Below are 41,811 nucleotides of genomic sequence, written 5' to 3'. Positions count from 1 at the left end.
CTCGCCCGCCAGATGGTGGTCCATCTCGGCGTTGAGCGCCCGCTCGGCCAGGGCCTTCTTCAGCTCATCCAGCAGGCCGTCGGCCTCGAACGCCGTCTTCGGATCGGCCTCGGCCAGGAGCTGATCCGGGAGCGCGTCAGGGATACGGGGTGCCTTGCGTCGTGCCATCGGGAACCTCCTTCGGATCCACTATGGCCGCCCCCACACGAAATTCCTGACAGTCCCGATGATCCTGACAGTCCCTCCTGACAGCGTTCGCGCTCCGCACGATCCGCTTCGGCGCGATCGTTCCGGATAGCACCTTCCGGGTCAATTGGCAGGTCGCGAAGCTGCCGGCACCGTATGACGCGATGGAGAATGCCAACGTGCTCTCGGTGATCGGCGTCGCCGGCATCGCGCCGTCGGCGCGGCGGATCTTCGGCAAGTAGCTGCTCAGCTCGAGGCTAGCCGCCATGTCCCACGAGAAGCCCCGCCGCGTCCGTCGGCCGTTGGTCCCGCGCAAGGTGCACGACCTCATCGCTGAAGGCGTCGCCGAGCGCGTGCCACCACCCGTCCCGCCCGGCCTCGGTGAAGACCTTCTCTGCCGCGCTCGAACCTCGAGAAATCCCCTTGCCATGTCTGCCGGTTACGAGGAGGGCGCCGACGCTAACTCCGAAACGCGCGCCCTGATCGCCCTCGCCCGCATCGAGGAGCAGCAGAACTCGCTCGTGGATGCGAAAAAGTCGGCTCAGACTGCGGCCGAAGCCCGGCACACTAATATCATGCAGGGGATCGATGATCTCCGTCCCGCGCTCCGAAATCGAAAAAGACAACGAAGCGCTGCAAGAGCGGATCGACGGCGTCGAGAAGCGCTTGGACACGATGGACAAACGGATCAAATGCGAGCTCGTCAGTGCCAGCGACGCGTTCGGCACCATGGTCCTAACTATAAGGCCGCCTGCTGCACTGATCGGCAGTATCAACATCGTGCATACGTCTTGGGCGCCCTGACTTTGGCCGCCGATCCCCCCGAGCCCGGATCTGGGAAGGCCCGCCCGGTCCGCCGGCGCGGCCCTTTTTTTGCTTCCCGTTGAAACGCTCAGCTATTTCGCGCGCAAAGCTCGACGCGGCAAATCTCTAATCCGTCATTAGATCTCTGAACGATAAAAGTTTTATCAGAAACTGATTTGAGCAGAGGATTAAAATCATAACGAAAATCGTGGTCGCCATTGCCAATATTATCGCGCAACAAGTCTGGTCGAAAGTCCTTCGCTGTCGCTCGCCCATTTAACCGCCCCTTGACCAGAATGATTAAGGTCGCCGAAGTCATACTCGACGTGCCATTCAACGCCACCCCCGGATGAAGGTGTGGTCGACCTCATCAATGAAGTCTTGAAGCGAGATCGGTTCATGAATTGTTGGAGGATGCAGCATCTTGAGGGGATCTATCGATGCGTTCGGTCTCGGCGCCAGCGGATTCAGCTCTTTACCAAAGCCGCTTCTACTTTCTGCAAACCCTAGGTGTTTGATCCCGCGGTGTGGTGGTACGGTTGATCACCATGCGGCGAGGGATGCGCTATGGGCCAAATTCTCCACGGCAGCGCCCGCACGACGGAGGCGGTCCGTCGCGCAATACAGCTACATCAAGAAAGCGTGAGAGTTGCGGCCAAGCGCTACGGCGTCAGCCCGACGACGATCCAGAAGTGGCGAGCTCGGCAGACGACAGGCGATGCCGCCATGGGGCCGAAGCAGCCCCGTTCGACGGTTCTGACCCCAAAGGAGGAGGCCATCATCGTCGCCTTCCGCCGGCATACCCTGTTGCCGCTGGACGACTGCCTCTACGGCCTGCAGCCCACGATCCCGCACCTGACCCGCTCGTCGCTGCACCGTTGCCTTGAGCGGCACGGTATCAGCCGCCTGCCCGAGATGGAAGGCGACAAGCCCAAGAAGAAGCGCTTCGCCGATTACCCCATCGGCTACGTGCACATCGATATCGCCGAGGTCAGGACAGAACAGGGCAAGCTCTACCTGTTTGTGGCCATCGACCGAACCTCGAAGCTGGCTTTCGTCAAGCTGGAAGCTGAAGCGAACCGCTACACAGCATCGGACTTCCTTCGCGCGCTGGTCGTGTTCGTGCCGTACAAGATCCACACCGTGCTGACCGACAATGGGGTGCAGTTCTGCCATGCCCCGCGCAACCGCTCAGGCCCGACAGCTCTCTACAGCCGGCACATGTTCGATCGCGTCTGCCACGAGCACGGCATCGAGCATCGCCTGACCAAACCCAACCATCCCTGGACCAACGGTCAGGTCGAGCGGATGAACCGCACCATCAAGGACGCCACGGTCAAGCGCTACCACTACGAGACCCACGCACAGCTCCGGGCGCACCTGCAGCTGTTCGTCGACGCCTACAACCATGCCCGTCGGCTGAAGACCCTGCGTGGCCTCACGCCCTACGAGCATGTCCTCCAGATCTGGACCAAAGAGCCCGAAYGCTTCAGGCTCGATCCGTCACACAACATCCCGGGACCATACACCTAAATTAAGGAAATGCAGAAGCGGGTTCTGATCAGCCAACGCAACATCTTGATTGGCAGCAAGATAGCCCGCCGTGCTGAATCAGTCACTCTGATCTCGTCCCACTTTCCTTCCGATATTAACACAATGTTTTTGCATATCTGCCCCAGAATTGCGCATGTCTGGATATCAATATTGATAATATATCGGATCGAAGCCCGGCAATATGTCTCTCCAGGCACTACGCCTTTGATTGAAGGGGTGGAGTGCGGCTGGATTCATGGTCGAACCGCACAAAATAAGGCTCACAAGCGATCCAGTGTCGCGCCCTGTTTCGCAGGCCAAATCTGAACGGATGATCTACGCCGAATTTCTGGTCGGGTAGTTTCAGATCTAAGATCGTCGAGCCGCGCCGGCCAGAACAACGTCTGAGTTGTCGAACCAAAAAATTCATATACCAAAATTTTTATGACATTTTCTCAAATCGAAAGATCCGTCATGAACTCACTTTAAAGCGGTAATATGCAAAATTTCCCGCTTTTGACCGTCGGCGCGGCAAAAATGAATCAAGCTATACGCAGATTATCTTCGCATAAAGGAAAATATACCCTGATCTGGGTGGCTTGAAAAAAGTACGAATTCACACATTTTCTATTCCAATATTTGCTCATCGCACTTCGGATGTGCTAATTGCCGCGCAACTCGATTTGCTGGCGGATAGGCTCTATCGATAATGAGTGGAACGGGCGAAAAGATCACGCATCCGACGATCGAAATGTTCGCTGGCGCCCACGCTATGGTGCCCTATTACACTAATGGAAGGGTGCTCATGCCGGGATATCAAAATCCCGGTCTGGCTGTGCCTCTAGACGGCGACTACGTCGTAAAAACTGAGTTGAATCGCTCGCCATATGTTTGGCTACGTGAGCGCATGGCGCGTAAAATCCGGCAGTTCGCGACATTTGCCGACGACATGAAGCAATTCGCCGACTTCTCCGACGTGCAGGATCGCGACGTTGATAGCCGGACCCCGTACCTGCCGAATGGCTACTTCAGTTACGGCGACGCGTTGGCCCTCACGACCATCCTTGCCACTCGAAAGCCTGCCCGATATATCGAGATCGGCAGCGGGAATAGTACAAAATTTGCCCGCCGCGCCATCAGCAAGTACGGGCTTAATACTAAGATTGAGTGCATCGATCCGAATCCGCGTTCTAGCGTCCGCCAAATCGCTGACAAGTGGGTTTCAGATGGCCTTCTCGATGTTGACCCGTTATACTTCCAGTCTCTGGAAGACGGTGATGTTCTGATGCTTGACGGCAGCCACCTCCTGTTTCACGGTAGCGATACGACGCATTTCTTTCTTAGGATTTATCCGCTTCTCAAGTCCGGCGTGATCGTGCACGTGCACGACATACATCTGCCGTATGAGTACCCTGAAGTTTGCGATAGATTATTTTGGAACGAACAATACATCCTTGCTATGATGTTTTATTATAAGCCTGTATCCGACATCATCGCCCCCATCAAGTACATGCATCGAGAGGGCATGTGCGAGGAAGGCGCCAGCTTCTGGTTCGAGGTTTAGAGGGATCGGAGACTGAAACCGCTCGCCGTCGTCTTCTGACGCGGCCAGATCGAACGCCTATGCGGACACGCCTCGCGGTGCCGATATCTCCTGTCGGCGAAGGGGGCGGCAATGCGGGCGAACGCGCTGGCCTTCATCGATTATCACGGTGCCGAGGCGCACCGGCTGGGCTGGACCGCGCCGCAGTTCTTCGGCGTCCATCCCGAGCACGGCTTCCTGCGCGTCGAGCACGCCGGCGCCCTGATGGTCAACGACCGGCCGGTGGTCACCGTCGAGTCCGACCAAATCGTGTTCGACCGCTTCTCCGGTTGTGTGCGTCAGTTCCTTCGCATTGCAGGCAGCACGGCCCGCCCGATGTCCTGACCGTCTGCGCTGCGACGAACCACGATTGTCTGTTGGATGTCGGTGCTGAGGGGCGGAAAGAATGTGTAAGTAAATCCRTGATGTGCGTTTCCGATACTTGCCTCGCGCAGATCAGGACGAAATTTTCCCGCTATCACTGTATTGACAGGGGATTGATTGACAATGATGGTGATGATGGTCGGGGAATTAGGTGACGCTGGATTGAATGCCCAACCACGGATGCGAGCATGGTTGGCCTCATCAATGAAGCCCTGAAGAGCAATTGTAACTTCAGGATTCGATGAGGCCGGCGCCCAATGGTGCGGACTCGGCTCCAGTGCAGGCACGGAAGTGCTTCCGGCCGTGAAACCGGTTCGGCCCTCGGCAAGGCCGTTCTCCAGGAAATGAAGCAGGGGATTTTGGTCTGAGGCTGCGACATCTGGATTTGCCGCGAGATAGCCCGACGTACTGAAACCTGCGCTCGGATCACGTCCCTCCCTCCATCCGTGAGCAAGAAAGTGCTGAAGCGGGTTCAAGCCAGCCTCACGTACATCGGGATTACGATTCAGATAATAAGTCGGATCGAACCCCGGAAGCGCATTGCCGAATAACGGACCATGCCGGCGGGACAGGATTGGCATTCGGAGTTTCATAGGCAATCCAAGGATGTCAGGGCTGTGCTCGGTCTACCATTGTGAGCGCCGCTGCAAGCCCGGGAAATCCATGCCGGGTGCATCAATCGTTCTTCGAAGCGTGGCGGCACCGCAGCTCTTATCTCAATCCAAGGCGGTACGGGCGCCACGTTCCGGCTTCCGCCACAGCGTTCAACGGTCGAGCACAACACCGCGAGATCAAACATCCTGGACAAGCGTAGGCCCGCCACGAAGGTCGTGGTCTTCCAGTGGCCATGCGGCACTGGCGAGCGCAGCCGCTCGCCGCGCGGTGAACGCCCGCGGGTGCGGGCCATGTTGGTCGAGATTCAGGTCTCGTCGAGGGATACGAGGCGGGGTTGGATCGAGATCGGACAGACCCTCAAACCACGCCTCGCGCCCCGCCCTCTCGTCCGGTCCCTTCTGCTCGGCGGCGCGCAGATGATCGCTGCTCGTCCCCTGCGCCTCGCCGCCTTCTTCGGCTTCGGCGCACTCTTCCGTTTCGGCAGGCGTCCGGCCGTGTCACAGACGGCCGCAGCAGCGCGACTACCGGCATCGACTGGCGCACGCTCAGCGCAATCTGGAGAAGAATGCCCAGGTGTCGGCCGCCCAGTTCGCGCCAGGAGCATGACCGATGTTCTTAAAGGCGCATTCGACCAAATCTTGCCTGCATCCCTGGTAGGCAACGCAATTCGGCCCGTCCGGTTTGGGCGCCTTGGCTGGACAGGCATTAAGGGTCTGAAATAGCCGGCTCGTGGCAGCGAAAATCGGTGCCGGGTAGAGCGGGTCACTCGTCTCCTGATGGGTGAACTGGATGGCTGCCTTCGAAGTGACGGGGCATGAACCGTTGAAATAGATTGCAGAATTGGTGGGGTCCTTGAACTCGTCGCTGCAGGCCGCCGCAATGCCTCAGATCACATTGCCTCTGCAGCACGCCAGCGCTGCAGCGTAATCGCAGCCCCACGATAAGCCGGCGACGAAGACGCGTCTCTCATCGATGCGATATCGGGATTTGATCGACCGGATAATGCTGTCGAAGAACGCCATGTCGTAGCCGTGGCAGCTGTCATTCCATCCTCGCTCGAAGGACGCAAGGTTGCGGGTCTCGGGATAAGCGAAGGAAGCGGCCTGAGCGGCGCCGGGGACGTCCTCCAAGCCGTAGGGGACGTCATTCCTCGCATGCCCGCCCCCGCCATGGAACGGGGACTGTCAGGAATTTCGTGTGGGGGCGGCCATAGTGGATCCGAAGGAGGTTCCCGATGGCACGACGCAAGGCACCCCGTATCCCTGACGCGCTCCCGGATCAGCTCCTGGCCGAGGCCGATCCGAAGACGGCGTTCGAGGCCGACGGCCTGCTGGATGAGCTGAAGAAGGCCCTGGCCGAGCGGGCGCTCAACGCCGAGATGGACCACCATCTGGCGGGCGAGGAGGCCGGCAACATGTGCAACGGCTACGGTCGCAAGACGGTCACGACCGAGACAGGCCGGATCGAGCGGGCGATCCCGCGCGACCGGCAGGCGACGTTCGATCCGTAGCTGATCGCCCGCTATCAGCGCCGCTTCCCGGGTTTCGACGACAAGATCATGTCGATGTACGCCCGCGGCATGAGCACCCGGGAGATCGTCGGGCACCTGCGCGAGCTCTACGGCATCGAGGTCTCCCCCGACCGGATCAGCGCGGTGACCGACGCGGTCCTGGAGGAGGTCGCCGCTTGGCAGGCCCGGCCGCTGGAGCCGGTCTATCCGATCGTGTTCTTCGACGCTCTGCGGATCAAGGTGCGTGACGAGGGCGTCGTCCGCAACAAGGCGGTCCACATCGCGCTGGGCGTGCGCGCCGACGGCTCCAAGGAGGTCCTCGGCTTGTGGCTGGAGCAGAACGAGGGCGCCACGTTCTGGTTGCGGGTCATGAACGAGCTCAGGAACCGCGGCGTCGAGGACGTGCTGCTGGCCGTAGTCGACGGCTTGAAGGGCTTCCCCGACGCGATCCGGGCGGTGTTTCTCGAGGCGCTGGTCCAGACCTGCATCGTCCACGGCCTCGCGCCACAGCCTCGACTTCGTCTCCTACAAGGACCGCAAGCTCGTGGCCGCCGCGCTGAAGGACATCTACCGCGCGCTCGATGCCGCGGCTTTCGAGGCGGCCTTGACGGCCTTCGAGGCGGGCGCGTGGGGTCAGCGCTACCCGGCCATCGCCCAGAGCTGGCGGCGAGCCTGGGGCGAGGTGATCCCGTTCTACGCCTTCCCCGGCGAGGTTCGTCGGATCCTGTACACGACGAACGCCATCGAGGCCCTGAACGCCACCCTGCGCCGGGCCGTGCGCGCCCGCGGTCACTTCCCGACCGACGAGGCCGACCTGAAGCTGCTCTACCTGGTCTTGAACCGCTCCGAGAAGGCGTGGACGATGGCCTCGCCTGAGGTGGTCATGGCCAAGGCGCAGTTCGCCGTCATCTTCGGCGAGCGCTTCACAAGGGCCATGGCGGCCTGATGTTCAACACGCCGCCCCCACACGAAATTCCTGACACTCCCCATTCATCAAGCCGCGGCGCAGGGCAAGCGCCAGCAGGTCGCCTGGTGTCATCCACTCCCCGCCGTCCACCTGCCAGTGCTCGTAATCATCGTCGGGCACGACGGTGTGGCCCAAGCCCCCAAAATGCCTCGACCGCCTCAGTCACCGGGTCGAACTCGACCAGCACGGCTAAGCCCACGCTGCCGCTAGCAGGCATCCGCGAGCGGTCTCCAGCCGCTTCTCGTCCGATCGCTCAGGCATGTCAGCTGCGATCTGTTCGACGATCTCCCGCGTGGCCGCCTCGTCCAGGCCGAACCTGCGCCCGAATCCGTCCAGGCGCCGCATCATATGCTGGAACCATTGCGCGCTCGTGCGACGTCTTGGAGGGGGCGCTCACGGATCGTCCTGCCACCGCCGCGCCGCTTCGGCCATCTCGGCATCCTCGCGCGCGGCCATAGTCTCAAGCACCTTGGCCAAAGCCTTGGCCGCTTCGCCATGCTGCTGAGCGCCAGTTCCGACGGTCCGGCAAAAGCGGGCAGCATGCCTCAACCCCTCGGCATGTGCCGTGTCGAGCGCGATCAGCACCACATTGTGCGCACTGTCCCGCTCGGCGTCGTTACCCTTGAGGCGCGGAAGCAGGAAGGCCACGAGGCGGACCTTCCGCCTGCCCCGGCTTCTGGCGTGTCCTCGCTCATGTCTTCACCGCGTGCACCAGCAGGATCGCAGTCCGGACCATGGTCCGCTTCCAGGCGCGCTCGTGGGACTTCAGTGCCTCGGCCAAATGCAGGGCGGTGCGCGTTATCCCTGCGACGTCGAACCTGCGATCGCTCGATAACGGGTTAGGCTCAGTCCCCAAATGTACGCGTATCGCATCGACTGCGGCGTCGATCTACTGATCGGCCCACCCGGCGGCCTTGCGCAGCGCGGAGACGGTAGGGTTATTCGCCATGCTGCTCACTATGTGCTTGCCGTGCCCATATTCCGGTAAGCAAGCACAGAGGTAATTAGTGGTGCCGCAAGAGGGATTCGAACCCCCGACCCCCTCATTACGAATGAGGTGCTCTACCAGCTGAGCTATTGCGGCCCGGACCCCGGAGGCGTCCTGCCCGGTGCGCGACAAGCGGCGCCGGACGTGGCAGGCTCATAGCGGCCCAGCCGGCGTTAGGCAAGGCCGCAGCCGGCCCCCGGACCCTGTCAGAGAGGCCGGTCCGACGCCAATTCATCCCGCAGGAAAGCCGCGACTTCCGCACGGTCCACGCCCGGGGCAATGAAGCTCTGACCGATCCCGCGGGCGAGGATGAAGGTCAGCGCCCCGTCGCGCACCTTCTTGTCCTGCGCCATCGCGTCGAGGATTGCCTCGGCATCTCCGCACCCACCGGGAACCGCCTGCAGACGGGTCGGCAGACCGGCGAGGGCCAGGTGGTTGGCGACCCGGCCCGCATCCTGGCCGGCGCAGAGGCCGAGCCGGGCTGAGAACCGGAAGGCGAGCGCCGTGCCGATCGCCACACCCTCCCCGTGGACCAGTCGCGCCGCGTCGTAGCCGGTCAGTCGCTCCAGGGCGTGGCCGAACGTATGGCCGAGGTTGAGCAGCGCCCGCTCCCCGTCCTCCCGCTCGTCCCGGGTGACCACGGCCGCCTTTGCCCGGCAGCAGGAGGCGACCGCCTCCTCGCGCTCCGGGCCACCGGCGAAGATCCCGCGCCAGTGCGCCTCGCACCAATCGAAGAACGCGGGATCGGCGATCAGCCCGTACTTGGCGACCTCGGCGTAGCCGGCCCGCATCTCGCGCTCGGACAGGGTGTCGAGGGCGGCCGTATCCGCGAGGACGAGGCGCGGCTGGTGGAAGGCGCCGATCAGGTTCTTGCCCAGCGGGGCGTTGATTCCGGTCTTGCCGCCCACCGAGGAATCGACCTGTGCCAGAAGGCTGGTCGGAACCTGCACGAAGCGCACGCCCCGCCGCAGGGTCGCGGCCGCGAAGCCGGCGAGATCGCCCACCACGCCGCCGCCCAGGGCCACGACGAGGTCGCCGCGCTCGACCTTGAGGGCCAGCAGGCCGTCGCAGACCTCCGCGTAGCCCGCGTAGGATTTCGAGGCTTCGCCCGGCGCCACCTTCACCACGCCGGTCCGGAGGCCGGCGCGCTCCAGGCTCGATTGCAGGCGCTCGGCATAGAGCGCGCCGACGGTCGTGTCCGTCACGATGGCCGCACGGCGCGCCCCGAGGGCCGCGACGGCGGCGCCCGCCGTGTCGATCAGCCCGCGCCCGATCAGGATGTCGTAGGCGCGGCCGGCATCGAGCGGCACGTGGACGGTCAGTGGATCTAGACGGGGCGTCGGCTCGGTCATCGCTCGGCTCGCTGGGGTCTCACTGTGCAGCAACGGGAATCGATCCTTCGCCGCTGAGATGCGCGTCCAGCGCCTCCAGAACGTCTTGGACGACCCGGTCGTGCGAGACCTCGCGGGAGATGACCATCACGTCGGCGGCCGCGTAGACCGGGTGCCGCACGGCCATCAGGTCCCGCATCGTCGCCTCGGGGTCCTCGGTCTGGAGCAGCGGACGGTTCCCGCGCTTGCGGACGCGCCGCATCAGCACGTCCAGATCGGCCTTCAGCCAGACCGAGACCGCCGATTCCGCGATGCGCGCCCGGGTTGCCTCGCGCAGATAGGCGCCTCCGCCGGTCGCCAGGACGAGCGGTCCGGCCCGGAGTAGCCGCGAGATCACTCGTTCCTCGCCATCCCGAAAGCTCGACTCGCCGTAGATGGCGAAGATGTCGGGGATCGTCAGGCCCGCCGCCGCCTCGATCTCGATGTCGGCATCCTTGAAGATCAGCCCGAGGCGGCTCGCCAGACGCCGGCCGACGGTGCTCTTGCCTGCCCCCATGAGGCCGACGAGAACGATCGAGCGCGGGCCGAGCGCGCGGCGCAGACGCGCCTCGATCGGTTCCCCGGCCTCCTCCCCGCTCATGGCCTCCTGCATCGACTCCTGCATCGCATCCGTGTGGCGTCCCCGCCTCCTCATCCGCTGCCGTGCGCCCGTCGCCCGGCAGCTCCGCATCCTGCGGCAGGCTCTTAGCGCGATTCAAGCGGGCTGCGAAACGCATCGCTGTGTCGTTGTGGGCCTTGTCAGCGCCGCGTTCGCGTGGTCGAACCCGGGCACCCGCGGCGGCTCGAAGAAGGCCTTCGCCCGCCCTCATTCCCGCCGCCTGCGCCGTCTGCCCGAGGTTCGACCGACGTGCCGACCCTGTTCCGTTTCTTTGCCACCCTCGCGATCCTGGCGGGTCTCGTGTTCGCGGCGATGTTCGCGCTGGCGAACTTCGTCCAGCCGACGCCGCGGGAGATGACTGTCACGATCCCGGCCTCGAAGCTCCAGCCGGGCAGTCGTTGAGCGCGTCCGAGGACCGCGGCGCCGTCCCGGCGCCCCGTCCCGAGGTGGCCGACTATCTCGACATGCTGGCCGCCGAGCGCGGCGCCGGCCTCAACACGCTGACCGCCTACAGGCGCGACCTCGACGACTATCTCGGCTATCTCGCCCGGTCCGGGATCGAACTCCAGGACGTGGACGCCGGCATCCTTCGGGCTTTCCTGATCGATCTCGAAACGCGCGGGCTCAAGGCATCCTCGGCGGCGCGGCGCCTGTCCTGTGTGCGCGGTTTCCACAAGTTCCTCTACGCCGAAGGCGGCGCCGAGACCGATCCCAGCGTCGCGGTCTCCGGTCCCCGCCGCGGGCGGAGCCTGCCGAAAGTGCTGTCCGTCGCGGAGGTCGACCGGCTGCTGGGGGCCGCGCAGGCGGCGGCCTCCGCCGACCAAACACCGGGGCCGGCCCGTCGGGCACGCCGGATGGTGTGCCTGCTCGAGCTGCTCTATGCGACGGGTCTGCGTGTCTCCGAGCTGGTTGCCCTGCCGCGTGCCGCCGGCGCGACCCGCGAACGCTACCTCATCGTCAAGGGCAAGGGCGGCCGCGAGCGGCTCGTCCCCCTGACCGAGGCGGCCCGCGCTGCCATGACGGCCCATCTCGCGGCAGTCCCGGAGGAGTCACCCTGGCTGTTTCCGGCCGACAGCGACAGCGGCCATCTCACGCGGCAGGCCTTCGCCCGCGACCTCAAGACCCTGGCCTCGGCGGCGGAGTTGCATCCGGACCGCGTGAGCCCCCACGTCCTCCGCCACGCCTTCGCCAGCCATCTTCTTCAGAACGGCGCCGATCTGCGCATCGTTCAGGAGCTCCTCGGCCACGCCGACATCTCCACGACGCAGATCTACACCCATGTTCTGGACGAGCGCCTCAAGGCGATGGTCCGCGATCTGCATCCGCTCATGGATCGCTGAGCGTTCCCGCACAGCTGGTGTGGCCAACCGTGGTTGAACGCCCCAATTGTATACGCTCAGCGAACTGCCTAAGAGTGACCTCACGCCGTACCGGTACGCGAGCCTGTCTTTACCAGAGAGAGTTTTCCTATGCCAGGCCCCACTGCTTCGCAGAGCGGCGCCGAGCCGAGTCGGGCGGCGCACGCGCGTGCCGACGAGCCGTCGCAGAGGGAGCGGCAGCGCCTCGACAACCAGCTCTGCTTCGCGGTCTACGCCGCCGCGCACGCCTTTGGCCGCGCCTACCGCAACCTGCTTGGCCGCCACGAACTGACGTATCCGCAATACCTGGTCCTGCTGGTGCTCTGGGAGCAGGATGGCCTGTCGGTCAAGGAGATCGGGAACCGTCTGTTCCTGGACTCCGGGACGCTGACGCCGCTTCTGAAGCGGCTCGAAGCCTCGGGTCGGGTGCGGCGCGCCCGCGATCGCGTCGACGAACGCCAGGTCAGCATCTTCCTGACCCCGGCCGGCGCGGCGTTGCGTGACCAGCTGGCCTGCATCCCCGATGATGCGGGCGGCTTGACCGGTCTCGACATCGAGGGTCGCAAGAACCTGCTGCACGATCTCGTGACGCTCAGGCTCGGCCTGCAGACCGGGATGCTCCCGGACTAGGACCCGCCCGGACAGATCCGGAAGCGGCCGGTCGGCCACCTCCGGATCCGGCTCGCGCGGATCAGCCGCTCAGGACTGGGTCTTGAGGTAGGCGATCACGTCGTTGATCTTCTTGTCGTCAGGGTAGCCCTGGAAGATCATCTTGGTGCCCGGCACCTTCGCCTTCGGGTTTTTCAACCACTCGTGCAGGTTGGCCTCGTCCCAGGTGATCCCGGAGTTCTTCAGCGCGGCCGAGTAGCTGTAGCCCTCGTAGGTGCCAGCCTTGCGGCCGACCACGCCCTTCAGGTCGGGACCGACGCCGTTCTTCTGAAAATTGTGACACGCCTTGCAGGGGGCGAACGCCTTCTCGCCGGCGGCCGCGTCTCCGGCCTCCTGGGCCTGCGCCGAGAGCGGGATCAGGACTGCAAGGACGGCGCCGAGAACGAGTGAACGCATGGATTTCCTCCTGTTGGCCGCCGCCGCGGCAGCGTTGCGGGCAGAGCTTGCCTGCCTGGAACAGCTCTAAATGAATCTGCCCGCCGCGTGCAACGGCCTAGTCTGGTAAAGCCGTCGTCGGCGTGCAGATCCGTGGCTGCGCCAGGTTGCCGCCTCCCTCAACACCGAGCGCCCGGATTGGCTCCCTGCACGGTCGCCCGTCCTGCCCGGCGCTTCGTTCCTTCGGCGCGATCGCTGCGCAAATCTCAGACCCCGTGGTAGCTGCGGTACCACGCGACGAAGCGGTCGATCCCCGTGCGCAACGGCGTCGAGGGCCGGAAGCCGACGGCGCGCACGAGATCGTCGATGTCGGCGCAGGTTGCCGGCACGTCACCCGGCTGCATCGGCAGAAGGATCTTCTCCGCCCTGCGCCCCAGGGCCGCCTCGAGGAGCGCGATCATGTCGAGGAGCGCCACCGGCTCGGTGTTGCCGATATTGTAGATCCGATAGGGGGCCGCACTGGTCCCCGGATCCGGGGCGCCGCCGCTCCAGGCGGGATCGGGCGTGGCCGGCCGCCCTGCCAGCGCCTGGATCCCCGCGACGATGTCGTCGATGTAGGTGAAGTCCCGGAGCATCCGCCCTTCGTTGAACACGCGGATCGGCTCGCCCGCCAGGATGGCCCGGGTGAACAGGGACAGGGCCATGTCGGGACGGCCCCACGGGCCGTAGACGGTGAAGAAGCGCAGCCCCGTGGTCGGCAGCCCGTAAAGATGGCTGTAGCTGTGCGCCATCAGCTCGTTCGCCTTCTTGGTCGCGGCGTAGAGGCTGAGCGGATGGTCGACGTTCTGATGGACCGAGAACGGCATCGCCGTGACGCCGCCGTAGACGGAACTCGATGACGCGTAGAGCAGGTGCTCGACGCCGCCGTGACGGCAGGCCTCCAGGATGTTGAGGAAGCCGACGAGGTTGCTCTCCGCGTAGGCGTGCGGATCGGTCAGCGAATGACGTACGCCGGCCTGCGCCGCGAGGTGGATCACCGTCCGGAAGCCGTGCCGGCGGAACAGCGCGTCGAGCCCGCCACGGTCGGCGAGATCGAGGCGGGCGAAGCTGTGCCCTTCGAAGCCCGCGAGGCGGTGCAGCCGCGCTTCCTTCAGCCGCACATCGTAATAGGCATTGACGTTGTCGAGACCGACGACCTGGCGGCCGGCTTCGAGGAGACGCAGAGCGAGCTGATTCCCGATGAAGCCGGCGACGCCGGTGATCAGGACGGGGGGCTGGGACATGCGCGCACCGATGGGCGGAGCGGCCCGCCGGCCGCAGCTGTAGCATGGGCTTGGAACGCCACAAGCCGGAGGGGGCGCTCCCGGTCCGAGCCGCGAAGAGCCGACCGGATCAGACTTGCCGCTCGAGACCCGAGCCCTGTAGGCTCGACGTCGCCGTGCAGCCCGACCGACGACCGCTTCCGGACAGCCTGACGCGCCTGCTGGCCATGCCGCAGCGGCGCCCGGCCCAGGTGCGGCCGCAGCCGTCTCGAGTGGACGGCGCCCCGCCGGAATGGGATCGGCGACCCGCGCACACGGCGCTGGAGACCGCGATCCTCCGCGGGTTCGTGGCCGGGCTTTCGGGGTTCGTCTGGCTCGTCATCCTGGTGCTGACCGTCCGACACTTCGTGCGCTGAGCGCTCGCTGGCGACGCGCTGTGGATATCGGTGGCCTGCCCATCCTTCGGCTTCGTCCACCGGTACGCGAGCCGCGTCGTCCGCTATGGACGCGTCCGATGCCGGGATCGGTTCGGCGGCGAGGGTGGACGATGTCGCTGACGGGGCGTTTCTGGTTCCGGAAATCCTGGACGGGCCGGCTCGTGCTGCTGGTCGAAGAAGAGCGGTCCCGCTGGTTCGGCCGCGGATCGGGCAAGCCGCACTGGCGCAACGCCAAGCTCCTCGACTTCGCCGAGCCCGAGCTGCGGCCGCTCCTCGCGATGGAGAAGCACCACCGCGCGGGTGGACCCTCCGGACAGGTGCGGACCCTCCGCGCCGTCCCGCCCGCCCCGGTGGCCCGATCGACCAACGGCTGAGCGGCGCGCGGCTCCGCGAACCGGTTCTGGTTCGGCGGACGGCGATCCCCACCTTGAGAGGATCGCCCCGCCCCGGGCGGCACCCCTGAACCGGTGAAGCCGATGCCGCGCTACTTTTTCCACACGCAGATCGGCGGCGATGTCGTCACCGACCCGATCGGGTTCGAACTGCGGGATCCGGACGCGGCCTGGCAGACGGCCCGCGAGACGATCCGCGCCGCCCTGCGCGGTTCCGGCGACCAGGCCCGGCTGATGACCGCGTGCCTCGTCGTCACCGACGAAAGCGGCGAGGTCGTGCTGGAATTCCCGTTCAGCGAGGCCGTCGAGCTGCCGGCCACGGAGGATCCGACGCTTCACTGAGAGCGGCGACGCGCGCGCTCCGCGCCCTACATCGCGGCGCAGACCCCTGACCCGGAGCCGCGCCTGCATGGATACGCCACCCAACGATCTCGACGCTCGCGCGCTGGGCCGGGCCGCGCCCGGCAAGGGCCTCGCCCGAGAGGCCTGCCCGTACGCGGAGGGTACCGAGGCGCGGACGTTGTGGCTCGCCGGCTACGATGCGGCGCTGTCCGACGGCGTCGCGCCCGTGACCGGCGGCCTCGCCAAGCACCCGATCGACGGGTCGGCGCGCTGATGGATGCCCGGACCGCACCGCATCCCGGCGCGCAGCATCCGACCCTCGACCGCAAGTCGGTCGGGGCGGTGGTCCTCGGCAACGCCCTCGAATTCTACGATTTCACGGTCTACGCGTTCTTCGCCAAGCCGATCGGCGAGGCCTTCTTCCCGGCCAACGACCCGACCCACAGCCTCCTTGCGTCCCTGGCCTTGTTCGGCATCGGCTACGTCATGCGGCCCATCGGCGGCGTGCTGATCGGCGCCTTCGCGGACCGCGCAGGGCGCAAGCCCGCGATGCTGATCACCATCGCGCTGATGGCCCTGGGCATGCTGATGCTGGCCGCCTGCCCGTCCTACGCCACGATCGGTGGATGGGCGCAGGTGATCGTCATCGCCGGGCGCCTCGTCCAGGGGCTCGCCCTCGGTGGCGAGGTCGGCCCGTCGACCGCCTTCCTTCTGGAGGCCGCGCCCCCGGACCGGCGCGGCTTCGTGACGAGCTGGCAGATCGCCAGCCAGGGCTGCGCCGCCCTGTTCGCCGGCATCATCGCGACCATCCTGGCGCTGGTCGTCGGCGATCAGGCGATGGCGCGGTGGGGCTGGCGGCTGATGTTCGCCCTCGGCCTCTGCGTCGTACCGGTCGGACTCGTCATCCGCAGCCACCTGCCGGAGACGGCCGGGGCCGCGGAGGATCCGGACGCGGCAGCCTCGACCCTGGCGGTGGTGGGACGGTTGCTGCGCGAGCACGGCCGCCTCCTCGGCCTGACCTTCCTGGTCATCGCCGCTTCGACCGTGTCGAACGCGGTCGGCACCAACATGCCGGTCTTCGCCGGCGCGACGCTCGGCCTCAGCGAGACGGCCGCCACGGCGGTGCCGATCGCCCTCGGGCTCGCCTCCGTGATCTTCCCGCTGCTCGGCGGCTGGCTGGCCGATCGGGTCGGGCGGCGCCCGGTGATGATCTGGCCGCGGGCGCTGATCCTGATCCTCGCGGTCCCGGCCTTCGCCTGGGTCGTGCAGGCGCCGAGCGCCGCCAGCGTCTACGCGGTCACCTTCCTGCTCTCGGCCCTGTCCTCGATCAATGCCGCCGCGGTGATCGTCGGGATCCCGGAGGCGCTGCCGCGGGCGGTGCGCAGCGCCGGCCTGTCGATCGTGTACGCGGTCTCGGTCTCGGTGTTCGGCGGCAGCACCAACTACGTGGTGAACTGGCTGATCGCCACGACCGGCGACCGTCTCGCGCCGGCCTACTACCTGGCCGCCTTCAGCCTCGTCGGGACCATCGCGGCTTTCCTGCTGCCGGAGACCCGCGGCCGCGATCTCGACGCCGACCGCGAGGCCTGAGCCCCCGACCGCCTGCGCCCGCGGCGTCGCGCCCCTGCAGGCGCCGCGAACCCGCAAGCGGACGGATGTGCGCTCGCGCACGGCGCTCGCGCCGGAGGGGTCGGCGGCTCGTTACGCCACTAGGTCGGCCGGCGCGCCGGGCCTAGTTGGGTGGCATGCCAACGCCTCAAGAGACGCGCCGCCCGCTGGTCCTCGCCGCGGTGATGGCGGCGATGTTCATGATCGCCATTGAGGCGACGATCGTCTCGACGGCGATGCCGCAGATCGCCGGGGAGCTCGGTGACCTCCATCTCTACGCATGGGTGTTCGCGTCCTTCCTGCTGACCCAGACCGCCACCACGGTGGTGTTCGGCAAGCTCTCGGACCTCTACGGGCGCCGGCCGGTCCTGCTCTTCGGCATCGCGGTGTTCCTAGCGGGCTCCCTGCTGTGTGGGCTGGCGTGGTCGATGCCCTCGCTGATCCTGTTCCGCCTCGTGCAGGGCGTCGGCGCGGGGGCGATCCAGCCGGTGACCCTGACGGTCGTGGGCGACCTCTATTCGGCCCGCGAGCGCGGCCGGATCCAGGGCTTTCTCGCCAGCGTCTGGGGCATCTCCTCGGTGGCCGGACCGCTGGTCGGCGGCCTGATCATCGGCCATCTGAGCTGGCCGTGGATCTTCTGGATGAACCTGCCGATCGGCGTGATCGCGGCCGGCCTGTTCCTGCGCTTCCTCCACGAGGGCGTCGAGCGGCGCAGCCGCCGGATCGACGCGATCGGCGCGGCCCTGTTCACGGCGGCCATCGCCGCCCTGATGATCGCGCTGACCGAGGCGGGCGAGTCGGCCGAGGCGGCGCTGTGGCCGGCGCTGGCCTTCGTGGTGGCCGCGAGCCTGTTCGTGGTCCAGGAGCGGCGCGCCCCGGACCCGATGCTCGACATCCGCCTGTGGATGCAGCGCCCGATCGCCACGGCCAACACCGCGACGCTGCTCTCCGGCATGACGGTGATCGGGCTCACGGCCTTCCTGCCGATGTACGTCCAGGGCGTGCTCCGGCAATCGCCCCTGATCGCCGGCCTGACGCTGACCCTGATGGTGCTCGGCTGGCCGATCGGCGCCACCGCGGCGGCGCGCAGCTTCGTGCGGTTCGGCCTGCGTCCGATCCTGCTGGTGGGCGCGACGCTGCTGCCGACGGGCGCGGTCGCCTTCGTGTCCCTCGGGCCGGAGACCTCCCCCGTCTGGGCGGCCTGCGGCTCGGTGGTGATGGGGCTCGGCATGGGCTTCCTGTCCACCGCCGCCATCGTGATCATCCAGGACAGCGTCGCCTGGGCGCAACGCGGCGCGGCCACAGCGTCGAACATCTTCGCGCGCAACCTCGGCTCGACGCTCGGCGCCACGGTGCTGGGTGCCGTACTGAACTATCGGCTGGCGCATCCGTCGAGCGGTCCGGCCGTCGACTCCGACCAGCTCCGGCGCCTGCTCGACGATCCCGGCAGCCTCGGGGCCGCCGGCGACGCGATCCGCGACGGGTTGCAGCACGCGCTGCACGGGACGTTCTGGACGGTCTTCGCCGTGGCGGTGCTGACTCTGCTCTTCTCGCTGCTCGTGCCCCCGGTCGTGATCTCCGACCGGCCGCGTGAGCTGGCGGTGGAATAGGCCCTCGGCGCCTCGGAAACTTCGGGGAATGGAACGAGCGATGCTGCACGGCGCCGCCGGTCGCACCGGCCGGTCTCCGCGTCGGACCTTTGACTGTCCCGCCGGAGCCCCCTAGCGTCCCGACATGCCCCTCGTGCCGCCCCCGCGTCCCGCCGCCCCGCCCGCGGCGGACATCCCGCCGACCCGCGTGCTCACGGCCAATCAGCCCGAATGGTCGGTGGGCGAGCTTGCGGGCGCCCTGAAGCGCACCCTCGAGGATGCCTTCGGCCATGTGCGCCTGCGCGGCGAGATCTCGGGCTATCGCGGGCAGCACGGCTCGGGCCACGCCTACTTTTCCCTGAAGGACGGGCAGGCACGGATCGACGCCGTGGTCTGGAAGGGCGTGTTCGGACGCCTGCGCCAGCGTCCCCAGGAAGGACTGGAGGTCGTGGCCACCGGCCGCATCACGACCTTCGCGGGCAAATCCTCGTACCAGATCGTGGTCGAGAGCCTGGAGCCGGCCGGGCTCGGCGCCTGGATGGCCCTCTTGGAGGAGCGCAAGAAGCAGCTCGCCGCCGAGGGGCTGTTCGCCCCCGAGCACAAGCGGGCGATCCCCTACCTGCCGCGGGTCGTCGGCGTCGTCACGTCGCCCACCGGTGCGGTGATCCGCGACATCCTCCACCGGCTGGAGGACCGGTTCCCGCGTCCGGTCCTGGTCTGGCCGGTGCGGGTCCAGGGCGATGGTGCGGCCGAGGAGGTCGCGGCCGCGATCCGGGGCTTCAACGCCCTCCCGGCGGGCGGCCCGATCCCGCGTCCAGACGTGCTGATCGTCGCCCGTGGCGGCGGATCCATCGAGGATCTCTGGGCCTTCAACGAGGAATGCGTCGTCCGGGCCGCCTTCGAGAGCGCGATCCCGCTGATCTCGGCGGTCGGGCACGAGACCGACACCACGCTGATCGACTACGTGTCCGACCGACGGGCGCCGACCCCGACGGGGGCGGCCGAGATTGCGGTGCCGGTCCGCGCCGACCTGATTGCGACGGTCGCCGATCTCGCGAGCCGGGCCGTCGGTGCCGTCGGGCGCCGGATCGAGCGCGACCGTTCGGACCTGCGCGCCCTCGGCCGCGCCCTGCCCGGCGCCGACGCTCTGCTGGCGGCCAAGCGCCAGCGGCTCGACCTCGCCGAGGCGCGCCTTGCCCCTGCCCTGGCAGCGGGGGCGAGCCGCCACCGCGCCCGGCTCCAGCTCCTCCTCGACCGGATGGCCCGGCGCTCCCCCGACGTCGCCCTCGCCAACGCCCATGCGCGGCTGGCGCGGATTGACCAGCGGCCGCTCCAGGCACTGCGCAACGACGTCCAGCGCAAGGGTGAGGCCCTAATCCAGCTCGGCCGCCGCCTCGTCGTGGCCCGGGAGGCAAGCCTGGAACGGGCGCGGGCGCTGCAGGCGCGCCGTGCCGACCGGCTGCTCGCCCTCTCGGACCGGCTCGCTCAGGCGGGTGCACGCAGCGTCGAGCGGCGGCGCGATCGTCTGGACGGGCTCGCGGGCCTGCTCGGCTCGCTCAGCTATCGCGCGGTGCTGGAGCGCGGCTACGTGCTGGTGCGCGATGCCACCGGGCTGCCGGTCCGCCGCGCCGCAGATGCGGCGGCCGCCCTTCGTCTCACTCTGCAATTCGCCGACGGCACCGTGTCGGCCGTGCCCGATGGGACGTCCGATCCGTCCCTGTCGGCGAAACCCGGGCGGCGTGGTGGGGGGGCATCGGCCACGACACCCGGCAAGCGCGCCGGCAGTGCCGCGCCGGCGCGACAGCGGTCGCTGTTCGATGCCTGAGGGCGGCTCCCGTCGCGCAGCACGAGCGCGCCGCCGCCGTCGTCTCGGGCGGGGCGCGGCGAGCCGGCTGCGCTGAGCCGGTCGGCCGCGTGCCGACCCGGGTCCTTGCGCCGAGCCCGCACGAGCGGTTCGGATGGGTTCGGCCACGCGTCCCGGGAAAGCGGTCCGCCGCGACGGTTCACTGTGCCTCGAGCGCGACGCGGTAATGATAGCGGTACACTTCCCGCGCGAAGCCGAGGCTGCGGTAGAGCGCGCGCGCCGGTGCATTCGCCGCGACGACCTGCAGGCAGGCCGCACGGGCGCCCTGCCTCCGGCCCCAGCGCAGCAGCGCGCCCACGGCGCGGCGCGCATGGCCGCGGCCGCGCAACGCCTCGCGCGTCGCAACGGACTCGATCACCAGCAGGTCGCGGTCCAGCACCCCGAAAGCGATCGCGCCGATGCCGCCCTCCGCCTGCGCCGCCGCGAAGACCGTCGGCAGGACCAGGGCGGCGACCGTGTCGCGGAACACCCGGGCGGCCGCGCCGTCGGCGCGATTCACCGCGTCGCGGAGCGCCAGCCAGTCGGCACCCGGCGCCGCCGCGACCGTCACGGTGGGATCGGCCTCCGGCGACAGATCGTCGAGAACGCGAAACAGGGTGCAAGTCTCGTCCACGACGGCGAAGTCGAGGCCCTTCAGCAGGGGCTCCATCTGCGGCGCGATCGCCGGCACCCGGAAGATCGCGCGCTGCCCGAGGCGAGCGTAGAGCGCCCGCGCAGCCTCGATTGCCGGTTCGGGCGCACCGCTGCCGCGCATCGGGGTCATGGAATTCTGACGCTTTGAGGAGCCGCCCGCCGCGCGCAGCAAGTAGCCGTGGACCAGGAGCGCACGCGGACTTGGCCATGCGTTGAGGCAGGCTTCCTCGATGCGCCAAGCCTGTTCGCGATCCGACATCATGCGATCCTCCGGACCGCCTGATCGCACGCCACCCGACTTGGTCCAATCAAAGGGCCAATCACCGGGCCACGGTTCCGGCCATGCGGCGTCGCGTACGCTTGAAGCCCCCGGGCGCCGCGCGATGTCCCCGCGATGTCCGAACCTGATGTCCTGTTCTGCCTGCACTTCCTGGGCGGCAGTGCCCGTAGCTGGGATCGTCTCGCGCGCGACCTCGACGGGACGCCGACCTGCGTGCCTGTCGACCTGCCCGGCTTCGGCGACGCCGCGAGCCTGTCGGGGTATTCCGTCGTCGCGATGGCCGATCACGTGGCCGCCGCGATCCGCGCGCGGGCACCGGCACGCTTCGCGATCGCCGGCCACAGCATGGGCGCCAAGGTGGCGCTGGTCCTGGCGCGGCGGTCCGAGAACGGCGAGCCGGGACTGACCGGCCTCACCGATCTCATCCTGATCTCCGGGTCGCCGCCGAGCCCGGAGCCGATCCCGGAGGAGCGGCGCACCCAGATGCTCGCCTGGATCGACGCGGATCCCGAGACCCGGAGCCGGGAGGCTCAGGCTTTCGTGCGCGCGAATGCCGGGACGCGGCTGGACCCGGAGATCGAGGACCGGGCGGTGGCCGACGTTCTGCGCGCCGCACCTGCGGCCTGGACGGCGTGGCTCGAATCCGGCGCCCGGGAGGATTGGTGCGGCCGCGTCGGAATCCTGCGGACCCCGGCCCTGATCCTGGCGGGCTCGATGGATGCCGATCTCGGGGCGGATGCGCAGCAGGCCCTGATGGCGCCGCACTTGGCGCATCACCGGCTGCTGATGGTCGACGGCGTCGGTCATCTGCTGCCGCTGGAACAGCCCCTGACCTTGGCCGACCGGCTGCGTACGCATCTGGGCGACCGTCCCGGCCATCCCGTCGCGGCGTCTACCGCGGTCCCCGAACCCTATGCGACCTTGATCGCTTCCGAGCGCGTCAACGGCCGCCTGCGCGCTGCGCTCGCCGAGCGCGCAGAGCCGGACGATCCGGGCTACCAGCCGAAGGCCCTCGATCCGGTGGAACTCGCGATCCTGCGCGCCGCCCTCGGCCGGGTGATGTCGGTGCCGCAACCGGACCTGGCCGCGCGCCTCGACCGGCGGCTGGCCTCAGGCGCGGGCGACGGATGGCGCTTCTCTGCCCTGCCGGCCGATCCGGAGGCTTATCGCGCCGGCCTGCGCACCCTGGATGCCGCGGCCCGGGCGGCGCAGGGCCGCCCTTTCGTGAGCCTCGATGCCGCGAATCAGGACGCCCTGTTGACGCTCTGTCAGCGCGCACAGCTGACCGTTCCGGACGCGCTCGGCGGCCGGCTCGACGCCGTCCGGATGCGGTACTGGTTCGAGGACCTTCGCGCGGATGCGGTGCGGCTCTGGCTCGGCCATCCGGCGGCTCTGGCGCGGATCGGTTTTTCCGGCATCGGCGCCGGCGGCGATCGACCGGGGGAGATCGCCGACGGGCTGCCGGGCTTCCACGCGGTCGGTCTCGACGACCCCGAGCCGTGGGAGCCCGGGGCGCAGCGGATGGAGTTCGGACGATGAACCTCGGGGGGATGCGGACCTACCGCGCCGAGGACGCCGTCGACGCGATCGTGGTGGGAACCGGCGCGGGCGGGGCGCCGCTTCTGGCGCGCCTCGCCGCCGCAGGTCTTAGGGTCGTGGCCCTGGAGGCGGGTCCGAATTTCACGCCGGAGCGCTTTGCCTTCGACGAGACGCTGGCCGACGAGATCTACTGGACCGAGGAGCGCCTGAGCGGCGGCGCGACGCCGGAGGCCTTCGGGGCGAACAACAGTGGGACCGGCGTCGGCGGCTCGACGCTGCACTGGGGCGCCTTCGTGCCAAGGGCGGATGCCCGGGACCTCCGACTCCGCACGGAGACCGGCGAAGGCGCGGACTGGCCGCTGACCTATGCGGACCTTCTCCCGTTCTACGAGCGGGTGGAGCGGTTCCTCGGTGTCTCGGGGGCGCAGAGCTATCCGTGGGATTCCGGCCGGCGCTATCCCCTCCCCCCGGTCCCGCGGAATGGCCCGGCGCAAATCATGGCGCGGGCCTGCGAGGCGCGCGGGATCCGGTGGGCGGATGCGCCCGCCGCCGTGGTCTCGCGGGACTTCCAGTCCGAGGACGGACCCGGCCGCAACGCCTGTATCAATTGCGGCTTCTGCCACCAGGGCTGCCGCACGGGCGCCAAGGCCAGCATGGACGTGACCTACCTGCCCTACGCGGTGGCCCGCGGCGCCGAGATCCGGGCCGAGGCCTTCGTGCACAGCCTGGAGCGGGGACCGGACGGTCGGGTCACCGGCGTGGTCTATCGCCAGGACGGCGAGGACCGGCGGCAGCGCTGTGGCGCGGTCTTCCTGTGTGCCGGGGCGGTCGAGACGCCGCGGCTTCTGCTCCATCTCGGGCTCGCCAATTCGAGCGGCCAGATCGGGCGGAACTACATGGGCCACGTGGCGACCCAGGTCTGGGGCACCTTCGACCATGAGGTCCGGATGAATCGGGGCTATCCGTCATCGCTCATCACAGAGGATTTCATCCGCGCCGGAGCCGATTTCGCGGGCGGCTACCTCATCCAGAGCCTCGGCGTGGTGCCGGTGACCTTCGGCAATGCGGTGGCACGGGGGCGCGGGCTGTGGGGTCAGCCGCTCCTCGACTACCTCGACCACTACAACCACCTCGCCGGCATCGGCATCAACGGCGAGACCCTGCCCTGCGACGCCAACGTGCTGACGCTCTCCGATGAGACCGACGCACGCGGGATGCGCAAGGCGCGGATCGACTTCGGCTACAGCACCAACGAGGACCGCCTCAACGTCCATGCCACGCAGGTGATGCGCGGCCTGTGGGAAGAGGCCGGCGCGGAGGACATCTGGGTGCTGGAGCGGGTCGCCCACACCCTCGGGACCTGCCGGATGGGCCGCGACGGCGCGAGCGCCGTTGTCGATCCGCATGGCCGCAGCTTCGACATCGACAACCTGTGGATCTGCGACGGCTCGACCTTTCCGAGTTCCCTGGCCGCGAACCCGGCGCTGACCATCATGGCGCTCAGCCTGCGCAGCGCGGAGGCTTTCCTCACGACCGGAGCGTCCGGACGACGCTGATACGCGCGCCGAATCCGGTTCCGGTCGATCGCAGGCATCGCACTTGGCGCGAGCGCGCGCTCAGTCGGGCAGGCGCACCACGAGCGACAATAGGCAGCCCGGCCGCGCCGTATGGATGTTCACGAAGCGCGTGCGCGGATTCTCGAGGGCAGATCGCAGCGGATCCTCGACGTCCTCGCCCGCACAGACGTGGCCGAGGTCGTAGAGACACTGGTCGTCCAAATCGTAGGCTCGAACCGATACGAGCGGGTTTGCCCGCACGATGGGGGCAATCTCGTCGACGGTCTCCCTGCGCGGGCAGTCTCCGGCATGCAGGAAAATCGGGCTCGGTGTCCAGTAGATGCCGAGGGGCCGGGGCAGATCGTAGGATCCCAGCAGCATGGCCTCTCCGGGCCGCGCCAGCTGCAGACAATGCCGGCAGGGAAAGCGGCCGCCTCCCGTGGCCACGACCTCTCGGACCGCGTTGCCGCGGTCGTCCAGTCTCGTGCGACGAAAATGGTCGGCCGTCCTGCTCGGGACCGCAACACAGAGAAAGCGGGTCATTCGGGCACCTCCTGACGGTGCCGTAAGCCCCGTCCCGAAGCGTCGCATCCCGGTTCTTGCCCTCCAATCCCGAGGGCCGTGCTCGGTCGGCGCGGCGGGCGGGCCGCGCGTCGGGAGCCCAGGCGGCGGCGTTGCGCAGGGAAGCCGCTACCCCGCTGCGGCGCGCAGCGTCGCGAGCCCCTGCCGCTGCCGGCCCGCCTCGTCGAAATTCGACGGCTCCAGCCACGCGTCGAACCCGGCCCGGACCTCCGGCCACTCGGCATCGGTGATCGAGAACCACGCGGTGTCGCGGGAGCGGCCCTTCACCACGACGGCGTTCCGGAAGATGCCTTCGAAGGTGAATCCCAGGCGCAAGGCCGCCGCGCGGGACGGGGCGTTGAGGCTGTCGCACTTCCACTCGTAGCGCCGGTATCCGAGGTCGAACGCCCGGGCCATCATCAGCGCCATCGCCTCCGTGGCGGCCGGCGTCCGCTGGAGCCGCGGCCCGAAATGGAGGTGGCCGACCTCGATGACGCCATTTGACGGATCGATCCGGAGATACGAGGCGATCCCGAGCGGGTTGCCGCTGTCCGGGTCCAGGATGGCGTGGAACAGCGGATCCCGGCTCGCCTGCTGGCCTTCCAGCCGTGCCCGATAGGCCTCCGCACCCTCCGGCATCTCGTCGCCGAGATAGGTCCAACCGCGTGCGTCGGGTGCGGCTGCGTAGGTGGCGTACAGGGACGCCGCGTGGGCCTCGGCCTCGAGGGGCACGAGCCGGCAGTAGCGTCCTTCCATGGGCGTGCGCGGCGGGTGCGGGCGCGGGCTCCATTCCGGCAGGGTCGGGCCGATGGGCTGGCCGTAGGCGTTGAGCCGCGTGCTCACAGGCCGCTCCTCTCGGCGACCAGCCCGGCGAGGTCCGCCTCGCCCGCGGCGTGCAGCCCCGCGATGACCCCGTGGCGGTCGGCCTCGGGCCTGTTCTGGCTCATCTTCCACTTCCCCTCGATCCGCGTGATCGGAACCTCGATGCCGATGATCGCCCGGGCCTGCGCAGCCACGAACGGCTCCGGCGCATCTGCGACCGCCCAGGGCTCGGCCCGGGGCGCCTCGCGCAGGGCGGTGAGGTCGGCGATCTGGCGCCGGAGCCAGTCCGCATCCTCGATCATCCGCGGCCGGCCCCAGGCATGGACGGTGGCGTAGTTCCAGGTGGGCACCACCCGCCCGTGCTCGCGCTTGCTCGCGTACCAGCCCGGGGTGACGTAGCCCTGCGGTCCCTGGAACACGATGAGGCATTCCTCTGCCGCGGCAAGGTCCCGGCCCTGCGGATTCGCACGGGCCAGGTGCGCGCGCAGCACGCCGTGGGGGCCGGCATCGTCCAGCAGGAACGGGATGGGGTTGGCCGTCAGGCCGCCCGCGCCGCCGGTGACCAGCAGGCCGAGGGGGTAGGCACGGATCAGCGCGTGCTGTGCGGCGCGGGAATCATCCCGGAAGTGCGGCGGCTGGTACATGGCTCCGTCCTGCGGCGGTCTTGCTGCCCCTGCTTGACCGTGCAGCGGTCCAGATGAAAGGTCCAATTTCGAAAGTTCGACTGGACCGGTTGGCCGATGGCCCGGAACCCGCTGCCCCTGCCGCTGACCCTCGATCCCGCGGCCGCGGCGCCGCTCCACGTGCAGCTCCGGGAGGGCCTGCGCGCGGCGATCCTCGATCGCCGCCTGCCGCGTGGGGTCCGGCTTCCGGCCTCGCGGGTCCTGGCGGCGGATCTCGGCTGCGCGCGCGGGACCGTCGTCCTGGCCCTGGAGCAGCTGACCGCCGAGGGCTACCTCACCGCGCGACCGGGCTCCGCGACGCGCGTCGCCGCGACCCTGCCCGACGACACGCTCCCCGCACCGGGTCCGATGCGGCGATCGGGGGCCGAACCGGCCCCGAACCTCTCGCGCCGCGGAACCCGCCTCGTCTCCGCTCCAGCGCGGCGGTACATGGCCGGGCTCGGCGTTCCCGACGCGTTCGCCCTTGGCCGGCCGGCACAAGACGCCTTCCCGTTCGACGTCTGGGGCCGCCTGCTCCAGGCCGAGTGGCGTCACGGCCCGGCCGAGCGACCGGACCCGCGCGGCTCGCCGGCTCTGCGCCGCGCCATCGCCGCCTATCTGGCGCAGGCGCGGGGTGTCACCTGCGAGGCCGATGACGTCATCGTCACGGCGGGTATCCGCCAGAGCCTGCGCCTGCTCGCCGAGCTGTTGCTCGATCCCGGGGAGGCCGCCCTCGTCGAGGAGCCCGGCTTCCCCGGCATCGCGCAGGCTCTGGCCAGTGCCGGCCTGCGTCCGATACCCGTGCCCGTCGGTCCCGGCGGCCTGTCGGTCTCCCCGGACGCCGCTCCCGCGGTCGGGGCACGGCTGGCGGTGGTGACGCCGGCCCATCATTATCCGCTCGGGCACGCCATGAGCTTGGAGAACCGCCTCGACCTTCTGGCTTGGGCTGAGGCGGTCTCGGGTTGGATCGTCGAGGACGATTACGACGGCGCCTACCGGTACGCCGGGCGTCCGCTGGCGCCGTTGCGCACCCTCGATCGCGGCGGCCGTGTGATCTACGTCGGCAGCTTCTCCAAGCTCCTGCTCCCCGCCCTGGGCCTGAGCTACCTGGTGCTGCCGCGGGGTCTCGTCGCGCCGGTCAACCAGGCCCTGGCCGAGACGGGGCCAGCCCCGCCCGGTATCGGGCAGTGGGCGCTGGCACGGTTCATCGAGGACGGGCACCTCGCCGGACATCTCCGCCGGACCCGTCGCCTGTATGCGCTGCGTCAGGAGGCACTTTTGGAGTGCGCGCGCCGTCACGCCGCGGATGTGGCCGCGATCGCTCCGATGGAGGGCGGGATGCACGTCATCGCCCGCCCCGGGCCGGCCTGGACTGCTTCCCTCACCGACGTCGCCGCCGCGGCCGCCCTGGAGCAGGCGGGGATCTCCTCGGTCGCGCTCTCGGCCTATCACGTCGGAGCGGCGGAGCCCGGCCTGCTGCTCGGCTACGCGGCGGTTCCAGAGCGTGCGGTCGATCCGGCCGTCCGGCGCTTGGCGGAGACCCTGCGCGCCGCCCCGTTCACTCCGGCCACGGCGTCAGCGTGACCACGGCCCGCGCCTGCGCGGCCCGCACGTCCAGGCTGCGCAGGGCTTTCAGCCGGACTGTCGCGCCGCGGCCCGGCGCGACGCGCATCACCCGTTCCCCGTCGATACGCAGGCTGAACGCGGCGTCTCCGGTGACCCGAAGCCGCGTCGCGCCCCGAAAGGATGCGAGCGCCACCGGGGTCCAGCCGGATTGGACCGTGATCCGGACCGGACCGTGCAGGTGCGCCCGCCTGCCCATGGCGAGCCATGCGAGCGCGCCGACGGTCATGAACGCGAGCACGACCCGGCGTGGCCGCGGGCGGCGGCGGGGCCGCCGCGCAGGAACTGCAGCGGGCTGCGGTGGACTCGCCGGACGTGCCGGGATCGGCGGGGCTTGCGGGTCGGCCGCCGCGCTCACCGGGCGGTCCGGGGTCGGTGACGAGACCGGGTGGACGCTGGCCACGGGCGTGGACGCGTCATCCGGACAGGAGCGCTGCGGCGCTCCGCAGAAGGGGCAGAAGCGGACCGCGACGTAGTGAGCGCGCCCGCAGGCGCAGCAATGGCGGTCCGGCGCGAGAAGGGCTGCGGTCACGGCGCGGGTGCGATCAGTGTACGACGGCGCCCGTGTCCATGAACCGGGTCAGGCGCTCGATCAGCGGCGCGACCATCACCCGGTCGAGCTGCGGCAGCAATCCGCGGCGCGCATGCGCGACATTGGCTTCAGCCTGCTCCCGAGCGAGGCGATGCCAGCGCGTCCGGTCGCTCCGGCATGTCGACCACGCCCGCTCGATCGACCGGAACACGAGCGGCAGGCGCTCCGCGGGGTCGGCGACGAGATCGTAATGATGGTCGATCAGGCCGCCGAAGGTCTGGAAGCCGAGTTCGGACAGCCGCGCGACGGCGCGCGGCGCACCCACCATCACGAAGGGCAGCCCCGTCGCGGCCGCCTTCAGGGACTTCTCGGTGATGCGCTCGACGCCCAGCTCGAAGAAGTCGGTCTCCGAGATGACGGTCAGGTCGCAATCCGCATAGGCCTGGGTGTCGAGGGTCATGACCATGTCGGTGCCCTGATCGGCATCGATCCGCTGCGCCCGGCGCGGGATCCAGCGGTCGATATCGGCGAGCAGCGGTCCGAAGGCCGCCGCGATCTCCGGCGGCGCGTGGAAGACGTTGATGCCCCCTGCCTTCGGGTTGTCGTCGCCGATGCCGTGGAACGAGATCAGCCCGTCCCGCTCCATGCCGTTGAGCTGGAACCAACGGTACAGCAGGACCCGGTGCCAGCGCAGCGCCGCGTTCTGGCAGAGGAAGCGGGCCGGTCCCGAAGGGCGGGCCAGGGGCGTGTAGCCGATCCGGTCGAGGGCATGTTGCGGGAAGAGACGCGGTCCCGCTTCGGCGTCGAGCCAGAGGGCGACCTGGAGCGGGAAGAACTCGAAGGTCCAGAATCGCAGGCCGTCGCCGTAGAGCCGCTCGTAGTCCAGACGCAGCAGCCGGTTCTGAGTGACCAGGACGACCCGGTCCCGCGGGATGCCGAGCGCCGCGAGGTTGCGGTGCAGCGCCTCGAAGGTCGGCGGGTGGAGGCCCGGACCCTCGTTGGAGAGATCCAGGAGCAGCGCGGCGCGTCCGTCGCGAAGGTTCTCGACATCCCCGGGTTCGAGCAGGTCGAGACGCCCGTTCGCCTCTGGGAAGCCCAGGCGGACGAAGTCGAGGACGGGCAGGCACAGCACATGATTCGCCACGCCCGGATGGGCGGTGACGGTGATCTGCTTGCCCATCCAGCCGAGCGCAGCCGGCAGGAAGTGCCCGGCCTCGCCCCGGGGGACGAGCAGGATCTCGGAAGTGGATTGGCTCATCGTGACGCCCGAGCGGCCGGTCCGCGCGAAGCCGGATAAAGGCTCCGCGCGGCGGCGTCGAGATCAGGCCGGGACCGGTTCGGCCGCGCGCACCGGGGTCGGGCCGGCCCGATAGGCAGCGGAGGCCTCCTTGGTCCGCCAGCAGGCGACGCGGTGGCCGGGCGCGATCTCGGCGACCGGCGGCATCTCGCGGCGGCAGCGCTCCTCGGCCAGGAAGCAACGCGGGGCGAAGGGACAGCCCGGCGGGCGGTTGGCGAGGTCGGGCGGGCTGCCGGGGATGGTCTGGAGACGGGAGCCCTTGGCCAAGGCCCCCTCCGCCCGGCTGCGCAACAGGCCGATCGTGTAGGGGTGGTGCGGGTTCAACACCACCTGGTGCGCGGTGCCGGTCTCGACGATCTTGCCCGCGTACATCACGGCGATCCGGTCGGCGACCTCCACGGCGGCGCCGAGATCGTGCGTCACGATGACGATCGATAGGCCGAGGTCCCGCTGCAGCTCGCGCAGGAGCAGCAGGACCTGGATCTGCACCGTGGCGTCGAGCGCCGTGGTCGGCTCGTCGGCGAGCAGCACCTGCGGCCGGCAGGCCAGCGCCAGCGCGATCATGGCCCGCTGGCGCATGCCGCCGGACATCTCGTGCGGGTAGTTGTCGAGCCGCCGCTCCGGGCTCGGGATCCGCACGCGCTCGAACAGGGCCAGCGCCCTCTTGCGGGCCTCGTCCTTGGAGATCTTCTCGTGACGGTGGATCGCCTCGGTGATCTGCTGGCCGACCGTGTAGACCGGATCGAAGGCGAGGAGCGGCTCCTGGAAGATCATCGAGACGTCGCCGCCGCGGAAATCGGCGAGCTGGCGCTTGGTCAGCGCCTGCACGTCCTTGCCGGCCGCGAGGATCCGGCCCTCGATCCGGCTGCGGCCCTCGGGGAACAGGCGCAGGATCGCACGGAGCGTCACGCTCTTGCCCGAGCCGGATTCGCCGATGAGGGCCATCGCCTGCCCGCGCTCCAGGGTCAGGTCGACGCCGTCGACGACCTGCACCTTGCCGAAGGCGACCCGCAGGTCCTTGAGCGCGACGGCGGGCTCTGAAGGAGGCATCGGCGCGCTCATGCCGCGAGCGCCTCTGCCGGCGCCGCGGAATGGCCGGAGCCGGGCTGCCGGGCGAGGCAGGCGACCCGGTGGAGCGGCTGGATCGCGTCGAGCGGCGGCTCCTTCTGGCCGCAGATCCCTTCGGCGATGGCGCAGCGCGGGTGGAAGCGGCAGCCCGGCGGCGGGTCGATCGGGTTCGGCGGGTCGCCCTGCAACAGCGCGGTCTGCGTGCGGTTGTCGGGGTCGAGGGACGGCATCGCGGCGAGCAGCGCCTCGGTGTAGGGGTGGCCCGGCGCGTCGAGCACCGTGTCGGAGGGGCCGATCTCCGAGACCCGGCCGAGATACATCACCATCACGCGGTCGGAGATGAAGCGCACGACGTTCAGGTCGTGGCTGATGAAGATGTAGGTCAGGCCGAACTCGGCCTTGAGGTCGAGGAGGAGGTTCAGCACCTGCGCCTCCACCGACTTGTCCAGCGCCGAGACCGCCTCGTCGAGGAGCACCAGCCGGGGCTCGAGGGCGAGGGAGCGGGCGATGTTGACCCGCTGGCGCTGGCCGCCGGAGATCTCGTGCGGGTAGCGGCCGGCGAAACGCTTCGGCTCCAGGCCGACCCGAGCGAGCAGCGCCCGGGCGCGCTCCACCGCCTCCCGGCCGGGGACGCCGTTCACCTTCGGGCCGAAGGCGATCGACTGTTCGACGGTCATGCGCGGGTTCAGGGACGCGTAGCTGTCCTGGAACACCATCTGGACCTCGCGGCGGTAGGACCGCCAGGGCATGGCGCGCTCGCCGACCGCCTGGCCGTCGTAGAGCATCGTGCCCGCATCGCGCTCGATCAGGCCCATCAGCAGCTTGGCGGTCGTGGACTTGCCGCAGCCGGATTCGCCGACGATGCCCAACGTCTCGCCCTTGAGGACGTCGAAGTCGACGCCGTCGACGGCGCGCACGACCTGCTTCTTGCCTCCGGCCTTGCGGACCGGGAAGTGCTTGATCAGCCCCGAGACCGACAGGAGCGGTTGGGCGGGTCCGCCGCGGTCGTGGACGAACGGGTCGGGGGCGTCCGGGATGACGCTCACTGGCGAATCTCCATGGCAGCGCGCAGGCCGTCCGAGAACAGGTTGAAGGCGATCGAGACGATGAAGATGCACACCCCCGGAAGCGCCGCGACCACCGGGTTCACGTAGATCGCGGTGCGCAGGGTGTTGAGCATCAGGCCCCATTCCGGCTCCGGCGGCCGGACCCCGAGGCCGAGGAACGAGAGGCCCGAGGCCAGGATCATCGACACCGAGATCAGGCTCGTCGAATAGACGAAGATCGGGCCGACGACGTTTCCCAGGACCTGCACCCGCATGATCGTCAGGGCCGAGGCCCCCGACAGCTTGGCGGCGTCGATGTAGTCGCGGCGGCGGATGCCGGTGGTGACGCTCTCGGCGACCCGGGCGATCTGGGGCACGAACACGCAGGTGAGCGAGACGATCGAGTTGAAGATGCCGGCGCCGAGCGCACCGGACAGCGCGATCGCCAGCAGGACCGACGGAAAGGCGAAGAACACGTCGATGGTGCGCATCAGGATCGTGTTGGTCCAGCCGCCGACATAGCCGGCCAGGATCCCGATCCCGGAGCCGATCACGAACGCGATCAGCACCGGTGTGACGCCGATGAACAGCGACAGCCGCGAGCCCAGCATCAGCCGGCTGATCATGTCCCGCCCGAGTTCGTCCGAGCCGAGCCAGTAGGTGGCGTCGCCGACATGCTTCAAGCGCTTCAGCATGGAGCCCTTGTACGGGTCCATCGGGGTGATCCAGGGCGCCAAAACCGCGATGATCACGACCACGAGGATCACGGCGCCGGCGGCCATGGCCACGGGGTCGCGCATCAGCCGATGGCCGACATGCCCCCAGAAGCCGCGCGACGGCGCGAACGCGGCCTTGGGACCGTGCGCGACGTCTTCGGCGGCGAGCACGCCGCCGTCGACGGCCAAGGAGGCGGCGGTGACGGGAGCGGTCATCATCGGGCTCCGGCTCAGGCGCGCTCGATGCGCGGGTCGAGGGCGGTCTGCATCACGTCCACCAGCAGGTTGAGGACCACGAAGAACATCGCCAGCACGAGGATCGAGCCCTGCAGCAGGGGCAGGTCGCGCTGGAAGATCGCGGCGTTGAGGAGGAAGCCGGTGCCCGGCCACGCGAACACGGTCTCGACCAGGATCGAGCCGCCCAGCAGGTAGCCGAGCTGGAGGCCCATGATGGCGAGCGCCGTCGGAGCGGCGTTGCGGACGACGTGCTTGAACACGCCGCGCTCGTCCATGCCCTTGGCGCGCAGGGCCTCGACGAAGTCCTGGGAGAGGATGTCGGCGACCAGGGCGCGCACCGTGCGGGCGATGATCCCCATGGGGATGACCGACATCGTCACCGCCGGCAGGATCAGGTAGCGCAGGTGGTCGAAATCGGGCCGCCAGTTGCCGGAGCCGTCTGGGCCGGCACCGGTGGGCGGCAGCCAGCCCAGCGTCGCCGAGAACACGATCACCAGGACCATGCCGAGCCAGTAATGCGGCACGCTCACGCCGAAGACCGAGAGTGCGGAGGCCGCCCGGTCGGCGAGCGAGTTGCGGTGATAGCCCGCCACGAAGCCGAACAGCGTCCCGAAGGTGAAGCCGATCACGGTCGCCACGGAGGCGAGGATCAGCGAGTTCACCACGGCGCGGCTGACCTCGCCGAGCACCGGCCGGCCGGTCGCGATGGAGATGCCGAGATCGCCGTGCAGCACGTGCCAGAGCCAGATCAGGTACTGGACCGGCAGCGGCTTATCGAACCCGTAGGCGGCCCGCATCTCGTCGATGGTGGCCTGGGTGGCGTCGGCGGGCAGCACCGCGCTGAGCGGATCGCCCGGGGCCAGGTGGACGAGAAGGAAGCAGACCACGCTGACCCCGAACGCCACGGGGGTCACGTAGATGAGTCGTTTGAGGATGTAGAGCAACATCGAAGGCCCCGTCGTCGTGTGCAGCCTCGGGTCTTCCCGCCCCCCTGTCGGGAGGCGGCAGGGGTGGGGGTGGTTCAGGAGGCACCGTCACGCCTCTGATCCCAGGCCACCACCGCCTCCGGCTCCTCCCCACAAGGGGGGAGGAGAAAGACAATCAGTCCCGCTACTTCGCTGCTGTCGCAAGTGTGATTTTCGAAAAGTCTTGGAACCAGTTCTGCGCCTGGACGAAGCCTTTCACCTTCGGACTCATCGCCCGCGGGTTCACGTCGTGCGTGATCATGATGAACAATGCGTCATCCACGTACTTCTCGTGGATCTTCTCCAGAACCTTCGTCTGCTCGGCCTTGTCGAAGGTGTTTCGGACCTGATCGAACAGCTTGTCCATCGCCGGATTGCAGTAATAGCCCCAGTTGGTGCCGTTTGGCGGTGCCAGATTGCACTGGAGGTGCCGGATCAGGCCGGTGAACGGGTCCTGGATGAAGTACGAGTAGTTGATCGCCGAGACCCCGCGGGAGATGTCCGCCTTGGCGCCCGCCCGCCAGATGTTGATCAGCGTGTTCCACTCGACCACTTCGTAATCGACTTGGATGCCCACGTCGGCGAGGCTCTGCTGGACGAACTCGTTCATCGGCAGCGGCTGCATCTGGCCCGAGCCCGAGGCCGAGATCGCGACCTTCAGCTTGAGGGGCTTCGCCGGGCTGTATCCCACCTCGGCCAGCAGCTTCTTGGCCGCCTCAGGGTCGTATTTCAGGTCGAAGTTCGGGTGGCCGAACCACTGGTGGCCGGGCGGCATGAAGCCCTTGGCGGGGATCGCGAGGCCGCCGAGCAGCTCCTTCAGGCCCTCGCGGTCGATGGCGAGGTTCGCCGCCTTGCGCACGCGGATGTCGTTCCAGGGCGAGCCCTCCACCCGCGATAGATGCCAGGTCCAGTTGTGCGGATAGGCGTTGGTGACGACGGTGAAGCCGGCGCTCTTGAGCGAGGCCACGGAATCGGGTGCGGGCGCCTCGATCCAGTCCACTTGCCCGGAGCGGAGCGCTGCGGTCCGGGCATTGGCCTCGGGCAGCGGGATGAGCACCAGCTTGTCGAGCTTCGGGACCCGGTTCGTGTCCCAGTATTCCTTGAACGGCACCATCTCGGCGCGCTCGCGCGGGGCGAACAGCGTCAGCTTCCAAGGGCCGGTGCCGGAGGGCTGCTTGGCGAAGGCATCCCAGGACTTGCCGAGCTTCTCCCACTGGGCCGGCGACGACATCATGATCCAGGCGATCTGGTAGGGCAGCGTCGCGTCCGGTGCCTTGGTGGTGATCTCCACCGTGAGCGGGTCGACGGCCCGGTAGGTCGCCACCGCGGGGATGCGGGTCTTTCCTTGGGCGGACTGGCGCGGATCGTATTGCGGCGCGTCGGCCTTCAGGAGCTTGTCGAGGTTCCAGACCACCGCATCGGCGGTGAAGTCGGAGCCGTCATGGAATTTCACCCCCGGCCGTAGCTTGAAGGTCCACTTGGTCTTGTCGCTCGGATCGACGGTCCAACTGGTGGCCAGCCCCGGCACGAGATCGGAGGCCAGTTCCGCGCTCGACAGGTCCCAATTGATCAGACCATCGTAGACCGTGTAGCCGAGGAACCGCATGCCCTCGCCGCCATTGTCGGTCTGGCCGGTGGTCAGCGGGATGTCGGAGGCGGTCATGCCGATCCGCAGCGTCCCCTGCGCGAGGGCGGCGGTGCTCGCGGAGAGCGCCAGGGCGCCGGCCAGGACCGCACGGGTGCCGAATTCTTTGAGGCGGAACAACATCTTGCGTCGAGTACTCGCGTTGGTCCGGGCCTATGCGGTCCGGAATACGCTCGATCGTATGCAAGCCCCCGGCCAGTCGCCCCGCCTCGTGCGCACGGGCTCCCGCCGATGCCTATTCCGCGTCGATCAAACTCACATGGGCGGCGGCGACGCGCCAGCCCTCCGCGAAGCGCACCCAGGTCTGGCTCTGCCGCCCGATCTTCCCGGGCGCATTCGCGCGGTCGAACAGCGTCATGGCGGTGGCGAAGTCGCGCCCGTAGGTTGTGATCTGCGTCCGGGCAAGAGTGCGCTCCAGTCCGACCGGAGAACGCGCCCGGCGGAAGGCGCGGATCGCATCCATGCCATAGAGGTTCTCGCCGATGCCGTACCGGATGGTCAGCGGGTCGTCCCGGAACAGGGCCTCCAGAGTCGGCACGTCATTGGTGGTCAGCGCCGTTTCGTAGGCCCGGAACGCGGCCTCGACCTCGGCTTTGGCGGCGGGATCGTCGATGATCATCAGGCAAGCTCCGCGATGGGCGCCGCGCTGACGCCGTTGCGTTCGAGGTGACGCGCCACGCGCAGGGCGAGGTCCTCGCGCCAGGGGGCCGCGATCACTTGGACACCCAGCGGCAAGCCGGCGTCCAGCCAGATGGGCGCCGCCACGACCGGCAGGCCGATGAAGGAGATCGGCTGCGTGAACACGCCGATATTGGCCCGCACCGGCAGCGTCACGCCGTCCAGCACGAAGTGGGTCTGGCCGCCCTTGGGAGCCCGGCATGGGGTCGCCGGAGCCAGGATGACGTCCACCTCGTCGAACAGGTCGAGCACCGCGGTGCGGTACCAGCGGCGGAAGCGCTGAGCCCGTTCGACCTGCGGCGCGGGGATCATCGCCCCGGCGATCAGCCGGTCCCGCACCGCCGGGTCGAAATCCTGCGGCCGGGCGCGCAGGCGGTCGAGGTGGAGCGTCGCGCCTTCCGCGGCGGTGATCAGGTAGGCGGCTGCGCGGGCGCGGTGCGCCTCGGGCAATTCGACGGCGCGACGTGCGCCCAGGGCCTCGGCGGCGCGCGCCACGGCGGCGAACGCGTCCGGATCACCGCCGCGGGCGAAGTAGCCGCCCGCCACCGCGATGCGCAGCCCGTCGATCCCGGCTTCCAGCCGTGGCAGGACGGGCTCCGCCGGACGGGATGTCGCCACCGGATCGTCCGGATCGGGTCCCTGCATCGCGTCGTAGGCAAGGGTGAGGTCGGTCACGCTCCGGGCCATCGGGCCGAGATGGTCGAGGCTGCCGACGAAGGGGAAGCTGCCCGCCCGTGTCAGCCGCCCGTAGGTGGGCTTGAGCCCGAAACAGCCGCAGAAGGCGGCGGGAACGCGGATCGAGCCGTTCGTATCGGATCCCAGGGTCAGCGGCACCAGCCCGGCGGCAAGGGCCGCTCCCGAGCCGCCGGACGAGCCGCCGGTCATGTGGTCGAGGGCATGTGGATTGTGCGCGTCGCCGTCGTGGACGTTCTCGCCGGTGAAGTCATAGGCGTACTCGCCCATGTTGAGGGACCCGATCAGGATCGCGCCCGCCGATTCCAGGCGCCGCACCAGGGCGCCGTCTCGCCCGGCCGGAGGCCGGTCCCGATTGATCTTCGATCCGGCGCGGGTCGGCAGGCCCGCGATGTCGACCAAGTTCTTCACCGCGAACGGCACGCCGGCCAGGGGCGCCGGCGCCGCCCCTGTGCGAAGGGCCGCATCCTGCGCGTCGGCCCGGTCGAGGGCACGTGTTGCCAGAACATCCGTGAAGGCACCGATCCGACCGTCCAGCCGCCCGATCCGGTCGAGCGCAGTCGCGACGACCTCTCGCGCGGTGGCACGGCCGCCGGCAATCGCCGTGGCGATCGCGGTGGCGGTCGAGAGATCCGGCGCGCTCACGCTTCGAACCTCGGTGCCGCGTCGATCTCATCGGCCAGGAGGAAAGACTCCACGAGTTCTGCCGCCGCTGCCAGAACGCGGAGGTTCGCGATGATCGGCCCGATCCACGCCGGCTCGAGCGTCAGCCCGAGGAACGCCGCCGCAGCCGGGGCGTAGATCTCGGGCTCGAATGGTGGTCGCGTCTCAGGCATCGCTGTCTCTCACCGGTTTTGGTTCCACCGAGGCCCAATCCTGGTAGCAGGCCTCATGCCGTGAATCCGACAGCGCGGATGGCGCTCGATCCCGGCGTCTGTATGTTTTTTGGGCATATTGTAGGACGACGTGGGTCCAGCCATGGCGGCACGGCGAATCTGCATACGATTCAGGCATTGGACTGCCCCTCGGTCGGCCATGTGCGATGTGGCGGGGATTTTCGCGCGATGTCGTGCCCCGGGCGGCGCTCCCATGGTCCTGCGCATCAGTCCGGCTCTACCAATCCCCTCATCCTCAAGAGGGGCGCACCGACGGCGAACGGAGCACCCTGCGGGTCTTGCGTGCCACGTGCGTGCTCCTTGTCGGCCGCCGGCACCGACTCCTCGATCTTCGGATTACAGGCGCAGGCCCTGACGCCCTGCCGGGGCATACGGGTTTCGCGCACCGCGATCGGACCGCCGCAATGCGGACGAGATCACGAGTGGCAATGTGAAATTCGCAGATCTGCCGTGTTGTTCACGAATGCTTTCCTGCGACTGCAAGTTGGGATGCCCTCAGGGAACAGGGACGGTCGATATGGTAGCGGCGTGCCTCGCGGTCCCTCAAGCCATTTCCGCTATCCTTGTCCTCACCTTGCGCGCGACCTATCTCAGGTCGGTAACGCTGTCCGGGACTGCTGAGGCACGGACGCCTCGGCCGACAAGCGCCCGGATGCGGTCGGCGGGTTGAGGTTTTTCCGCATCGCTGGACGAAACTTTTACAGAGATCCCGCGGATTGTCGCTTCGTCAGCCCCGCGCGCCAGTCTCCACGATTGCATCCGACGGAGCGCTCCGGTTAAGGGCTTTGCGTTTTTCGAGACAGTGGTCCGACCCGAGCGCTGGATGCCGGCCGAGCGCTCGGGTCGGACCATCGGTGAAACCGATGGATCGGTGCGGTTCCGAGGCCCGGGGACGGCGCAGGAACCTGCAGACTCAAGACGTGTCCGGCTTCACCGGACGTCCCCGCAAGACGCGAGACGTACCCAACCGAGAAAGGTCAGATGAGCGCATTCGACTACAGGAACTTCGACGACCGTCGCCAGAACTCCCAGAACGCCAAGGCTGCTCTGCTGGCCAAGTTCAAGTCTCGGCCGCCGGCCGATGATCCTGAGGTGATCGCCAAGGCTCAGGCCCGGGCCGAGGTCGCCAAGGCCCGCGAGGAACGCGCCCGCGAGCGCGAGGCTGCCCGGATCGCCGCCGAGCGCAAGGCTGCCGAGGAGAAGCGTCATCGGGAGGAGTCGGAACTCGCCGCGCAGCTCGCCCGCGAAGCTGCCGAACTGGCCGCCGCGCAGGAGCGCAAGTCGGCCGAACTGGCCGCCAAGAAGGCTCAGCGCGATGCGCGCTACGCCGCCCGCAAGGCGAAGGTCAAGACCAAGCGTTGAGCGCGGACAGGCGGCCCGTTCGAGCCGCAAGAGCCCACGACGCCCGCCCGTCTGGCGGGCGTCGTCGCATCCGGGGTCGCCCGCCAGACGGGCGGCAACTATCCCGAGCGCCGGCGCGTTAAGCCGCGCCGGTTCGACCTCTCAAGTCGAGCGGTTCAGATATGCGAGGCCGCGATGAACTTCCGAAACATCCTCGCGCTCCTCTTCGTCACAGTGCCGACTGTCGCCAGTTCTGGATCCGCGCACGCGCAGGATCCCGACACCGTCATCGCCTGCGAGACGTTGATCGCCGCCCGGCGGATTGATGCGGCCACGGGTGCCGACCGTGCCGCTCCCTTGGACGCTGGCTGTCGGCGAATCCCGCGCCGGACGATCGGGCCTGTGGAACAGCGGGCGTTGATCGGGGGCGCACCCTACGAGTGCATGACGATCGCCGATGCCGGCCGATGCCTCTGGATCGTACCTTAAGGTGGCCGGGCCTTCGGCGCTTGCCGAAGCCAGCACTCTGACGAAGCTTCACTGACGTTCGCGTTGCTCTATGACGGCATCACGAGCGAGTGAGGTTCGAAGATCAGTATGCCGACGAGTATCCGGGCAAGCACGCGTTTCGCGATAACCGCCGCAACGTGGACAGCACTGACTCTGAGCTGCGGCGCCGTTCGTGCCGAGCCGCCGATCCGGAGCCCCGAGGATGCGGCCTGTCGCGTTGAGGCGCGGGCCAAGGTCTTCACCGCGCCGAACCCCCGGGGTCTGGAACTTGAGGAGATCGGGCGGCAGATTTACGGCGCCTGCATGCGGCGCATCGCTCAGGCGACCGCGCCGCCGGCGAATCGTGGTGGCCGGCGCCACCGGCGCCGACAGCGTTGAACGGCAGCCGCGCGGTCAGGAATCGAGCGGCGCGCCGATCCGGGCGCGCAGTTGAAGACGCAGGGCCTCGTTGCCGCCCTCGGCGTCGAGGGCTGCCATTAAGCGGAGAAGATGGCTGAGCGGGGTCGACCGGCTCTCGACGGCGTCGGCGATCTGCTCCCGCAGCGTCTTGGCTGCGGGCACGAAGCGCGGCGCCGGGCTGGCCTGGTGAGTCTGGGGCATGCGAGGCGCTCGTCCTTCGAAGGAGTCCAGATTGCGGGCGGCTCGCTACGCCTTTCGGCGGACCTGCACCAGTCCTTTTCGCGCATTTACGTAGCCGGCACCACTCTCCGTCACCGCGGGGCAACAGCGCGGCTGGAAGCTGTGGACGAATATCGTGCCGTCACAGAATCCGCTTGCTGTTCGTCGCTCAGCTCACAGTCAGCGGCGATTGAGTGAATCCGTCCAGCAGATCCTGCGGGTCGCGGTAGATCGCCACGCATCCGGCCGCGGAGAGGTCGGCTTCCGGGAAGCCACCGCAGAGGAGCCCGATCGTGCGAAGCCCGGCCTTTCCGGCCGCTTCGGCGTCATAGGGCGTGTCGCCAACGACGTGGACCGCATCGCGCGGGACACCGGCGAGTTTCTCGAGGGCGGCCTCGAAGATGTCGGGATGGGGTTTCGACCGGTCCGCATCGTCCGAACTGGTGGCGACGTCGACGAGGTCGCCGATCGTGAGGATCTCGATGTAGTGCTCCACCTCCGACCGCTTGCCGGAGGAGGCCAAGGCGATCTTGGCGCCAGCGGCCCGGATCCGCTCGAACAGAGGACGCACGCCGGGGAAAGGCCGGACTTCGGACAAATAGCGCCGCTTGAACAGGTCAGAGCGGTAGGCCTCGATCGTCTCGCCGTCCCGCGCGATCCGCTCCTGCGACAGGAACACGGGCATCAACTCGTCGCCGCCCTTGCCGATCTGTCGGCGAACCGCTGATTCGTCCGTCGCGACACCGAAATGCGCGAAGGCCTCCACCCAGGCCCTGGCATGGAGGTCGACGCTGTCGAGGAGCGTCCCGTCGATGTCGAAGATCACCGCGCGCATCGCCACCCCCTCGCGGGGCATGGCGCCCGCCTCCGGCCTGACAACCGGATCGGAACCGACCTGTTCCGGCCGCGTGCCGCGCGAAAGACAGAAGCCCGCCCCTGCGAAGGGCGGGCTTCTATCGTTCGTCGATGGCGCGTGAGCGCCGGTCGTCAGTGCATCGAGGCCGGGGTCCGGGCGGGCTTCGCCTTGGCGGCCAGGCCGGCGGTCACCGCGGTCTTGGAGGCCCGGGCGGTCTTCGGAGCCGCCGGCTTCGCGGCGGCCTTCACGGCCGCAGGCTTCGCAGCCACCGCCTTGGCGACCGAAGTTTTGGCCGGCGACGGCTTGGCGGCCGCACCCTTCGAAGCGGCGGCCTTCGGCGCGGCAACCGCCTTGGCGGTCTTCGCAACCGCGACCGTCGCGTCCGCCGGCTTGACCGCGACCATCGCGTTGGCGCGCAGCTCGGCCTCGGCACGAATCCAGTGGGCGGCGGCCTGGCCGTGAATCCGGCCCTCGCGCTCCCAGATGTAGTAGGCGCACTCGCGCACGTGGTGCTCGCTCATCATCATGCGGTCGATCTCCTCTCCGTCTCGCGAGCGACGATGGGAGAGCCCGGTTAAGCGTC

At 68.6% G+C, this 41,811-nt stretch carries 42 protein-coding genes, 1 tRNA gene and 3 pseudogenes; 18 read left to right on the top strand and 28 right to left on the bottom strand.

Going from position 1 to position 41,811, the window contains the following annotated elements:
* Positions 1-168, bottom strand: a pseudogene (locus tag ACXJKQ_RS01855) (IS256 family transposase); the annotation flags it as partial.
* A gap of 275 nt (positions 169-443) precedes the next feature.
* Positions 444-917, bottom strand: coding sequence for a hypothetical protein (locus ACXJKQ_RS01850; RefSeq protein ID WP_457104050.1), 474 nt, complete (start codon positions 915-917; stop codon positions 444-446).
* 640 nt (positions 918-1,557) lie between these two features.
* Here ACXJKQ_RS01850 and ACXJKQ_RS01845 point away from each other — a divergent pair.
* From ACXJKQ_RS01845 to ACXJKQ_RS01835, 3 genes are all read left to right on the top strand, one after another.
* Positions 1,558-2,523, top strand: coding sequence for an IS481 family transposase (locus ACXJKQ_RS01845; RefSeq protein WP_457104049.1), 966 nt, complete (start codon positions 1,558-1,560; stop codon positions 2,521-2,523).
* Between the two features lie 709 nt (positions 2,524-3,232).
* Complete coding sequence (locus tag ACXJKQ_RS01840; RefSeq protein ID WP_457104048.1) at positions 3,233-4,087, top strand: class I SAM-dependent methyltransferase; 855 nt, start codon at positions 3,233-3,235, stop codon at positions 4,085-4,087.
* A gap of 111 nt (positions 4,088-4,198) precedes the next feature.
* On the top strand, positions 4,199-4,450 hold the full coding sequence (locus ACXJKQ_RS01835) for a hypothetical protein (RefSeq protein ID WP_457104047.1): 252 nt from the start codon (positions 4,199-4,201) through the stop codon (positions 4,448-4,450).
* On the opposite strand, the gene ACXJKQ_RS01830 is transcribed toward ACXJKQ_RS01835, so the two are convergent.
* The 3 genes and pseudogenes from ACXJKQ_RS01830 to ACXJKQ_RS01820 form a co-directional block, all read right to left on the bottom strand.
* Positions 4,405-5,070 carry a hypothetical protein gene (locus ACXJKQ_RS01830; protein ID WP_457104046.1) on the bottom strand — a complete coding sequence of 222 codons (666 nt, stop codon included), beginning with the start codon at positions 5,068-5,070 and terminating at the stop codon, positions 4,405-4,407. The two genes, ACXJKQ_RS01835 and ACXJKQ_RS01830, sit on opposite strands and share 46 nt — an antisense overlap.
* 179 nt (positions 5,071-5,249) lie before the next feature.
* Positions 5,250-5,514 (bottom strand): annotated as a pseudogene (locus ACXJKQ_RS01825) (IS630 family transposase); the annotation flags it as partial.
* 474 nt (positions 5,515-5,988) lie between these two features.
* Positions 5,989-6,234: a hypothetical protein gene (locus ACXJKQ_RS01820; protein WP_457104045.1), complete on the bottom strand. Its 246-nt coding sequence runs from the start codon at positions 6,232-6,234 to the stop codon at positions 5,989-5,991.
* A 104-nt stretch (positions 6,235-6,338) separates the two neighbouring features.
* Between ACXJKQ_RS01820 and ACXJKQ_RS01815 the strand changes: the two are divergent.
* Positions 6,339-7,560: pseudogene (locus tag ACXJKQ_RS01815) on the top strand (IS256 family transposase).
* 414 nt (positions 7,561-7,974) lie between these two features.
* Here ACXJKQ_RS01815 and ACXJKQ_RS01810 read toward each other — a convergent pair.
* The 4 genes from ACXJKQ_RS01810 to ACXJKQ_RS01795 all read right to left on the bottom strand — a co-directional run bounded on the left by ACXJKQ_RS01810 (position 7,975) and on the right by ACXJKQ_RS01795 (position 10,564).
* Entirely contained in the window at positions 7,975-8,229 is a 255-nt protein-coding gene (locus ACXJKQ_RS01810; protein WP_457104044.1) for a hypothetical protein, read from the bottom strand.
* A gap of 360 nt (positions 8,230-8,589) precedes the next feature.
* A tRNA-Thr gene (locus tag ACXJKQ_RS01805) sits at positions 8,590-8,665 on the bottom strand.
* Positions 8,666-8,775: 110 nt separating this feature from the next.
* Positions 8,776-9,921 carry a 3-dehydroquinate synthase gene (gene aroB, locus ACXJKQ_RS01800; RefSeq protein ID WP_457104043.1) on the bottom strand — a complete coding sequence of 382 codons (1,146 nt, stop codon included), beginning with the start codon at positions 9,919-9,921 and terminating at the stop codon, positions 8,776-8,778.
* 19 nt (positions 9,922-9,940) lie between these two features.
* Positions 9,941-10,564, bottom strand: coding sequence for a shikimate kinase (locus ACXJKQ_RS01795; RefSeq protein ID WP_457104042.1), 624 nt, complete (start codon positions 10,562-10,564; stop codon positions 9,941-9,943).
* A gap of 243 nt (positions 10,565-10,807) precedes the next feature.
* On the opposite strand from ACXJKQ_RS01795, the gene ACXJKQ_RS01790 reads away from it, so the two are divergent.
* The 3 genes from ACXJKQ_RS01790 to ACXJKQ_RS01780 all read left to right on the top strand — a co-directional run bounded on the left by ACXJKQ_RS01790 (position 10,808) and on the right by ACXJKQ_RS01780 (position 12,546).
* Positions 10,808-10,960 (top strand): histidine kinase, encoded by a 153-nt coding sequence (locus tag ACXJKQ_RS01790; protein WP_457104041.1) that lies wholly within the window; start codon positions 10,808-10,810, stop codon positions 10,958-10,960.
* Positions 10,957-11,898 (top strand): site-specific tyrosine recombinase XerD, encoded by a 942-nt coding sequence (locus ACXJKQ_RS01785; protein ID WP_457104040.1) that lies wholly within the window; start codon positions 10,957-10,959, stop codon positions 11,896-11,898. Before ACXJKQ_RS01790 ends, ACXJKQ_RS01785 begins: the two co-directional genes overlap by 4 nt.
* Positions 11,899-12,027: 129 nt before the next feature.
* Positions 12,028-12,546: a MarR family winged helix-turn-helix transcriptional regulator gene (locus ACXJKQ_RS01780; protein WP_457104039.1), complete on the top strand. Its 519-nt coding sequence runs from the start codon at positions 12,028-12,030 to the stop codon at positions 12,544-12,546.
* A 69-nt stretch (positions 12,547-12,615) separates the two neighbouring features.
* Here the strand turns inward: ACXJKQ_RS01780 and ACXJKQ_RS01775 are convergent, their stop codons facing one another.
* Positions 12,616-12,981, bottom strand: a complete 366-nt coding sequence (locus ACXJKQ_RS01775) for a c-type cytochrome (RefSeq protein ID WP_158169194.1) — start codon at positions 12,979-12,981, stop codon at positions 12,616-12,618.
* 245 nt (positions 12,982-13,226) lie between these two features.
* Positions 13,227-14,243 (bottom strand): NAD-dependent epimerase, encoded by a 1,017-nt coding sequence (locus tag ACXJKQ_RS01770; RefSeq protein ID WP_457104038.1) that lies wholly within the window; start codon positions 14,241-14,243, stop codon positions 13,227-13,229.
* 155 nt (positions 14,244-14,398) lie between these two features.
* Here ACXJKQ_RS01770 and ACXJKQ_RS01765 point away from each other — a divergent pair, with 155 nt between their 5' ends.
* The 7 genes from ACXJKQ_RS01765 to xseA all read left to right on the top strand — a co-directional run bounded on the left by ACXJKQ_RS01765 (position 14,399) and on the right by xseA (position 20,415).
* Entirely contained in the window at positions 14,399-14,638 is a 240-nt protein-coding gene (locus tag ACXJKQ_RS01765; RefSeq protein WP_457104037.1) for a hypothetical protein, read from the top strand.
* Positions 14,639-14,769: 131 nt separating this feature from the next.
* Positions 14,770-15,033, top strand: a complete 264-nt coding sequence (locus tag ACXJKQ_RS01760) for a hypothetical protein (RefSeq protein ID WP_457104036.1) — start codon at positions 14,770-14,772, stop codon at positions 15,031-15,033.
* 102 nt (positions 15,034-15,135) lie between these two features.
* Positions 15,136-15,393 carry a DUF6894 family protein gene (locus tag ACXJKQ_RS01755; RefSeq protein WP_457104035.1) on the top strand — a complete coding sequence of 86 codons (258 nt, stop codon included), beginning with the start codon at positions 15,136-15,138 and terminating at the stop codon, positions 15,391-15,393.
* A 67-nt stretch (positions 15,394-15,460) separates the two neighbouring features.
* Positions 15,461-15,667 carry a ribosome modulation factor gene (locus tag ACXJKQ_RS01750; protein ID WP_457104034.1) on the top strand — a complete coding sequence of 69 codons (207 nt, stop codon included), beginning with the start codon at positions 15,461-15,463 and terminating at the stop codon, positions 15,665-15,667.
* Entirely contained in the window at positions 15,667-16,983 is a 1,317-nt protein-coding gene (locus ACXJKQ_RS01745) for an MFS transporter (RefSeq protein ID WP_457104033.1), read from the top strand. Before ACXJKQ_RS01750 ends, ACXJKQ_RS01745 begins: the two co-directional genes overlap by 1 nt.
* A gap of 155 nt (positions 16,984-17,138) precedes the next feature.
* Positions 17,139-18,611, top strand: coding sequence for an MDR family MFS transporter (locus ACXJKQ_RS01740; RefSeq protein WP_457104032.1), 1,473 nt, complete (start codon positions 17,139-17,141; stop codon positions 18,609-18,611).
* Between the two features lie 124 nt (positions 18,612-18,735).
* Complete coding sequence (xseA, locus tag ACXJKQ_RS01735) at positions 18,736-20,415, top strand: exodeoxyribonuclease VII large subunit (RefSeq protein WP_457104031.1); 1,680 nt, start codon at positions 18,736-18,738, stop codon at positions 20,413-20,415.
* A 178-nt stretch (positions 20,416-20,593) separates the two neighbouring features.
* Here the strand turns inward: xseA and ACXJKQ_RS01730 are convergent, their stop codons facing one another.
* Positions 20,594-21,349, bottom strand: coding sequence for a GNAT family N-acetyltransferase (locus tag ACXJKQ_RS01730; RefSeq protein ID WP_457104030.1), 756 nt, complete (start codon positions 21,347-21,349; stop codon positions 20,594-20,596).
* Positions 21,350-21,481: 132 nt separating this feature from the next.
* Here ACXJKQ_RS01730 and ACXJKQ_RS01725 point away from each other — a divergent pair, with 132 nt between their 5' ends.
* Both ACXJKQ_RS01725 and ACXJKQ_RS01720 read left to right on the top strand, forming a co-directional pair.
* Complete coding sequence (locus ACXJKQ_RS01725) at positions 21,482-22,906, top strand: alpha/beta hydrolase (RefSeq protein WP_457104029.1); 1,425 nt, start codon at positions 21,482-21,484, stop codon at positions 22,904-22,906.
* Positions 22,903-24,462 (top strand): GMC family oxidoreductase, encoded by a 1,560-nt coding sequence (locus tag ACXJKQ_RS01720; RefSeq protein WP_457104028.1) that lies wholly within the window; start codon positions 22,903-22,905, stop codon positions 24,460-24,462. The genes ACXJKQ_RS01725 and ACXJKQ_RS01720 overlap by 4 nt, the downstream gene beginning before the upstream one ends.
* A 60-nt stretch (positions 24,463-24,522) precedes the next feature.
* On the opposite strand, the gene ACXJKQ_RS01715 is transcribed toward ACXJKQ_RS01720, so the two are convergent.
* The 3 genes from ACXJKQ_RS01715 to ACXJKQ_RS01705 form a co-directional block, all read right to left on the bottom strand.
* Positions 24,523-25,005: a DUF1203 domain-containing protein gene (locus tag ACXJKQ_RS01715; protein ID WP_457104027.1), complete on the bottom strand. Its 483-nt coding sequence runs from the start codon at positions 25,003-25,005 to the stop codon at positions 24,523-24,525.
* A gap of 147 nt (positions 25,006-25,152) precedes the next feature.
* Positions 25,153-25,866 carry a GNAT family N-acetyltransferase gene (locus ACXJKQ_RS01710; protein WP_457104026.1) on the bottom strand — a complete coding sequence of 238 codons (714 nt, stop codon included), beginning with the start codon at positions 25,864-25,866 and terminating at the stop codon, positions 25,153-25,155.
* A complete protein-coding gene (locus ACXJKQ_RS01705; protein ID WP_457104025.1) occupies positions 25,863-26,489 on the bottom strand; it encodes an FMN-binding negative transcriptional regulator in 627 nt (208 codons plus the stop codon). Before ACXJKQ_RS01705 ends, ACXJKQ_RS01710 begins: the two co-directional genes overlap by 4 nt.
* A 96-nt stretch (positions 26,490-26,585) precedes the next feature.
* Between ACXJKQ_RS01705 and pdxR the strand changes: the two genes are divergently transcribed.
* A complete protein-coding gene (gene pdxR, locus ACXJKQ_RS01700; RefSeq protein ID WP_457104024.1) occupies positions 26,586-28,091 on the top strand; it encodes a MocR-like pyridoxine biosynthesis transcription factor PdxR in 1,506 nt (501 codons plus the stop codon).
* Here pdxR and ACXJKQ_RS01695 read toward each other — a convergent pair.
* The 10 genes from ACXJKQ_RS01695 to ACXJKQ_RS01650 form a co-directional block, all read right to left on the bottom strand.
* Positions 28,066-28,359, bottom strand: a complete 294-nt coding sequence (locus tag ACXJKQ_RS01695) for a hypothetical protein (protein ID WP_457104023.1) — start codon at positions 28,357-28,359, stop codon at positions 28,066-28,068. The genes pdxR and ACXJKQ_RS01695 overlap by 26 nt on opposite strands.
* A gap of 316 nt (positions 28,360-28,675) precedes the next feature.
* The gene (locus ACXJKQ_RS01690) at positions 28,676-29,920 is read right to left on the bottom strand and encodes a hypothetical protein (RefSeq protein ID WP_457104022.1); all 1,245 of its coding nucleotides are present in this window, start codon (positions 29,918-29,920) and stop codon (positions 28,676-28,678) included.
* Between the two features lie 63 nt (positions 29,921-29,983).
* Positions 29,984-31,009: an ABC transporter ATP-binding protein gene (locus tag ACXJKQ_RS01685; protein ID WP_457104021.1), complete on the bottom strand. Its 1,026-nt coding sequence runs from the start codon at positions 31,007-31,009 to the stop codon at positions 29,984-29,986.
* Positions 31,010-31,017: 8 nt separating this feature from the next.
* Positions 31,018-32,073 (bottom strand): ABC transporter ATP-binding protein, encoded by a 1,056-nt coding sequence (locus ACXJKQ_RS01680; RefSeq protein ID WP_457104020.1) that lies wholly within the window; start codon positions 32,071-32,073, stop codon positions 31,018-31,020.
* Positions 32,070-33,005 (bottom strand): ABC transporter permease, encoded by a 936-nt coding sequence (locus ACXJKQ_RS01675; RefSeq protein WP_457104071.1) that lies wholly within the window; start codon positions 33,003-33,005, stop codon positions 32,070-32,072. Before ACXJKQ_RS01675 ends, ACXJKQ_RS01680 begins: the two co-directional genes overlap by 4 nt.
* 14 nt (positions 33,006-33,019) lie before the next feature.
* Positions 33,020-33,973, bottom strand: a complete 954-nt coding sequence (locus tag ACXJKQ_RS01670; protein ID WP_457104019.1) for an ABC transporter permease — start codon at positions 33,971-33,973, stop codon at positions 33,020-33,022.
* 163 nt (positions 33,974-34,136) lie between these two features.
* The gene (locus ACXJKQ_RS01665; RefSeq protein ID WP_457104018.1) at positions 34,137-35,759 is read right to left on the bottom strand and encodes an ABC transporter substrate-binding protein; all 1,623 of its coding nucleotides are present in this window, start codon (positions 35,757-35,759) and stop codon (positions 34,137-34,139) included.
* Between the two features lie 112 nt (positions 35,760-35,871).
* Positions 35,872-36,255: an oxalurate catabolism protein HpxZ gene (gene hpxZ / locus ACXJKQ_RS01660; RefSeq protein WP_457104017.1), complete on the bottom strand. Its 384-nt coding sequence runs from the start codon at positions 36,253-36,255 to the stop codon at positions 35,872-35,874.
* Entirely contained in the window at positions 36,255-37,652 is a 1,398-nt protein-coding gene (locus ACXJKQ_RS01655; RefSeq protein WP_457104016.1) for an AtzE family amidohydrolase, read from the bottom strand. Before ACXJKQ_RS01655 ends, hpxZ begins: the two co-directional genes overlap by 1 nt.
* A complete protein-coding gene (locus ACXJKQ_RS01650; RefSeq protein WP_457104015.1) occupies positions 37,649-37,843 on the bottom strand; it encodes a DUF4089 domain-containing protein in 195 nt (64 codons plus the stop codon). Before ACXJKQ_RS01650 ends, ACXJKQ_RS01655 begins: the two co-directional genes overlap by 4 nt.
* Positions 37,844-38,884: 1,041 nt before the next feature.
* On the opposite strand from ACXJKQ_RS01650, the gene ACXJKQ_RS01645 reads away from it, so the two are divergent.
* Positions 38,885-39,265: a DUF6481 family protein gene (locus tag ACXJKQ_RS01645; protein ID WP_457104014.1), complete on the top strand. Its 381-nt coding sequence runs from the start codon at positions 38,885-38,887 to the stop codon at positions 39,263-39,265.
* 882 nt (positions 39,266-40,147) lie between these two features.
* On the opposite strand, the gene ACXJKQ_RS01640 is transcribed toward ACXJKQ_RS01645, so the two are convergent.
* The 3 genes from ACXJKQ_RS01640 to ACXJKQ_RS01630 form a co-directional block, all read right to left on the bottom strand.
* Positions 40,148-40,354, bottom strand: a complete 207-nt coding sequence (locus ACXJKQ_RS01640) for a hypothetical protein (RefSeq protein ID WP_457104013.1) — start codon at positions 40,352-40,354, stop codon at positions 40,148-40,150.
* A 187-nt stretch (positions 40,355-40,541) separates the two neighbouring features.
* The gene (locus ACXJKQ_RS01635) at positions 40,542-41,207 is read right to left on the bottom strand and encodes an HAD family hydrolase (protein WP_457104070.1); all 666 of its coding nucleotides are present in this window, start codon (positions 41,205-41,207) and stop codon (positions 40,542-40,544) included.
* Positions 41,208-41,359: 152 nt separating this feature from the next.
* Positions 41,360-41,755: a DUF2934 domain-containing protein gene (locus ACXJKQ_RS01630; RefSeq protein WP_457104012.1), complete on the bottom strand. Its 396-nt coding sequence runs from the start codon at positions 41,753-41,755 to the stop codon at positions 41,360-41,362.
* Positions 41,756-41,811 lie beyond the last annotated feature (56 nt).

Source organism: Methylobacterium sp. P5_C11 (genome assembly GCF_054049775.1).
This window is presented reverse-complemented; position numbering and strand designations above follow the sequence as displayed.

Excerpts from the sequence above, each read along its gene's own strand:
- ACXJKQ_RS01705 (WP_457104025.1), bottom strand. The coding sequence starts at position 26,489 with ATGTACCAGCCGCCGCACTTCCGGGATGATTCCCGCGCCGCACAGCAC.
- ACXJKQ_RS01665 (WP_457104018.1), bottom strand. The coding sequence starts at position 35,759 with ATGTTGTTCCGCCTCAAAGAATTCGGCACCCGTGCGGTCCTGGCCGGC.
- ACXJKQ_RS01650 (WP_457104015.1), bottom strand. The coding sequence starts at position 37,843 with ATGCCTGAGACGCGACCACCATTCGAGCCCGAGATCTACGCCCCGGCT.
- aroB (WP_457104043.1), bottom strand. The coding sequence starts at position 9,921 with ATGACCGAGCCGACGCCCCGTCTAGATCCACTGACCGTCCACGTGCCG.
- xseA (WP_457104031.1), top strand. The coding sequence starts at position 18,736 with ATGCCCCTCGTGCCGCCCCCGCGTCCCGCCGCCCCGCCCGCGGCGGAC.
- ACXJKQ_RS01780 (WP_457104039.1), top strand. The coding sequence starts at position 12,028 with ATGCCAGGCCCCACTGCTTCGCAGAGCGGCGCCGAGCCGAGTCGGGCG.
- ACXJKQ_RS01850 (WP_457104050.1), bottom strand. The coding sequence starts at position 917 with ATGGTGCCGAACGCGTCGCTGGCACTGACGAGCTCGCATTTGATCCGT.
- ACXJKQ_RS01635 (WP_457104070.1), bottom strand. The coding sequence starts at position 41,207 with ATGCGCGCGGTGATCTTCGACATCGACGGGACGCTCCTCGACAGCGTC.
- ACXJKQ_RS01835 (WP_457104047.1), top strand. The coding sequence starts at position 4,199 with ATGCGGGCGAACGCGCTGGCCTTCATCGATTATCACGGTGCCGAGGCG.
- ACXJKQ_RS01630 (WP_457104012.1), bottom strand. The coding sequence starts at position 41,755 with ATGATGATGAGCGAGCACCACGTGCGCGAGTGCGCCTACTACATCTGG.
- ACXJKQ_RS01795 (WP_457104042.1), bottom strand. The coding sequence starts at position 10,564 with ATGCAGGAGTCGATGCAGGAGGCCATGAGCGGGGAGGAGGCCGGGGAA.
- ACXJKQ_RS01740 (WP_457104032.1), top strand. The coding sequence starts at position 17,139 with ATGCCAACGCCTCAAGAGACGCGCCGCCCGCTGGTCCTCGCCGCGGTG.
- ACXJKQ_RS01745 (WP_457104033.1), top strand. The coding sequence starts at position 15,667 with ATGGATGCCCGGACCGCACCGCATCCCGGCGCGCAGCATCCGACCCTC.
- hpxZ (WP_457104017.1), bottom strand. The coding sequence starts at position 36,255 with ATGATCATCGACGATCCCGCCGCCAAAGCCGAGGTCGAGGCCGCGTTC.
- ACXJKQ_RS01695 (WP_457104023.1), bottom strand. The coding sequence starts at position 28,359 with ATGACCGTCGGCGCGCTCGCATGGCTCGCCATGGGCAGGCGGGCGCAC.
- ACXJKQ_RS01670 (WP_457104019.1), bottom strand. The coding sequence starts at position 33,973 with ATGTTGCTCTACATCCTCAAACGACTCATCTACGTGACCCCCGTGGCG.
- ACXJKQ_RS01730 (WP_457104030.1), bottom strand. The coding sequence starts at position 21,349 with ATGATGTCGGATCGCGAACAGGCTTGGCGCATCGAGGAAGCCTGCCTC.
- ACXJKQ_RS01750 (WP_457104034.1), top strand. The coding sequence starts at position 15,461 with ATGGATACGCCACCCAACGATCTCGACGCTCGCGCGCTGGGCCGGGCC.
- pdxR (WP_457104024.1), top strand. The coding sequence starts at position 26,586 with ATGGCCCGGAACCCGCTGCCCCTGCCGCTGACCCTCGATCCCGCGGCC.
- ACXJKQ_RS01770 (WP_457104038.1), bottom strand. The coding sequence starts at position 14,243 with ATGTCCCAGCCCCCCGTCCTGATCACCGGCGTCGCCGGCTTCATCGGG.
- ACXJKQ_RS01760 (WP_457104036.1), top strand. The coding sequence starts at position 14,770 with ATGTCGCTGACGGGGCGTTTCTGGTTCCGGAAATCCTGGACGGGCCGG.
- ACXJKQ_RS01720 (WP_457104028.1), top strand. The coding sequence starts at position 22,903 with ATGAACCTCGGGGGGATGCGGACCTACCGCGCCGAGGACGCCGTCGAC.
- ACXJKQ_RS01690 (WP_457104022.1), bottom strand. The coding sequence starts at position 29,920 with ATGAGCCAATCCACTTCCGAGATCCTGCTCGTCCCCCGGGGCGAGGCC.
- ACXJKQ_RS01755 (WP_457104035.1), top strand. The coding sequence starts at position 15,136 with ATGCCGCGCTACTTTTTCCACACGCAGATCGGCGGCGATGTCGTCACC.
- ACXJKQ_RS01640 (WP_457104013.1), bottom strand. The coding sequence starts at position 40,354 with ATGCCCCAGACTCACCAGGCCAGCCCGGCGCCGCGCTTCGTGCCCGCA.
- ACXJKQ_RS01715 (WP_457104027.1), bottom strand. The coding sequence starts at position 25,005 with ATGACCCGCTTTCTCTGTGTTGCGGTCCCGAGCAGGACGGCCGACCAT.
- ACXJKQ_RS01775 (WP_158169194.1), bottom strand. The coding sequence starts at position 12,981 with ATGCGTTCACTCGTTCTCGGCGCCGTCCTTGCAGTCCTGATCCCGCTC.
- ACXJKQ_RS01725 (WP_457104029.1), top strand. The coding sequence starts at position 21,482 with ATGTCCGAACCTGATGTCCTGTTCTGCCTGCACTTCCTGGGCGGCAGT.
- ACXJKQ_RS01675 (WP_457104071.1), bottom strand. The coding sequence starts at position 33,005 with ATGACCGCTCCCGTCACCGCCGCCTCCTTGGCCGTCGACGGCGGCGTG.
- ACXJKQ_RS01840 (WP_457104048.1), top strand. The coding sequence starts at position 3,233 with ATGAGTGGAACGGGCGAAAAGATCACGCATCCGACGATCGAAATGTTC.
- ACXJKQ_RS01645 (WP_457104014.1), top strand. The coding sequence starts at position 38,885 with ATGAGCGCATTCGACTACAGGAACTTCGACGACCGTCGCCAGAACTCC.
- ACXJKQ_RS01685 (WP_457104021.1), bottom strand. The coding sequence starts at position 31,009 with ATGCCTCCTTCAGAGCCCGCCGTCGCGCTCAAGGACCTGCGGGTCGCC.